Raw genomic sequence first — 57,671 nt, forward strand, 5'->3', positions numbered from 1 at the left:
CCACATCTTTCCGCCCAAGCCGGCGGCGGCAGCGGCCAGCGCCGCCCCCAGGCTCGAAGCGCGCAAGCTCTCCTGGGCCGACCGGCTGCACGACATTTCACTGACCGTCAGGGCGGGCGAGGTGGTCGGCCTCGGCGGCCTTGACGGCCAGGGCCAGCGCGAATTGCTGCTTGCCTTCTTCGGCGTGCTGCGCGGCCTTGCCGGCGAGGTATTGATCGACGGCAAGCCGGTGGCCATCAGCAGTCCCGCCGTGGCCCGACGGGACGGCGTCGGCATGGCGCTCATCCCGGAGGACCGCAAGACGGAAGGCTTGATGCTGCCGATGACGGTGCGCGAGAACCTGTCCTTCGCCACGCTCGACCGGCTGTCCAGGAGCGGCATCATCGACCGCGCCGCCGAGCAGCGGCTGATCGACGACATGGTTGGCCTGCTCGCAATCAAGACGGCGGGTCTCGACATTCCGGTCGGCGCGCTGTCGGGCGGCAACCAGCAGAAGGTGGTCATCGCCAAATGGCTGATGCGCCAGCCGCGCATCATCCTGCTCAACGATCCGACGCGCGGCATCGATGTCGGCACCAAGCAGGAGATCTACCAGCTGATGCGCAAGCTGGCGGATGCGGGTGCGGCGATCCTGTTCTATTCGACCGACTATGACGAGCTGATCGGCTGCTGCGACCGTGTGCTGGTGCTTTACGATGGCGCGGTCAAGCGCGAACTGGTCGGCGCCGAGATCACCGAGCGGGCGCTGATATCGAGCGCGCTCAACATCCATGGCGAGGAGAGCCCGGTGGGCCTGGGAGCAAGCGTGTGAAAGATTGGCGCTACTGGCTGGCCGAGCAGCGCGGAACGCTGCTGGCGCTCGGCATCTTCATCGTCATGTTCGTCATCTACACCTCGAACCACCCGGCCGGTTTCACCGCCAATGTGGTGCAGACGGCGGCCAACAAGGGCGTGCTGCTCGCCTTCGTCGCCATGGCGCAGACGCTGGTGGTGATCACCGCCGGCATCGACCTGTCCGTCGGCATGATCTTCCTGCTCACCAACTGCCTGGCTTCCTGGCTGGTGGTGGGCACGCCGGCGCAGACGGCGCTCGGCGTCATCGCCGTGCTGGTGGTCGGCCTTCTGTGCGGCGCCATCAACGGCGCCATCGTCATCTATGGACGGCTGCAGCCGATCGTCGCCACCATCGCCACCGGCGCCGTCTATTACGGCATCGGTCTGTTACTGAGGCCATTCCCGGGCGGCTCGGTCAATGAGGATCTTGCCGATGCGCTGACCGGCCGCGTGTTCGGCGTGGTGCCGGCGAGCCTCGTCGTGCTGCTGGCCATCGTGCTGGTGGTCTGGGTGCCGTTCAGCCGCTCGGTGCTTGGCCGGGCCGCCTACGCGGCGGGATCGTCGGAGACGGCGGCCTACATGTCGGGCGTGCCGATCCGGCGCGGCAAGTTCGCCGCCTACACGCTGGCCGGGCTGCTGGCATCGATCGGCGGCCTGTTCCTGACCTTCTTCACCTATACGGGCGAGGCGGCCTATGCCAGCGGCAACTCCTACACGCTGTTCTCGATCGCCGCCGTGGTGCTTGGCGGCGTCTCGCTGTTCGGCGGCAAGGGCAGCGCCATTGGCGCCATCTTCGGCGCGCTCGCTTTCCGCACCATCGGCGATCTGTTGTTCGTGTTCGATTTCGATCCGCTCTGGCAGCCTTTGTTCCAGGGCGTTATCCTGCTGGTCGCCGTCAGCCTCGGCGCCTTCGCCCTGTTTCGGGTCCGCAACCGGCTGGAGTGGTTCCTGTGAGCGAAACGACGCCGATGGTTGGGAAGAGCGATGGCGGCATTGCTGGCCGCATGCCGAAATTCATCCGCCGCGCCGATCCGGCGGTGCTGACGGCTTTTGCCTGCATCGTGGTGCTGCTTTTGCTGGGCAGCCTCTATTCCAGAAGCTTCCTGTCGCCTGAATATCTGCTGCAGCAGCTCAAGGTGGCCTCATTCCTCGGTGTCATCGCCACCGGCATGATGCTGGTCATCCTGCTGGGCCAGATCGACCTGTCGGTGCCCTGGGCGGTGGCGGCGGGCGCCATGATGGCATGCGCTGCGGCGGCCTACGGTCCGGTCGGCGTCGCGCTGGCCATCCCGTTCGGCATCTTCTGCGGCGTGCTGATCGGCGTCGTCAACGGCATCGGCGTTGCCTATCTGCGCATTCCCTCGATGATCATCACACTTGCCACCAACGCCGTCGCGCAAGGGCTCATGGTGGTCTACACCGGAGGCTTCTCGCCGCAGGATTCGGCCACCGGCGCCATGCGTTACCTCGCCACCGGCTTCGCCATTCCGGGCGTCCCCAACGCGGTCATCATCTGGGCGCTGATCGGGGCCGCGATGGTGTTCGTGCTGACCCGCACCGGCTTCGGCCGCACCGTCTACGGCATCGGCAACCGTGAGCGCGCCGCCTATCTCTCGGGCATCGACACAAGGCGTGTGGTGATGATCGCCTTCGCCGTCTCCGGCGGGCTCTCCGCCTTCGGCGGCGTGCTTCTGGCCGGCTACGCGTCGAAGGCGGCGCAGTCGATGGGCGATGCCTATCTCTTGCCGTCGATCGCCGCGGTCGTGCTTGGCGGCACCTCGATTCTCGGCGGGCGCGGGTCCTATCTCGGCACCGTTGCCGGCGTCATCCTGATCACGCTCTTGCAATCCATCCTGTCGGTCATGCAGATGCCGGAGGCGGGGCGGCAGATCATCTATGGCGTTGTCATCGTCGCCATGCTGTTGCTCTACGGCCGCGCGCCGGCAAGCCGCTAGAGCCGGACGATTTCAGGCCGAATCGACCTGAAATCTGAATCCGCCGCTGAATCAAGGAGATAGAGCACGATGTCGTCCGAAGACCGCTTCACACTTTTCGGCGTCATGCTCTAGCCGTGGACGAAGAAGCAGCGCAGGCGCCGACACGCGCCCCTGGCTCAGTGCCTCCGGCCATTGTGGTGATGGGCGTCGCCGGCTGCGGCAAGTCGGCCGTCGGCACCGCGCTTGCGGCCGCGCTGGGCGCCATCTTCATCGAGGGCGACAGGCTGCACCCGCCCGAGAATGTCGCCCGCATGGCAAGCGGCGAGCCGCTCACCGATCAACTGCGCGAAGGCTGGCTCGATGCGATCGGCGAACACATCGCGGCATCGGTCGACAAAGGGCAGGGCGTGGTCGCGGCCTGCTCGGCGCTGAAGCGCGGCTATCGCGAACGTCTGCGTGGTTTTTGCCCCGATATCACCTTCCTCTACCTGGAGATCGACCCGGCGACGGCAAGTGAGAGGGTCGCCAGCCGGAAGGGGCATTTCATGCCGGCCAGCCTGGTCGACAGCCAGTTCGCCATACTGGAGCCGCCGGGCAGCGATGAGCGGGCCCTGACGATCGACGCGACGAGACCCGTCGCCGATGTGGTTGCCGACGCGATCCGGCTGCTGGCCAAATCATGAGCCGGTATCGCCGGTTGTGATGGCATCGTCCGGGGCTTCCGTCAGCCTTCGGCTGCCGGACCATATCAGCATCTGTTCGGGAAACAGTTTCAGCGCTTCGAGCAGCCGGTCGCGCTTAAGCAGGATATAGCGTGCCTGCAGCACCAAGTCCTTGGCTCCGTCCCGTCCCGTTTCCGCTTCAGCCGGCAACAGCTCCGGGCTGATGACGGCCAGGTATTCACGGAAGGGAATGGTCTCGAAGGTCGACATGGCAAACAGCGCCGCCTTGCCCCTCGCGGCGAAGTTCGCCGGTGCGGAAGCAAGATGCGTCCAGCCACCTTCGCCGAGCGCGACCTCGGTGAAGGTCGAGCCCGCATGGATGGTGTTGGTCATCAGCACCACGCCATTGCGCTTCAGGATCTTCTGGATGCGGATGGTGACCTGATAGGCATCGTCGCGCTCGAAGGTGACGCGGCTCTTGAGGTAGCGGTTCTCGACCTTGACCATCGGCGGGTTCAGGAAACGCAGACCGAACATCGATTCCGAGACCCCGTGTGAATTGACGCTCACCTGATGCGCCTCGATATCAGCCTCGTGCAGGGCGCGCTTGCCGAAGATGGTCTGGGAGGTGAACTGATCGCACCAGATGATGGCGCCATGGCCGCGCCGCAAGGCTGCCTGCAGTCCCTCCCGTCCCTCCAGCCGGACAATCGGGGACCACCGGAAACTGGCGAGGTGCGCTGCAAACTGCAGCCGGCGGCGGTGGCGTGCCGCGAGCAATGCCTGGAACAGCTTGCGTGCGTCGATGCCGCCGCCAAGCACCGCGCGCGTCGCGGCGGCATAACCTGGAAATTGCTTGCGCATATGGCGTTTCAGGCGAAGCCTGGACATCCGGTCGCAAATCGACGCCCACCAGCGCACCGGCACTGAAGCCGCGACCATGAGATAGAAGGCGGCCAGGAGGGTTTCGCGGAGGTCCTGGTTCGAGAACCGGCGCATTTTTTCGGGACGGACGATCCTGCGGCTGAAGAAGCGCACGTCCTCAGCCCTTTCCGGCACAAGGACATCGGCGATGATTTCAGTCTGGAACCTGGCCGTGGCGGGCGGTCCGCGGGCAGCCTTTCGGGATTTCGCGAACGTCGACAGCCTCATCCAGCGGGCGTCCATCTGTTCCTGTTGCAAGACCGCTTTAATGCGCCTGCGCGCATCGCGCAATCTCACGGGGATGAACGGTGTTCGCCAGCCGTTGATTTAAAGCGTGTCGCATTGAAACGGATTCATGCGACGCGCTTTAAATCTTTGTCGTTATGCATGTCGTTCTCCCAAAACCGAGATCACTTTTGGGCGACATGCATTAGATTTGCGAGGACAGCTCGACCGGGAAATCGTCGTTATCGGCATCGCGCATGGCGGCGAGGCTTCTGTTGTCGAGCACCTCGGCGATTGCCTGGCGCACTTCCAGCATCATGTGCCGGACCTGGCAGGTCGCCTCGTCGCAATCCTCGCAGCGCTGGTACTGCGTGCGGCTGGCGCAGGGAATGGGTGCCAGCGGCCCGTCGAGCACGCGCACGACGTGGCCGATCTTGATCTCCGAGGCGGGGCGGGCGAGGCGATAGCCGCCTTCCTTGCCCTTGCGGCTTTGGACGAAGCCGGCATTGCGCAATTCGCCCAGGATGGCATCCAGGAATTTCTTCGGGATGTTGTTGGCGACGGCGATGTCGTTGACGAAGGCCAATTGGCCAATCGGAAGACTGGAAAGATGCACGAGGGCCTTGAGGCCGTATTTGCCTTTTTTTGTCAGCATGCCCGAGTCAACCCGTTGAAACCCCAACCACCCCGCATCTGGCGGCTGTTTGTGTGCAAATAATGACGGTTTTGCCGCGCGATGGTATTTTGCGACAACAAGACGCCAAATGGCACGTTAGGCACAAACGCGTTGATTCTTTGTAACGTTTCGCAGGGATGGCGCCGGCTGAAGGCAAAAACGAAGAAAGCCGGCTCAATGCCGGCTTTCCTTATCTGCTCAATATGTGCTGTGAGCCTTCAGCGGCTGCCATAGGCCTGATCGAGCAGGCCGCCGGCGGCGAAATGCTCTTTCTGGATCTTGTCCCAGCCGCCGAAGACGTCTTCCACGGTCAGCAGCCGCACCTCGGGGAAGTCGGCCTTGTATTTGGCCGCGACAGCTGCGTCACGCACGCGGTTGCCGTTCTGTGCAAGGATGTCCTGGCCTTCGGGCGTGTAGAGGAAGTCGAGATAGGTCTTGGCCAGGTCGCGCGTGCCGTGCTCGTCGGCGACCTTGTCGACGATCGCCACCGGGAATTCGGCGAGCAGGCTGACCGAAGGCGTGACCTGCTCGAACTTGTCGTCGCCATACTCCTTGCGGATGCCGCGCGTCTCGGATTCGAAGGTGATCAGCACGTCGCCGATTTCGCGCTGCACGAAAGTGGTGGTCGCGGCGCGGCCGCCCGTGTCGAAGATCGGCACGTTGTTGAACAGCTTGGTGATGAACTCCTTCACCTTGGTGTCGTCGCCCTTGAAGGCTTCCTTGGCGTAGGCCGTGGCCGCCAGATAGGTGTAGCGCGCATTGCCCGAGGTCTTCGGGTTGGGGAAGATCACCTGCACGTCGTCGCGCACCAGATCGTTCCAGTCCTTGATATGCTTGGGGTTACCCGCGCGGACAAGGAACGAAGGCAGCGAATAGAAGGGCGAGGCGTTGTCGGGAAAGTCCTTCTGCCAGTCGGCCGAGACAAAGCCTTTCTTGACCAGAAAATCGATGTCGGTGACCTGGTTGAAGGTGACGACATCGGCGCCAAGGCCCTCGGCGATGGCGCGCGCCTGCGCAGAGGTGCCCGCATGCGACTGGTCGACGGTTACGCCCGGATGCGCTGATATGAAGGCCTTGTTGACCTGAACGAACAGTTCGCGGCCGACGTCATAGGAGGCGTTGAGAAGCTTGTCGGCCGACCAGGCTTGGGAGGATGCGAGGAACAGGCCGGCGACGGTGGCAACGCCGAGGAAAAATCGCTTCATGAAAAAGGCTCCGGATGCAATGTGTCAACGGCGCAACCATAGCCGTGGCGCATGGGGCACGGCGAGGTATGCATGAGGGGTCCGCGCCCTCGCTGCGAGAAAAGATATGATCGACACAACGAGTCCTTGGAATTCTATTCCAGATGACACTCACTTCGGTCTGTATTCCTTGTGCAGGACGATCATTTGGCATATACATATGGCATATACAAACGGAGGCCACCGTGCCCCAGCATCGGCATACAACCACGTCGCCTCCGAAGGAGGCCAAGCTCTTCCGCAACAATCGCAGCCAGGCGGTGCGTATTCCTGTCGAATTCGAGCTTCCCGGCGACAAGGTTCTGATCAGCCGCGAAGGCGACCGTCTTGTCATCGAGCCGCTCCGCAAACCCGGCCTTGCCGCTCTGCTCGCCCAATGGGCGAAAGAGCCACCGCTTGGTCCTGAGGACGACTTTCCCGAGATCAAGGATGCGCCTGTTGAAGCCGAGGACATTTTTTGATGCGGTTCATGTTGGATACAAACGTCATCAGCGACATGATCCGAAACCCGGCCGGCAAGGCCGCCAGTGCAATGGTGCGCGAAGGTGATGCCGCTGTTTGCACCAGCATCGTCGTTGCCTCTGAATTGCGATATGGCTGCGCCAGGAAGGGATCGGCCAAACTGCTCAAGAAGGTCGAGGATCTGCTGGCTGAGATCCCTGTATTGCCGCTCGACGTACCGGTGGACGCTGAATACGGCGCGCTTCGCGCCGAGTTGGAGGCCGCTGGCCAACCCATTGGCCACAATGACCTTTTTATTGCCGCTCACGCCTGCGTATTGGGCACCACATTGGTGACGGCCAACGTGGGGGAGTTCGCCCGGATACGGAAGCTGAAGGTCGAGAACTGGCTGGAATAGCGCCTGACCCGAAAGATCAAGCCGCCGGAAACAGCTTCCAGCGCCCCGGACGGAACGCCACCCGGCTTTTCTGTGCCGCCGGATGATCGACGGGCAGTTCGATCTCGACCCGCTGGCGATCGCCGCCGATCTCGAGCTCCACCCGGCGCGTGCCGGCGACGCGGCGGCTGGCGGCGACCGTGCCGGCGATGCAGCCGCTGCAGCCGTCCAGCAGTTCGACGTCGTGCGGGCGGAAATAGAGCGTCGCGTCACCCTCGGGCGCGTGCGGCGCGGCCAGTCCGATGGGGCGATCAGCGAGCCAGATCTCGCCATTCTCGACCTTGACGGGAAGCGAGCTCGATTCGCCGATGAAGCCGTAGACGAAGGGCGAGTTCGGCGTGTCGTAGATATCGTCCGCCGTGCCGACCTGCTCGATGCGGCCTTGGCTCATCACCACGACCCGGTCGGCAAGCTCCAATGCCTCTTCCTGGTCGTGGGTGACGAAGACGGTGGTGTGGCCGGTGCGGTCATGGATCTCGCGCAGCCAGCGGCGCAGTTCCCGGCGGACCTGAGCATCGAGCGCGCCGAACGGCTCGTCGAGCAGCAGCACCTTGGGCTCGATCGCCATGGCGCGGGCGAGCGCGACACGCTGGCGCTGGCCGCCGGACAACTGGGCCGGATAACGCTTTTCGAGGCCGGAAAGCTGAACGAGATCGAGAAGCTCGGAGGCACGGCGGCGGATTTCCTGCGCCGGCGGCCGCGAGGACCCATGCCGGACTTTCAGGCCGAAGCCGATATTGTCGGCCACCGTCATGTGCCGGAACAGCGCATAGTGCTGGAAGACGAAGCCGACATTGCGCTCCTGGATCGACTTCTGCGAGGCGTCTTCGTCGCCGAAGAAGATCTTGCCGCGCGTTGGCCGTTCCAGGCCTGCGATCAGCCTGAGCAGCGTCGTCTTGCCCGAGCCGGACGGCCCCAGCAGCGCGATGAGTTCGCCCGACTTGATGTCGAGCGATACGTCGTGGAGCGCTGGAAACCGCTCAAACTCCTTGCGCACGTTGGCAACGCGAACTTCCATACAAATCCCTCTGTCAGTGTCCGCGCGTCGCGGCGAGTTCGGCGCCGTAGCGCATCTCGAGCAGTGTTTTTAAGACCAGCGTGACGAGCGCCAGCCCGGCAAGCAATGAGGCGACGGCGAAGGCGCCGACGGCATTGTACTCGTTGTAGAGGATTTCGACATGCAGCGGCATGGTGTTGGTCAGGCCGCGTATGTGACCCGAAACCACCGAAACCGCGCCGAATTCGCCCATGGCGCGCGCGTTGCACAGGAGCACGCCATAGAGCAGGCCCCATTTGACGTTGGGCAGCGTGACGTACCAGAAGGTCTGCCAGCCATTGGCGCCGAGCGAGAGCGCCGCTTCCTCGTCGCCATTGCCTTGTTCCTGCATCAGCGGGATCAGTTCGCGGGCGACGAAGGGGAAGGTGACGAACACGGTGGCCAGCACGATGCCGGGCACGGCGAACAGGATCTGGATGCCGTGTGCCTTCAGCCATTCTCCGAGCAGCCCCTGCGCGCCGAACAGAAGCACGTAGACCAGGCCTGAGATGACCGGCGAGACCGAGAAGGGCAGGTCGATCAGCGTGGTCAGGAAAGCCTTGCCCTTGAACTCGAACTTGGCGATGGCCCAGGCGGCTGAGATGCCGAAGACGACATTGAGCGGCACGGAGATCGCCGCGACGAGCAGTGTCAGGTGGATGGCCGAGCGCGCATCCGGTTCGCCCAGCGCTTGCGTATAGGCACCGATGCCTTTCGCCAGCGCCTCATGGAAGACGATGATCAGCGGCAGGAGCAGAAAGACGCCGAGGAAGGCAAAAACGATCGCCATCAGCACGGCCTGTGCCGGCCGGCTTTCGGTCACCGCCGCCGAGCGGCTCTCATGGTAGGGTTCGTAGGATTTGATTTCGGGATCAGCCATAGCGCTTGCGGCTCCATGTCTGCACGAGATTGACGACCAGAAGCATGACGAACGACAGAGCGAGCATGATCGCCGCGATCGCGGTCGCCGCCGGGTAGTTGTACTCCTCCAGCCGGATGACGATCAGAAGCGGAGCGATCTCGGATCTGTAGGGCAAGTTGCCGGCGATGAAGATGACCGAGCCGTATTCGCCGACGCCGCGCGCGAAGGCCAGCGAAAAGCCGGTGATGATGGCCGGCGCCAGGCCCGGGAACAGCACGCGGGTGATGATCTGGAAGCGGTTGGCGCCAAGCGTCGCGGCTGCTTCCTCCACCTCCTTGTCGATTTCTTCCATGATCGGCTGCACGGTGCGCACGACGAAGGGCAGGCCGATGAAGACCAACGCGATGACGATGCCGAGCGGCGTATAGGCGACCTTGATGCCGAGCGGCATCAGCAATTTGCCGATCCAGCCGTTCGGCGCGTAGAGCGTGGTCAGCGCGATGCCGGCGACCGCGGTCGGCAGCGCGAAGGGCAGATCGACCATGGCGTCGACGATGCGGCGGCCGGGAAAGCGGTAGCGCACCAGCACCCAGGCGACGAGCGTGCCGAAGACGACATTGACGGCAGCCGCGAGGAAGGCGGTGCCGAAGCTGATTTCCAGCGCATTGATGGTGCGGCGGTCGCTGGCGATCGCCCAGAATTCAGCCCAGCCGAGAGAGGCCGAGCGCCAGATCAGCCCGGATAGCGGAATGAGGATGATGAGGGTGAGGTAGGCAAGCGAGAAGCCGAGCGTCAATCCGAAACCCGGAATGACACTCGGCTGCTTGAACCGCCACCCCGCCTGCGCGGGTGCTGTCGTCATGAAGTTCTGGATTGTCCCTTCTTATTCAACCGGACTCTGCCTGAAGAAGCCCATTGGCGAGCTTCCTCAGCAAAACCGAACCTTACTGGGCCGGCTTGTAGATCTGGTCGAATATACCACCGTCGCCGAAATGATAAGGCTGCGCCTTCTTCCAGCCGCCGAAAAGCGGATCGTCGATGGAGATCAGCTTGATATCGGGGGTCTTGGGCAGATCCGCCGGTGCGACGAGCTCGGGCTTGGCCGGACGATAGTGGTTCTTGGCGATGATCGTCTGGCCTTCCTTGGAATAGAGCCAGCCGAGATAGGCTTCGGCCACCTTGCGCGTGCCCCTGGCATCGACATTGGCGTCGACGATCGCCACCGGCGGCTCGGCCAGGATCGAGGTCGGCGGATAGACGATCTCGAAATTGTCGGCGCCGAATTCGTCGAGTGCCAGATAGGCATCGTTTTCCCAGCCGATCAGCACGTCGCCGATGCCCTTTTGCGCGAAGGTGACGGTCGAGCCGCGTGCACCGGTATCGAGAACCGGAGCATTGGCGTAGAGCTTGCCGACGAATTCCTTGGTCTTGGCCTCGTCGCCGCCGTCATGGGCGTTGGCATAGGCCCAGGCGGCCAGATAGTTCCAGCGTGCGCCACCCGAGGTCTTGGGGTTGGGGGTGATCACCTGGGTGCCGTCCTTGACGAGGTCATCCCAGTCGTGGATCCCCTTGGGATTACCCTTGCGGACGAGGAAGATGATGGTCGAGGTATAAGGCGCTGAATTGTTTTCGAATTTCTTGCGCCAGTCGGGATTGATCTTCTTCGACTTCGAGACGATGGCGTTGATGTCGCCCTCGAGCGCTAGGGTGACCACGTCGGCATCGAGGCCGTCGATCACGGCGCGGGCCTGGGCACCCGATCCGCCATGCGACTGCTGGATCGTCACCGTCTCGCCGGTCTCGGCTTTCCAATGGGCGACGAAAGCCTCGTCATAGGCCTTGTAGAGCTCGCGTGTCGGATCATAGGACACGTTGAGGATGGTGGTGTCGGCGAACGCGAAACCGAGCGTGCCGAACTGGACAGATGTGGCGACCAGTGCGCCGAGCAGTTTCCTGAAATGAGGTTTGGTCATTTCTGCCTCCGTTGAACCCGCGCCAAATCTAGCGAATTGATAGAAATTAGATGCATCGAATGTTCCCTTTTTTGCCCTCCTGAAGAAAATATTGGATGATCTTGCGCCATGTCGGGAAATATTTTCCTCGTCGACACCCCGCGCGGACTCGAGGTCCTATCTAGGGATGCGCGATGCCGAGGCAAGGCCGCATTCGGTTTGATCCCGCGGCTTATTCGGCGCTTACCGGGAAATCGAAACGCTGGTTTGGAAAGGGCTCGTGACCAAGCGTGAAATGCCACCACTCGCGGGCGTAGTTCTTGAAGCCGCCGGTACGCATGGCATCGACGAGCAGCTTGCGGTTTGCCGCCGCTTCGTCGCCGAGCGGGCGGTGCGCCGTCTCGCTCATCGGGTCGAAACAGTCGAAACCGGTGCCGAAGTCGAGCGTATCGGCATCGATGGCGCCACAGGCCGATTTAGAGACCGCCGGACTGTCGGCCCGTGCAATCGCGACATCGACGGTCGAGCCGCGCGAATGGGTCGACAGTTCACCGACATAGCCTTTGGCGATGAGGTCGCCGCGCCTGACCTTCGGATACCATTGCGGGTCGGGCGGACCGCCCGCTCGCGTCCATTCGCCCATGTCGGCAACGGCGCGGGCAGGGCGGTAGCAGTCGAACACGACCAGCGTCAGGCCTTTCGCGGCGATCACCTGCTGGATACCGGCAAGAGCTTGCGCCGCCTGCCGGGTGAGAATGCAGACCGGCGCCTCATAGCCACTCACCTTGCGGCGCAGGAAATCGTCCGGTCCGGCGTAGCGGATGTCCTGGCGGATGGAGGGATCGATATCGGCGAGCCGAACGAAGCCGGCGGGGAGGGTATCGGCATGTGCCGGCGGAACAGAAGCCGCAAGCGCCAGCGCGCAAAAGCCAACGCGCTGAATCGCCTGGCGCATTCTATTCAAGGAGCGCGTTCACTCGACGAACACCTTGACGCTCGCCGCCCGCCCCGCGGCGTCGATGACAGTCAGCGTCGAATAGCCCGCGCCGTCGGGCAGCCAGGTCGCGGTGCGGCGGCGGTCGATGCCAGTGAGCGGCTTGCCGTTGGCCAGCCAGCGAAATGGCGCACGGCCGCCTTGCAGTTTCAGCACCAGCGGCGAGGCATCGGCCGAATTGGTGGCGAGGTCGACGCGGGCGCCGTCCGGCGGGAAGATGATGGTTGGGGCGGGTTCGGTCGGCGTCGCCTGCACCAGCCCGTCGGCACCGGCGCCGAAGCGGGCGAGTGTCACCGGCAGATCCTCGCGCTTGGGGGTAAAGGCGCCAGGCGGCTTGCCCGGCAGCGGCACCGTGGCAAGGCCGGAGCGGACAAAGCCCTCGAACAGGATCGGGGCGGCCGAGACATAGCCGGAGAGGCCCGGCACGGCGCTGGCATCGGGGCGACCGACCCAGACGCCCAGCACATAGCGGCCGTCGAAGCCGACCGACCATGCGTCGCGGTAGCCGTAGGACGTGCCGGTCTTGTAGGCGATGCCGCGCTGCAGGGCGCCTTCCGGCGGCTTCACGCCCGACAATATGTCGATGATCTGCCAGTTCGCCTGGTCGTTGAGGATGGTGGCGGTGGTGCGTTCGGCATTGGCCGGCTCGGTGCCGTCATGCAGCGTGTGCGTCTTGCCGCCATTGGCGAGGCCCGTATAGAGCTGGACGAGATCGCGCAGCGTGACGCCAACGCCGCCAAGGCCGATGGCCAGGCCGGGCGCCTCGTTGACCGGCAGGATCGGGTTGACGCCGGCCTGGCGGAAGCGCGCTGTCAGCCGGGCTGGGCCGACCGCGTCGAGCACGCGGATCGCCGGCACGTTGAGCGACAATTGCAGCGCCTGGCGGATCGAGACATCGCCCTGATAGCCCATGTCGAAGTTCTTGGGCCTGTAGCCGCCGAAATCGACCGGGCTGTCCTCGATCAGCGTTTCCTGCGCCACCAGTCCCTGCTCGAAGGCGAGGCCATAGATGAACGGCTTCAGCGTCGAGCCGGGCGAACGCACGATCTTGGTCATGTCGATCCAGCCGGAGCGGCTGGAATCGAAGAAATTGGCCGAGCCGACTTCGCCGAGGATGTCGCCGGTTCGGGAATCGGCCAGCACCATGGCGACGGAGAGGCGCGGCCCGAGCTTCGTGGCGGCGTCGCGTGCCACCTGCTCCAGCCCTTGCTGGACGCTTTTGCGGATCGTCAGCTTGAGGGGCTGGCCGGGAACGGCTCGGGGCAGCATCGCATAGGCGGCGTGCGCGGCAAGTGCCGGCAGAGTGCGGCGCAGGCCTGATACATCGTCGAGCGCGGCCCGCGCGGCCTCGCGTTCGCCGATCAGGCCTGACGAGACCATGCGGGTCAGCACCCGGTCGCGGGCGGCGTGGGCGATTTCCAGATTGCGGTCGGGCCGGCGCTTTTCCGGCAATTGGGGCAGCGCGACGAGCAGGGCGGCTTCGGAGACGGTGAGCCGCTTCGGCTCCTTGCCGAAATAGGCGAGCGAAGCGGCGCGCACGCCTTCCAGGTTGCCGCCATAGGGCGCCAGCGTCAGATAGCGTTCGAGGATCTCGCTCTTCGACAGCCGCCGCTCGATCTGGATGGCGCGCAGCATCTGCTTGACCTTGGAGCCGAGGCTGCGGCTTTCGCGCGGCTCGATCAGGCGCGCAAGCTGCATCGAGAGCGTCGAGCCGCCGGAGACGATGTGGCCGCTGGTGGCGAACTGGCCGGCGGCTCGGCAAAGCGCCAGCACGTCGACACCCTCATGGTCCCAGAAGCGCTTGTCCTCATAGGTGACGAGCATGTCGACGAACTGCTTGTCGACCTGGTCGAGATGGGTTTCGAGCCGCCAGTAGCCGTCCGGCGTGGCAAAGGCGCGCAACAGCTGGCCGTCGCGATCCTGGACTTCCGTGGAGACCGTGAGTTCCGCTGGTAGCGGTGGCGGGAAGGCGCGGTCGAGTTCCCAGAGGGTAGCGACCGACAGGGCCAGGATGCCGGCGCAGGAAGCTAGCGTTATGGCTGACCGACGGAGAAATTTTCTGGAGAGCATAGTGCCGCCCCTCATCCGCCTGCCGGCACCTTCTCCCCGTATAGTGACGGGGAGGGAGCTGTCGCGGCGGTCGGCGCTAGCCCCTTTCTCCCCGTCACTATACGGGGAGAAATGCCCGGCAGGGCAATGAGGGGCAGCGCAAGCCTCACGTTCATCTTCGCCAAGGCGCCTTAGGGCGCCTTGATCTCCATCATGCCGGTGGCGGTGCGGGCCGAATATTGCGGCCGGTACATGTCTTCCACCGTCGCCGCCGGATGGGCGTAGGTACCCGGCGTCACGGCGCGCACCACATAGGCAAGCGTCAGATTGTGGTCGTGATCGCCGTCGGCCGGGTTGAACGCCGCGACGAAACGGTCGTCGCGGAATTCGAGGTGCGCGGCGTCGGTCTGTGCCAGCCAGGAGAAGTTCGTCAATTGGGCGCTGGAGACCAGGCCCGGATTGTCGATCTCGAAACCGGCCGGCAACAGGTCGGTGACCAGCAGGCGCGACGGCCAGCTGTTCTGCTCGGTGACCTTGAGCACGACGACATAGCGCTCGTTCTGCGTTGCCTCCGTCACATTGGCTTCGGTGCCATCGAGCTTGTAGTAGGTACGGCTGATGGTGAAGCCGTCACCGCCGGCCGGCAAGGGCTGGATCGGCGACGCCACGCTGGTGACGACGGCCTGCAGCGGGGTCTTGCCGGTGTTGGCGATTTCGAGCGGGCTGTCGACCAGCTCGGAGCCATTGACCTGGTTGGAATAGCCACCCGAATGCGGCGCGCCATTGACGGAAAGCGTGATCGAGTCATTGCCCTCCTTCAGCGCGCGGGCCGCCAGCAGCATCCAGGAATCGTCCTGGGTGCTGGTCCAGCGGGCTTCGGCGCGTTCCCTGGTCACCAGCTTGATCAGCTCCGGCACGATCGTCGACACCGGCTTCGATTCCGCCGCCAGCGACAACATCGCCGCGCCGTCACGCAGCGCCGAGCCGTAGTCGGAGCGGTACCAGTCGTAGTCGCTGCTCGACTTGGCGAGCTGCAGCGCGGTCTTGAACGTCGCTTCCGAGCGCTGCGTGTCGCCATAGAGCGCAAGGCTCGCCGCCAGCTGGGCAACGGCCATCGGGCTCGAGAAGGCTTCGAGTTGGGTGTCGGCATAGTAGCGCAGGTCGCCGATCGAGGCCTTCTTGTTGCGGGCCAGAACGTAGAGGGCGTAGGCGATCTCGCTGCCGCGGTCCTGTACGCTCTGGTCGTAGCCGAGCGAGTTCTGCAGATTGCTCAGCGCCTGGTTCATGGCCAGCGCCGGCACGTCGTATTTCTGCTCGCGCGCCCTGGTCAGGAACTCGCTAACATAGGCGTCGAGCCACAGATCGCCGGAGCCCGGACCCCACAGGCCGAAGCTGCCGCTCGAGGATTGATAGCTCAGCACCTTGTAGATGGCATCCTGGATGCGGCCGTGAAGGTCGGGGTCGCTTTCCATGCCGATGCCCGAGGCCAGCTCATTGACATAGAGAAGCGGCATGGCGCGGCTGGTGGTCTGCTCGGCGCAGCCATAGGGGTAGCGGTCGAGCGTCATCAGGAGCGAGGGCACGTCGAAAGCCGCCGCCTGCGATACGCCGACGCTGACGGAAGCGCCGTCAAGCAGGCTTGCCGCCAGGAGTTCCTTGTCGACGCGCAGCGCGCCGCCATTGCCCTTGAGGTCGACCACAAGGCGCGTGGTGACCGGCAATTGCGCCGGGCGCACCGGCACGTAGAGCGTCTGCTCGACCTTGGTGCCGTCGGCATGCGCCAGCTTGATGGTCAGCGAGGCATTGCCCGGCGTCTTTGCGATCAGTGGCACGGTCAGCGTCTGGCGCTTGCCCTGGGCGAGCGTCAGCTTCTGGGGCAGGGGCTTGTCGCCGGTCGACAGGTCGCCCGTGGTGTCGATCGAGAACGCATAGTCGCCGGCAGGGCCGTCGGTGTCGGCAACGTCGAGCCGCATGACGGCGTTGTCGCCGGGCGCCAGGAAGCGTGGCAGGCCGGCGGTGATGACCACGGGATCGCGCACGATCACATCCGACTGGGCATGGCCGACCGCTTCCTTGGTCCAGGCGACGGCCATGACGCGCACGGTGCCGTTGAACTGCGGGATGTCGAAGTCGATCCGCGCCTTGCCGTCGGCGTCGAGCTCGACCGGGCCGGAGAAGAAGGCGACCAGCTTTTCGGTCGGCGGGCTGCCTTGCGCCTGCATGTTGGCGCCGTCACCGCCGGTCCTGAGCTTGCCGGTGGTGCCGAGCGAGCCATCGATCAGGCGGCCATAGATGTCGCGGATCTCCATGCCCAGCATGCGCTGGCCGAAGAACCAGTTCTCCGGGTCCGGCGCCTTGTAGTTGGTCAGGTTGAGGATGCCGACATCGACGGCGGCAACCATGACATAGGCGTTGGTGCCCGGCTGCACGCCGGCCACGGAAACCGGGATCGACAGCTGCTGGCGCGGCATGGTCTTGTCCGGCGGCGTCAAGGTGATGGCGAGCTTCTTCGAGCCCGGATCGACCGTCAGCCATTTCACGCCGATGGCGCGGGCCGGCATGCGCGTTTCCTGCGCATCGCCCGGCCGGAACAGGGTCGCCGTGACATAGGCGCCGGCGCCCCAGTCGTCACCGACCGGGATGTCGACGGTGCTGCCGCCGGCCGGCACGGTCGCCGTGATGGTCTTCAAGAGCTTGTCGGAACCGATGTTGATCAGAAGTTCGCCGGCAAAATGCGGCGAGACTTTCAGCTTGGCCACTTCGCCCGCGGCATAGTTGTCCTTGTCGAGGGCGATCTCCAGTCCGTCAGGCGTTTCGGTGGTCGTCGAGGCGACATACCAGCCGGCGTCGAATTCATAGCTGGTCGCCGGTCCCTCGGGGTCCGAGGTCTCGACCTCGAGCCGGTACTGGCCCCAGTCGACCGGCACGGAGACGGTGGCGTCGCCATCGGCGTTGAGGTCGACCTGGCCATTGGCGATCGACTTGGTGAAGGTAACCGGCTCGTAGTTCCACGAATTGTTGGAGCGGTACCACTGGTAATTGCGTTCGACCTTGACCAGCGTCCACTGCGCGCCTTTCAGCGCCTCGCGCTTGCCATCAGGGTCGACGGCGACCAGGCTGAACTTGGCCGTGCCGCCCTGCGGCACTTCACCATCGGCGAAGTCCGGTCGAATGCCGATCATATGGCCTTGCGGGCGGATGCCGATGTTGAGCGAGCGTTCGATGGCGCGGCCACCGGTTTCGCGCATGCGCACCGTCACCTTGCCGTCGACCAGCTTGGTGGTCGAGGGCAATTGGTCAACGGAGATCGGGAAGGTCGCCTTGCCGTCATCGCCAACCACGGGCAGGTTGGTCAGCGGCGTTACCGTCGGCTCCGCCGACTGCTCGTCGGCGAGGCCGAAGGAAAAGTTGGGGAAGCGGTCCCAGTCGCGCGACGTCGACAGCGTCAACTCGCCTTCCAGCGCCAGGCCCGCCGCCGGCGCGCCATAGAGGAAGCGGCCGTCAATGTTGATGTTGGCGGTTTCACCCCGCGCGATTTCCTGCTTGTCGGCCTTCATGTCGAATTCGATGCGATCCGGCACGAAATCCTCGACGAGGAACATCTGGCTGGCGACCGCCGGCTGCTTCGGGTCGGTATAGATCGATACCGACCAGGTGCCGCGCATGGCGTTGGGTTCAAGCGGCAGGTCGACGGCATGGCCGCCGGCCGAGGCGCCGTCGCTGACGATGCGGCGGTCCTCGACGCCGTCGGGGCGCGAGAAGATGAAGGTGAGCGGCAGGTTCTCGACCGCCTTGGCGGCGCCATCGCGGGCTAGGGCCGCGACATGGACATCCTCGCCGGCACGGTAGATGCCGCGCTCGGTCCAGGCATAGACGTCCAGCGCACCGGGCGCCGCGCGCCCGGTGACGCCGCGATCGGAGAGGTCGAAGCCGGCCTTGGACATGTCGAGGAAGACGAAATCATTGTCGCCCTGCTTGGCCATCAGCACGGCCGGCACCATGCCGCCGTCGCCACGCGTCAGGCCGGGATTGAAGACGGCGTGACCGTCGGCATCCGACGTCGCGGTGCCGAGAACCTCGTTGTTGCGGGCAACCAGCGTCAGCTCGGCGCCGGCGATCGGCTTGGCGGAACCCAGCGAACGGGCAAAGACGTTGAGCCCGTCCTGGCCGGTATAGGTCGACAGGCCGATGTCGGAGACGACGAACCACTGCGTGGCCATCGAATTGTAGTCGTCGCTCTTGTCGTTGACGGCCTGGGCGGTCAGCACATAGACGCCGGGCTTGCGCTGCGGCAGCGCTTCGTCGACCGGGAAGGAGGTGGTGACCTCCTTGTTGAGGTCGTTGACGATGTCGAGCTGACCCTGCCAGACCGGAGCGCCCATCTGCTCGGAAATGTTGGAGATGTCATAGCCGTCGAGCTGATGCAGGAACTGGTAGCCCGACAGAAGCTGCGCCAGCGACCGGTCGCCGATGCGGTAGAGCTTCATTTCGGCGGCGTTCATGTTGACGGTGACGACCGGAATGCCGCGGCGCGCGCCGGCCGGCAGCACGAAGCTGTCGCCGGTGAAGCGGGCGGACGGCGCGCGATCCTGCACATAGATCGAAAGCACCACCGGAGCGGCGGTCACTTCGCCTATTGCCGCCGGCAGGCCGGCGCGGAAGGTCACGTCGTAATGCTGGCCGTGTTCGAGCCCTTCGACGCAGATCTGCTTGTCCTTGGCCTCGACGCCCTTCGGCGGTGCGTTGTCGACGGTGACGAACTGCGCATAGTCGACACCGGTCTTGACCAGTTCCTCGGAGAATTGCGCGCAGATGCGCGGCGCGCTGGTGTCGGCATCGACGCTGTGGTCGATCACGCGGAAACCCTTGCGGGCCTTCAGATCTGCATAGTCGGCCTGGACGGCCGGCGACGTCACCAGCGCAAGGCTCGCCTCATAGGCCTGCAGCGCCGGCCGGTAGAGATCGCGCTTGTCGAGGCCGGCGCCGAGCAGCGCCAGCACGTCGGCGCGCGTCTTGGTGGTGCGCAAAAGCTTGTAGGCGTTGAAGGCGGCCGAAGTGGCGTTCATCGGCAAGGTAGACGCTTCGGAGGTGTTGGCGGCGGGCTGCACGGCCAGCGTTTCACGCGCCAGATTGAGCCAGAGCTTGCCATCATCGGGCATCACCGAGGCCGCGGCCTCGTATTTCTGCATGGCGGAGCGATGGTCGCCGGTCTGCATGGCCTGCTCGGCCGAACTTATCAGGGCCGCCATGCCTTCGGTCGGCTTGTCATAGGCCGGGCCAAGCAGCCTGTTGCGGTATTGCTGCGCCTGATCGGCCATCCAGTTGGGGAAGAAGGCGAGTTCCGGCGGCGCGCCGATATCCGGATCGCCGTCAATGTTGACGATCTTGCCGGCAACTGCTCCGTTGAAGGGCTTCAGCTGGTTGTAGTCGGATTTGAGGAAGCACCATTTGGCCTTGGTGTTGTAGGTGAAGGCGCGGCAGGCCGGATCGCCAAGGCATGTTGTCTTGCACTGGTCGAGGGTGACATTCTGGTCGGATCGCAGATCGAAGCCGAAATAATCGGAATTGTCGGTCGTTGCGATTCGCCGGGCCTCGGCTGCTTGGGCGACGCCGTTCCAGGCCAAGGCATTGGCCCAGGCGAAGAAAAGAAGGACCAGAATCGACAGACCACGAGCCGTGCGCATTGCCATAACACCCTCCAGACAAGTGCAAACGTCCGGGCATGTTCAAGCTTCAGTCGAGCTTGTCAACGCGCGGACGCGGCAGGTTCCGCCTGCCAACGGTTTATTTTCCGGCCAAGGACCGGTATGCGGACAGTAACCTCCATAGGACAGGGGATCACGCTTTCTTGCGGAAACGCAGAAGGTGTGAATTCCAAGCCCGTCCTATTTCAGACAATTGGATTGTGGCCCCTTTACGTGCGCTTCAGAACTTCATTCCAATTTTAGTTTTGTAACCTAGGTTGTCGTAATGCCAGCGCATGAAAAGCAGATGTCAGGAGGGACCGCGCCAGGGCGCGTTCTTTCGCGCGCCCTGCTTTTGGCCATGATCTGCTCGACCGCGCTGGTCGTCGAATCAAGGTCTGCGGCTGCGTTCGAACTTTTCGGCATCAAGCTATGGGGGTCGTCCAACGACGAGGACGCCGACATTGTCGACCCGCTGCGCTATGCCGTGACCATCACGGCGCCCGATGCGGACAAGGATCTTGTCAAGAAGCTCGAGAACGCCTCGGCACTGAAGGGCGACGAGGATCGGCCGGTCTCCGGCTCGCTCGGGCTGATGGCCAAGGCGCGCAGCGACCGCGAACAGCTGGTTGCCGCACTTTTCGCCGATGCCCGCTACGAAGGCGTGGTCACCATCACCATCGACGGCAAGCCGCTCGACGAATTACCGCCGGACGCCGAATTCAAGGGCCCGCAGCCGATTCCGGTGGCGATCAATATCGCGACCGGCCCCAAATTCACCCTCGGCGATATCAGGCTGCAAGGGGACGCGGCGGGGCTGATGAGCGCTGATTACGGCCTGATATCGGGCGGCGACGCCGGATCGGGCGCGGTGCTGAAGGCCGAAGCGCTGATCGTGCGCACGTTGAAAGAACAGGGCAGGCCGCTCGCCAAGGTGACCGGCCGGCAGATCGTCGCCGACCATGCCACCTCGACACTCGACGTGACGCTGACCGTTGCGGCAGGCCCTGTCGCCGGCTATGGCGCGACCACGGTGGAAGGCACCGAGAAGGTCGACCGCGACTTCACCGAATACATGACCGGGCTGAAGCGCGGCCGGCAGTACTCGCCGCAGGAGATCAGCGATGCGCGTGACAGGCTGCTGGCGCTCGAGGTTTTCAACAGCGTGACCTTCAAGGAAGCCGACAAGCTCGATGCCGACGGCAACATTCCGATCGGCGTCCAGGTCAGCGAGCGCAAGCCACGCTATTTCGGCCTGGGCGGGACCTTCTCGAACACAGAGGGGCTGGGGCTGGAAGGCTATTGGGGACACCGCAACCTGTTTGGTCACGCGGAAAAGCTGCGCATCGATGGTGCCATCAGCGGCATCGGCAGCAACAATCTGTCCGATCTGAACTACAATGCCGGCATCATGTTCGAGAAACCCGGCGTGATCGGGCCGGCGTCGAAATTCTTTGCCAGCGTGAAGACCGTACTCGAGCATCCCGACGCCTACGACCATTTCTCGGTCAAGGGCAGCACCGGCCTGTCCTATGAGCTCGACAAGAAGCAGACTGTCTCGGCGGAGGTTGCGCTCGACTATTCCAGGATCACGGATGCGTTCGGCAAGCACACCTACCTGATCGCCAGTGTTCCGCTGCAATATGTCTATGACAACAGGGATAGCAGGCTGAACCCGACCAGGGGCTTCCGGGTGCTGGCCTATGCCGAGCCGAGCTACGACATCATAAGCGGGGCCGCCTTCCTCAAGCTGAAGGGCGAGGGGTCGGCCTATCAGTCGCTGGATACGGCCTCGAAATTCGTGCTGGCCGAGCGCGTCGCCGTCGGCTCGATCGTCGGCACCGGGCTCGAGAACGTTCCGGCAGACCGGCGCTTCTATTCCGGCGGCGGCGGTTCGGTGCGCGGCTATGCCTATCAGGGCATCGGCCCGAAAGACTTCACCGGCCAGCCGATCGGCGGCCTGTCCTTCTTCGAGACCTCGGTCGAAATGCGCATCGCAGTCACCGACACGATCGGCATCGTGCCGTTTGTCGATGCCGGCACGGTGTCGACCAAGTCGGTGCCCAATTTCTCCGACGTCAAGGTCGGCGCCGGCGTCGGCCTGCGTTATGTGACGCCGTTCGGGCCGTTGCGCATCGATGCCGCCGTGCCGCTCAACCGCGATCCCAGTGATCCGCATTTCGGCATCTATGCCGGCATCGGGCAGGCGTTCTGACATGAAGACGTTCTGGCGCATTCTTCGCATTGTTTTTTACACGCTGCTGATCGTGGTCGCGGGCGCGATCGGCGCGCTCGTCGTCCTGACCAAGACCGAGCGCGGACGCGACAATCTCGCCGGCATCATTTCGCGGCTGGCATCGAGCGACGACCGCAAGGTCACGGTCAGCGGCATCGACGGCATCTGGTCGGGCGCGCTCAGTGTCGACCATGTCGTGCTGGAAGACCGCAACGGGGCCTGGCTGGTGGCGCGCAAGGTCGCCGTCGACTGGTCGCCGCTGGCGCTGCTGTCGAAAAGCTTCAGTGCCGACCGCATCGCGGCCGAGCGCATCGAATTGGCACGGCTGCCGGTGGCCGGCACGCAACAGCCGGCGCCGAGCGGCGGCACGACGACGCTGCCGGTTTCCATCGACATCAAGCAGATCGACCTGCCGGAAATCGCGCTTGGACAGCAGCTGGCCGGCAGCGGCATCGCCGAACTCGCCGCCAAGGGGATGCTAAAGGCCGACGCGGCGCCGCTGGCGGTCGAGACCACGCTCAACGTCACCCGCCATGACGGCAAGCAAGGCAATGTCGATGCGAACATCCACTTTGCGCCAGCCGACAACAGGCTCGACCTCGAGCTCAAGGCTTCGGAGCCGGCAGGCGGTATCATCGCCAACCTGCTCAAGCTGCCCGATACGCCGGCGGTCGATATAACCGTCTCAGGCACGGGGCCGCTCGCCAACTGGAACGGCATTGCCACGTTCACGGTCGACGGCGAGATCGTCACTCAGCTGACGGGCCGCCACCAGTCGACCGACAAGGGCAGCCACGTCGAGGCCAAGGGTGACGGCGATTTTGCCCGCTTCGTGCCGGAGAACTTGAAGCCGCTGTTTGCCGGCAAGACCAGTTTCGATGTCGCGGGCACCGCGACATCGGCCGGCGGCATCAGTGTCGACCGGGCCAGCATCGAAAGCGATGCCGTGCATGGCACAGCGACCGGCATCGCCGATCCGGCCGGCGCCAGCGACCTGTCTGTGGAAATTGCCGCCAAGGGCGCGCCTGTGCAGATCACCGTGGGAAGTGCCGCGCAACCAATCACGCTGGCGATCAGGAACGCGACCGCGCGTGCGTTTGGCGACGGCAAGGCGCCGATCGTCGACATCGGCGCTTCGCTGGCTTCTGTAGTGGCGGGCGGCACGCAACTGAACGACCTTGCGGCGCAGATCCATTCCGACGGCTTCGACATCCAGAATCGCTCCGGGCCGGTCGCCGTCAAGCTGACGGCGGGCGGGCTGAAGACCGACGTGGCGACGCTGGCGCCGCTGGTCACCGGCAAGGTCGACGTCGATCTCGCAGGATCGCTGAGCAAGGATGCCATCATCATCGACCAGGGCACGTTGCGTTCCGATGCGCTCAATGCCTCCCTGACGATGACGGTGGCGCTCGCGGACCTGTCGATGCAGCTCAAGATGAATGCCGATGCGGTTTCGACCGCCTTGCCGCCGCAGATCAGCTCGGTGCTCGGCGAGCGGGTGAAATTCTCGGCCGCCGCGACGCGCGATCCGCAAGGGGCTTTCGCCGCCAATTCGATCTCATTGACCTCCGGGACGCTCAGCGCCAGCGGCACCGCCAGCGCGCAGGGCGCCGACATCCAGGCCGACATCAAGGGCACGCTCGGCGACGTTTCGGTGCTGTCGCCGATGGTCGGCGTGCCGGTTGCCGGCGGCGTCGATTTCGCGCTATCGGCCAGCGGCGCCAGGACGGCCCCGGATTTCACCGTCTCCGCCAATAGCGACAGCCTGACGGCCTCGGGCCGCACAGTGAAGGCGATCAAGCTGACGGCAAGCGGCAAGGCCGACATAACGAGCCCTTCCGCCGATGTTTCGCTTACCGGCGCCGTCAACGATCAGCCGCTCGCCGTCAAGGCGGCGCTGGTGACGAGCGAGGGCAAGCGGTCGATCAATGGGTTCCTCATCTCGCTGGGCGGCAACAAGGTTTCGGGCGACCTGGCACTGGATGACAAGTTCATGCCCCTGGGCACGCTGACGCTCGCGGCACCCGCAATCGACCAGTTGGCGGCACTCGCCGGGCAGGCCGTGACGGGTGATATCAACGGCACCATCAATTTCGCCAAGGACGGCGAGACGCCGTCGGTCACCATCGATGCCAGGAGCACCTCGATCGCGCGCGGCGAGATGACCGCCAAGGCGATCGCCGTCAACGCGCTGATCGCCAACTATCTCAAGGCGCCGGCGATCTCGGGCACCATCAAGGCTGACTCGGTCACGTCGGGCGCCACCGAGATCAGCGGCATCGGCGTCGACCTGAAGCGCGACGGCGACTGGACCAATTTCACCGGCGGCGCAACGATAGCGGGCATTCCGGCGACGGCGGCCGGCCGGGTCAAGATCGCCCAGGGCACCACCAGCGTCGAGATCGCCTCGGGCGAAGCGACGGTCCGCGGCATCAAGGCGGCAATTGCCCAACCCTCGACACTGAGCATCGCCAATGGCACCACCAGCATCGAGAAGCTGGCGCTCGACATTGGCGGCGGTGCGGTGACGTTGTCGGGCAGCGCCGGCCAGACGCTCGATCTCGCCGCACAGTTCTCGGCGCTGCCGGTGGCGCTTGCCAATGATTTTGCGCCCGGCCTCGATGCCGTGGGTACGCTCGGCGGCACGGCGCAGGTGACGGGAACGCCAGCCGCTCCCGAAGTTCGATTCAGCGCGCAGCTTGCCGGCGCCGAAACCAGCCAGACCCGCCAGGCCGGGCTTGGGCCGCTCGCGGTCGATGCGGCCGGCAGCTACACCCTGGCCGGCGGCGTCGCGCTCGACCATGCGACGCTGTCCGGCGACAAGATTTCCGGCACGGCCACCGGCACCATCAATCCGAACGGCGCCAGCGATTTTGCGCTGGATCTCACCTCATCCGGCCCCAGCCTGCCGCTGACCGTCGGCAGCGCCGAGAGCCCTGTGAAGATCGAGGTCAAGTCCTTGTCGGCAAAGGTGGCGGGGGAGAGCACGCAAGCTCGCCTGGATGTCTCCGCGATCCTGCCTTCGGTCGTCACCAGCCCGGCGAAGGTGGACGGACTTGTCCTGGCGCTGCATTCCGATGCGTTCGATCTCAAGAACCGCGCCGGAGCGGTTTCCGGCACGGTGTCGGTGGACAAGGTCGGCCTCGACAACGCAGCGATCGCGCCGCTGATCGCCGGCAAGGTCACGGCCGCTCTCAATGCCCGGCTGAGCGCCGATTCCGTCGCGATCGACAGCGGCTCGCTCAAAAGCGATGCGCTCAACAGCCAGGTTGCCGGGCAGGTATCGCTGCGCGACGGCGCCATCGACCTCAGGCTCAATGCTGATGCTCCGTCATCGGCCTTGCCGGCCGCGGCGCGCGGCATGCTTGGTGAACGGGCGCAGATCAGCGCCACGCTGAAGCGCGATCCCAACGGCAGCATCAATGTCGATGGGCTGAAGCTGGTCTCTGGCGCGCTGACCGCCGGCGGGCAAGCGAGCCTTGCCGACAACAAGCTGGCCGCCGACATCAAAGGCGCGCTGAGCGACATCTCGCTGCTATCCAAGGACGCCAAGGGCGCCATTGCCTTCGCGCTGAACGCTCAGGGGCCAGCCATCGCGCCTGATCTTTCGCTGACGGTCAACAGCGATCGGCTGCTGGTGGCGGAGCGCGAGATCACCGGGCTGAAGCTCATCGCCACCGGCAAGGCCGATGCCGCCAACCCGGCGGCGAATGTGCAGCTGACCGGCAATGTCGCGGGACAGGCCCTGCAAGGCAGCGCGGTGCTGGCGACGGCGGACGGCAAGAGCGCCATCAACGGCCTGCTCCTGTCGCTGGGCCAGAACAAGATCTCCGGCGATCTGGCGCTGGACGACAAGTTCGTGCCCGAAGGCACGATCTCGCTCGACCTGCCCGATATCGGCCCGCTCGCCGCGCTGGCGCTGGAAAAGGCCGAAGGCGACGTGCGTGGCACGATCGCCTTCACCAGGAATGGCGCCGCACCCCAGGTTGCCATCAAGGCGGCCACCGCCTCGATCACGCGCGGCGACCTGCAGGCGAAGGCCGTCTCCATCGACGCGCTGATCGCCAACTATCTCGCCGCGCCGGTCATCTCGGGCAAGATCCGCGCCGACAGCGTCATATCAGGCGGCACCGTGATCAGCGGCATCGATGTCGATCTGAAGCGCGATGGCGATTGGACGGGCTTTTCCGGCGGCGCCACGGTCAAGGGCATTCCGGCCAAGGCCGCGGGCCGCGTGAAGGTTGCCAATGGCACGACCACGATCGAGCTCGCCTCGGGCCAGGCGACCATCCAGGGCATCAAGGCGGCGATCGCCCAGGCGTCGACTGTCAGCATCGCCAACGGCACGACGACGCTCGACCGGCTGGTGCTCAATCTCGGCGGCGGCACGGCGACGGTCACCGGCAAGGTCGGGCAGGCGCTCGACATCAACGCGACGCTGGCGAAGGTGCCGATGTCGCTCGCCAACAGTTTCTCGCCGGGCCTCGATGCTGCCGGTTCGATTTCAGGCACGGTGAAGGTGACCGGCGCGCCGGCCAGTCCGGCAGTGGCCTTCAACATCGATGCGACCGGCGTGCAGACGTCGCAGACCCGCGGCGCCGGCGTCGGCGCGGTAAGCGTTTCCTCGTCCGGCACTTTTGCCGGCAACAAGCTGACCTTCAACGCCAATGTCAGCGACGGAGCCGGCCTCGGCCTCAAGGGCGGCGGCACGGTGACGACGGCGGGCACGCCGGCGCTCGTGCTCGACTTCAATGGCGCCGTGCCGTTCGGCCTCCTCAGCCAGAAGCTCGCCGCGCAGGGCCTGGCGCTGACGGGAACCGCCAATGTCAATGTCCAGGTGCGTGGCCCCGCGACGTCGCCCGTCATCGGCGGCAGCGTCAGCACCTCGGGTGCGCGGCTCGTCGATGCGCGCTCGGGCCTGGCCGTCAACGATCTCACGGCCGACGTCTCGATCGGCGGCGGCGTCGCCAGGATCAACCGGTTGACCGGAACGCTGTCGACGCGCGGCAGCCTGTCGGCCAGCGGCACGGTCGGCATCGACCCGGCGCAAGGCTTCCCGGCCGACCTTTCGATCAAGCTGACCGACGGCCGCTATACGGATGGACGCGTTGTGACCGCCAATCTCGGCGGTGACCTGACGATCAAGGGGCCGCTGACATCGGCACCGGCGATTGCCGGTACCGTCAATCTCGCCAAGACCGTCATCACGGTTCCGGACAAATTGCCCGGCTCGCTCTCGGCGCTCGACGTCAAGCACAGGAACGCGCCAAGTGCCGTCAAGGCGCAAGACAAGGCGCTGCGTCCGGCGACGACCAGCGGCAAGAGCGGCGGCAGCGGTCTCGCGCTCGATGTCACCGTCAACGCGCCGAACCAGATCTTCATCCAGGGCAGGGGCGTCGATGCCGAACTCGGCGGCTCGCTCCGCCTGACCGGCCCGGCCTCGTCGCCGCAGGCGGTCGGCACCTTCACCCTGCAGCGCGGCCGGCTGTCGATCCTGGGCAAGCGGCTGACCTTCACCGAGGGCACTGTCGGCTTCTCCGGTTCGCTGGTGCCCTATCTCAACCTGACCGCGACCACGACGACGACCGGCGCCACCGTCACCATCGTGGTGTCGGGCGAGGCGACCAACCCGAAATTCACTTTCTCCTCGGTTCCGGCGCTGCCCGAGGACGAAGTGCTGGCACAACTGATCTTCGGCCGCTCCATGTCGAACCTGTCGCCGCTGCAGATCGCGCAGCTTGCCGAAGCCGCAGCGCAGCTTGCCGGCGTCGGCGGCTCGACCTCGCTGCTCGAAAACCTGCGCAGCGCCATCGGCGTCGACGATCTCGATGTGACCACGGACAGCCAGGGCGGGACGGCGGTCTCGGCCGGCAAATACCTGAACGACCGCACCTATGTGACCATCCAGAAGGGCGACAAGCCGGGTTCGGGCAAGGCGACCATCGACCTCAATGTCGGGCGTGGCGTCAAGTTGCGCGGCGAGGCGACGGACGCCGGCGAGGCCAAGGGCGGCATCTTCTACGAGAAGGAATATTGAGAGGCTGGCCCTCACCATCGCCACGACTGGCGCTGTCGTAACCAGCGCCAATGTCTCAATTTAATCGACTGAGGAGATTTAGGCGGAATCTGGGCGCACTAGCAATTTTGCGTCAAGACTGTCGCTATCGCGCGTACCGCTCCCTTTTCAAAGTTGCACATTCGCTAACATGTTCCCAATCCAAGCCATCTTTGACATCATGGCCTGGATGCGGAATGTTAAACGGCGGAAAGCCAACAATGGGAGTTAGTCATGACAATCTATAAAAGTAACGGCGACAGCGTTCCGGACCACATCCTGGCCATGGCCGAAGAAGCCAAGGCAGGAACAGTGGACCGCCGCGAATTCCTGGCGCTTGCCAGCGTCTTCGGCGCGTCGACGGCCATGGCTTACGGTCTGCTCGGCCTTGCCGCCCCAACGCCGGCCAGGGCTGAGGACGTGCAGGGCAAGAAGGGCGGCGTGATCAAGGTCGCCATGTCGGTCAAGGATCCCAAGGATCCGCGCACGGCGGACTGGTCGGAGATTTCCAATGCCGAGCGCCAGGCGCTCGAACCGCTGGTGAAATACACCAAGGAGTACACCTTCGCGCCGTATCTGCTGGCGAGCTGGGACATCAACGACGACGCCACCGAGTACACGCTGCATGTGCGGCCGGGCGTCGAATGGAACAATGGCGACAAGTTCACGGCCGACGACGTGATCTACAATTTCACCCGCTGGGCCGACAAGTCCGCCGAAGGCAACTCGATGCCGGGACGCCTCGGCAGCCTCGTCGATGATACGACCAAGAAGCTGCGCGAAGGCTCGGTGGTCAAGGTTGACGACATGACGGTCAAGCTCAAGCTGACCAAGCCGGATATCGCCATCATCCCGAACCTGTGCGACTATCCCGGCCTCATCGTCCACAAGACCTTCGACGAGAAGGGCGCGAACTTCAAGAACTGCCCGATCGGCACCGGTCCGTTCGAACTCGTCTCCTACGACGTCGGTCAGAAGGTCGTCTACAAGCGCCGCACGACCGGCAAGTGGTGGCAGGGCGAGGCCTTCCTCGACGGCGTCGAGTTCATCGACTACGGCACCGATCCGGCTGCGACGGTTTCGGCCTTCGAATCGGGCGAAGTGCAGACCAACCACGAGACGACCGCCGACTACGTCAAGATCATCGAAGGCGTCGGCGCGCCGGCCTCGGAAGTTGTGACCGCGGCCACCGTGGTGTCGCGTTTCAACGTCAACGCCAAGCCTTATGGCGACCAGAAGGTACGTCAGGCGATGTGCCTGGCCGTCGACAATTCTGTGGTGCTGCAGCTTGGTTACGGCAATGCCGGAACGCCGGCCGAAAACCACCATGTCGCGCCGATCCATCCGGAATATGTCGAACTGCCGAAGATCAAGCGCGACATCGCCAAGGCCAAGCAGATGCTGACGGAAGCCGGCGTGATCGATTTCGAGCACGAGCTGATCAGCAATGACGAGGACTACCACAAGAACACCACGGACGCGATCGCGGCCCAGCTGCGCGAGGCCGGCATCAAGGTGAAGCGCACCGTGCTGCCGAGCTCGACCTTCTGGAACGACTGGACGAAATATCCGTTCTCGGAGACCAACTGGAACATGCGTCCGCTGGGCATCCAGGTCATCGCCATCGCCTACCGCACGGGCGAGGCCTGGAACGAGACGGCATACGCCAATCCGGAGTTCGACAAGAAGGTCAACGAGGCGCTCGGGATCGCCGATGCGGAGAAGCGCAAGGTGGTGATGAAGGACATCGAGCAGATGCTGCAGGATTCCGGCATCATCATCCAGCCTTACTGGCGCAAGCTCTACATCAACATCAAGCCCGAGGTGAAGAACCACTCGATGCACCCCACCTACGAGCACGACTTCGGCAAGGTCTGGCTCGATCAGGCGTGACCCACAGCTTGATGAATGCGAAGGGCGCATGGCCCTTCGCATTCGCAGGATCGCCGCCGTTGCATGAGATGCAGCGGCGGCGTGATGTCACAAGGTTTTCGTCACAGGGTTGACCATATGACCCCAACCCGGCCGGCAGGGGGGCACACATGTTCTCATTCATCATCAGACGCATCGGCACAATCCTGCTCACGATGCTGTGCCTGACGCTGGTCGTCTTCTTCCTCGTCAATCTCGAACCCAATCTGAAGAAGCTGGCGATCAGCCAGACCGAAATGCACACATCGGCCGATCAGCTCGAAAGCTGGCTGGTCAACCATGGCTACCGCCAGAACTTCTTCTCGCGCTATGGCCAGTGGCTCGGCGTCCTGCCCAAGCAACCGATCACCGATCCGGCGACCGGCAAGACGACGCAGCGCTTCACCTTCTGCAACGACCCGACCGTGCCGACATTCTCCGGCGTGATCGAGGGCGATTTCGGCTGCTCGACCAAGTTCAAGACCACGGTCGCGGCCAAGCTGTTCCCGGCGCTCGGCGCCACCGGCATCCTGATGTTCTGGGTGCTGGTGGTGATGGTGCCGGTTTCGCTGCTGATCGGCATTCTCGCCGGCATGCGCGAGGGGTCACGGACCGACCGAGTGCTTTCTGTCGCCTCGATCGCCTCGACGGCGACGCCTGAATATGTGTCGGGCGTCATCTTCACCGTCGTCTTCGCCTCCTGGCTCGGCTGGCTGAACGGCTCGGCCGCCTCGGCGAGCCAGGGCATCACCTTCTACAATTTCACGCTGCCGGTGATCACGCTGGCGATCTACGGCATCGGCTACATCGCGCGCATGACGCGCGCCTCGATGGTCGAGGTGATGACGCAGCAATATATCCGCACTGCGCGGTTGAAGGGCCTTTCCTTTCGCGGCGTGGTGGTCAAGCACGCGCTGCGCAACGCGCTGATAGCGCCCTTCACCGTCATCATGCTGCAGTTTCCCTGGCTGCTCACCGGCGTCGTCATCGTCGAGGTCATGTTCCGCTACCAGGGCTTCGGCTACACGCTGGTCGAGGCCGCGGGCAACAACGACATCGATCTCTTGCTCGGCTGTTCGCTGGTCTCGGTGTTCATCGTCCTGATCACGCAGCTCATTTCCGATGTCGGCTACGCGTTCCTCAATCCGCGCATCCGGGTTCAGTAGGGAGAAGGCGCATGCAAGCTCAATATATCGGCGCCTCCACCATCATCCTCGAAGTGCTGTGGCGCTTCTGGCCGGTCTGGGTCGCGCTCGTCATCGTCATGGGGGCGAGCTTTCTCTACAAGAAGAAGCTGGCGCTCTATGGCCAGCTTTTCGACAGCGGCGTCGGCATAGCGGGTGTGTTCATCTGCCTGTTCTGGCTGTTCACGGCGATCTTCGCCTCGACCATCTCGCCGTTCGATCCGCTGGGCCAGATCCCGATCATGAAGGACACGCTGCCTGGCGCCATCGAGCCGCAATCGGGGCTCGTCTATCTCTTCGGCGGCGACAAGCTGGCGCGCGACGTGTTTTCGCGCATGGTCTACGGCAGCCAGATCGTGCTGATCATCGCACCGGCGGCAACCGGTTTCGCGCTGATGGTCGGCATCACGCTCGGCCTGCCGGCCGGCTATTACGGCGGCAAGATCGATTCCATCCTGTCTTTCCTGGCCAACCTCGTTCTGGCCTTCCCGGTGATCCTGCTGTTCTACTTGCTGGTGACGCCCGGGATCATGGACACGCCGATCCCCTATGCGCTGGCCGGCGTCTTCTTCCTGTTTCCGATCATCTTCTTCAGCGTTCTGTTCTGGACGCGCTTCAAGAACCGGCCGGACCGGATCTACATCCTGCTCGGCCTGACGCTGATCATAGGCGGCTGGATCTATCTCGGCCTTGTCTTCGACAGGGACCCGCTGCACATCGTGCATATCGACCCCAACCAGCTCAACATCTTCGTGGCGGTGGTGTTCGCCTCCAGCCCCGGCGTGTTCCGCATCGTGCGCGGCCTGGTGATGGACATCAAGACGCGCGACTATGTGGCGGCGGCGCAGACGCGTGGTGAATCACCCTGGTACATCATGCTGTGGGAGATCCTGCCCAATGCGCGCGGCCCGCTGATCGTCGATGCCTGCCTGCGCATCGGCTACACCACGATCCTGCTCGGGACGCTCGGCTATTTCGGCCTCGGCCTGGCGCCGGAGAGCCCTGACTGGGGCACGGCGATCAAGGATGCCAGCCGGCTCCTGCGCTCCTTCATCCACCCGGCGCTGCCGCCGACGATCGCGCTGATGTCGTTCGTGCTGGGGCTCAACCTGTTGGCCGACTCGCTGCGCGAGCAATCGATGAAAGACTGATTGACGGGCCCTGGCCCGCCTCTGGTATAATTTGGATTGGAGCGACCCATGAACGAGGCAGTTCGAAATCCCGACAAGCCGACCCCTGGGCCGACCCCTGGGCCGACCACTGCGCCGATCATCGAGATCGAGAACCTGTCGATCTCCTTCTTCACCCGCAAGGGCGAGATACCGGCCGTCATGGATTTCTCCTGCACGGTCATGCCCGGCGAAGCGATGGGCATCGTCGGCGAATCCGGCTGCGGCAAGTCGACCGTGTCGCTCGGCATCATGCGCGACCTCTCCAACATCGGAAAGATCGTCGGCGGCAAGATCAAGTTCCAGGGCAAGGATATGGGCGAGCTCTCCGAGGAGGAGCTGCGCGCCATCCGCGGCAACAAGATCGCCATGATCTACCAGGAGCCGATGGCCAGCCTCAATCCGGCGATGAAGATCGGCCAGCAGCTGATGGAAGTGCCGCTGATCCACGACAAGGTGTCGAAGGAAGAGGCCTATAAACGCGCGGTCGAAATGGTGCGCTCGGTCAAGCTGCCGGACCCCGAGCGCATGATGCGTTCCTATCCGCACCAGCTGTCAGGCGGCCAGCAGCAGCGTATCGTCATTGCCATGGCGCTGCTGTCGAAGCCGGCGCTGCTTCTGCTCGACGAGCCGACGACGGCGCTCGACGTGACGGTGGAGGCGGGCATCGTCGAACTGGTCAAGGGGCTGGGCGAAAAGTTCGGCACCTCGATGATCTTCGTCTCGCACAATCTGGGCCTGATCCTCGAGACTTGCGACAGGATCACGGTCATGTATTCGGGCGAGGCGGTCGAGACCGGCAAGATCAAGGACGTCTTCGACCGGATGCGCCATCCCTACACGCAAGGGCTGTTCCGCTCGATCCCGCTGCCCGGCGCGGATAAGAACTCGCGGCCGCTGATCGCCATCCCCGGCCAGTTGCCGCTGCCGCATGAGCGGCCCAAGGGCTGCAATTTCGGCCCGCGCTGCCACCATTTCGTCGAAGGCGTCTGCAACGCCGCCGAAATCCCCATGGTCGAGGTCGCCGGCCACGAGGGCCATTTCTCGCGCTGCGTGCGTTTCAACGAGATCGACTGGGAGGCGCTGCCGCCGGGCGCCAAGAAGGTCAATGAGCGCGTCGTGCCCGGCGCGCCGGTGCTCAAGATCGAGGATCTGAGGAAGTACTACAAGGTCGGCGGCAGCGAGGTGTTCGGGTCGAGCGAAGGCCGTGTCGTCAAGGCCAACGAGACCATCTCCTTCATGGCGCGCGAATCCGAGACGGTCGCCATCGTCGGCGAATCCGGCTGCGGAAAGTCGACGCTGGCCAAGGTTCTGCTCGGCCTGGAGACGGCCAGTGCCGGAACGGTGACGCTGGGCAACAAGGAGATCCAGTCGACCGGCATCGAGAAGCGCAGCGTCGACACCGTGTCCTCGATCCAGATGGTGTTCCAGAACCCGTTCGATACGCTCAATCCGAGCCATTCGGTCGGTTCGCAGATCATCCGCACGCTGGAGAAGTTCCACGTCGGCAAGACGGTCGCCGACCGGCGCAAGCGCATGCTGGAACTGCTCGACCTGGTGAAGCTGCCGCGCGCCTTCGAGACGCGCAAGCCGCGCCAGCTTTCCGGTGGCCAGAAGCAGCGCATCGGCGTGGCGCGCGCCTTTGCCGGCGACGCCAAGGTGGTGGTGGCCGACGAGCCGGTCTCCGCACTCGACGTGTCGGTGCAGGCGGCGGTGACCGAACTGCTGATGGATATCCAGCGCAAGAACAAGACGACGATGCTGTTCATCAGCCACGATCTGTCCGTCGTGCGCTATATCGCGGACCGCGTCGTCGTCATGTATCTCGGTTACATCGTCGAGCAAGGCACGACCGACCAGATCTTCGCGCCGCCCTATCATCCGTATACCGAGGCTCTGCTGTCGGCGATCCCGATCGCCGACACCAGCGTGGTCAAGAAGCACATCGTGCTTGAGGGCGACATCCCGTCGGCGATGAACCCGCCGTCTGGCTGCCCGTTCCAGACGCGCTGCGGCTACAAGAAGCTGGTGCCCGACAATCTGTGCGAGACCAAGGTGCCGCCGGTCAAGCATCTCGGTGACGGCCATATGAGCCTGTGCTGGCTGGCCGATGACGTGCTGGCGCAGATGGAGCCGGTGATCAAGTTCGACAAGGAACACGCCGCGCATGAGGGCGTGCCGGACGACGCGCAGGGCACCGGGCCGGGTTTGGCCGGGACGGCGCCCAACCGGCCGCGTGGCAAAACGGGCAGCGCGGAAGCCGACCAGATCGGGGACGCAGTGGAGCAGGGCGAGGCCGGCATGCGAGCCCGTCGCCACGAAGTCCGCGACGAGGTTTCAGAAACCGGTGTTTCGAAGCCGAAAGACACGACGAGGCGGCACTAACCCCGGGCAGCTATCAGGAGCCGCATTGCCGTAGCTGCGCTTCATAGTCTCGGGCCATCTTGTCGGTGGCCCGGGCGTAGCCCTGCACCCCGGCGTCGCCGCGGTTGCCGCGGCCATAGGCAGTCCAGCCGAGATAGTAGGCGAGATAGAGATTGTAGGTGTCGTTGCGGGCGACGCCGTAGGTGTCTGATGTCTTGGAGTGATACCAGCCGACGAAGTCGACGGCATCGGCGAATTTGGTGCGCCGCGCCGCCCAGTTGCCGGTCTCGCGCTGATATTGCGACCATGTGCCGTCCAGCGCCTGCGAGAAGCCGGTGGCCGACGAGACGTGCTTCCATGGAATGAAGCCGAGCAGCTTGGTGCGCGGCGGCCGGGCATTGCTCTTGAAGCCGGATTCCTTGCGCACCGTCGCCATCAGCACGGGGACGGGGATGCCGTATTTCTGCTCTGTCCGTTCGGCCGCCGACTGCCAGTTGTCGAACCAGCCGTCATTCTGGTCGAAGACGGCACAGACATTGTTGATGTGGCTGGGCGCGGTCGCGCAGGCCGACAATGCCAGCAACACGCCAACCGCTACAATTTTACTAAAACTCGACCTACGCATTGGATGAGCAATAGGCCGAAATCATAAAGGGAATCTTGCTGGCTCCGTTAATGCTCCGCCGCCATCAGCGCTTGAGAAAATGCCATATCGGTATTCCGACGCACCCTGTCGCTTTTTATAAAAGGCTGCTGCGCAGATGCCGCCTTGACTAAAATCGCGCCTGTAAGCGGCGCATTTCTGACAGCTTGCCCGGTCTGCCGAAGCTTTGATGCCAGGCATGAACGAACCAAGACGCAAGCGCGGCGCCGAGCGCACCAGCAACCGAGGCCCAGCGCCCATCCCGCAACTGCCGCAAAAGCGCGTGAGGAATCCCTATCCGCCGATGGCGCTGCTGTCGCCCGACCAGATCGAGGCGATCCACCAGGCGTCGATGCATATATTGGAGAATTTCGGCATCGAGGTGATGAGCCCGCGGGCGCTGTCGCTGTTCGAGAAGGCCGGTGCCGTGGTCGATCATGCGACGGCCAATGTCCGCATCGATCGCGGCATGGTTGACGAGGCGCTGAAGACCACACGGCCCACCTATACGCTGACACCCCGCAACCCGGCCAACACAATCCATCTTGGCGGCAACACCATCAATTTCACCCTCGTAGCCGGGCCGCCCAATGTGCACGACATGGAGCGAGGCCGCCGCGCCGGCAATCTGCGCGACTATGCGGACCTGACCCGGCTGGCGCAGCATTTCAACTGCGTCCACATGCTCGGCAACCAGGTATGCGCGCCGGTCGAGCTGCCGGCCAATTCGCGCCACCTCGACACCTACTTCACCAATCTGACGCTGACCGACAAGAGTTTCCATGTCTCGGCGATCGGCCGGGGCAGGGCGCTGGACGGCATCGAGATGATGGCGATCGCGCGCGGTCTGACGCTGGACCAGCTGCGCGAGGATCCCGGCATCGCCACCATCATCTCGGTCAACTCGCCGCGCCGCTTCGACGAGATGATGGCCGAAGGGCTGATGACGATGGCCGAGTTCGGCCAGTCGGTGGCGGTGACGCCGTTCACCCTGATGGGGGCGATGAGCCCGGTGACGCTGGCGGGCGCCTTGGCGCAGCAGAATGCCGAGGCGCTGTTCGGCGTCGTGCTGACGCAGCTGGTGCGACCCGGTGCGCCGGTGATGTATGGCGCCTTCACCTCCAATGTCGACATGAAGTCCGGGGCGCCGGCCTTCGGCACGCCTGAAAACACCAAGGCCAACATCGCCTCGGGGCAATTGGCCCGGCGCTACGGGCTGCCGTACCGGACAACGCCGGGCTCGGCTTCCAACGCCGCCGATGCGCAAGGCGCCTACGAGACGCTGATGGCGCTGTGGGGCGCAGTGCTCGGCCATGGCAACCTCGTCTATCACGCCGCCGGCTGGCAGGAGGGTGGGCTGACAGCGTCCTTCGAGAAGTTCATCATCGATGTCGAGATGATCCAGCACATGATGGAGTTCCTGCGGCCGATCGAAGTCAACGAGGCCGAGCTTGCCGTCGAGGCGCTGGGCGCGGTGCCGACCGGCGGCCATTTCTTCGGCGAGCCGCACACGCTGGAGCGCTACGCCACCGCCTTCTACCAGCCGATGCTGTCCAACTGGCAGAATTTCGAGGCCTGGCAGGAGGCAGGTGGGCTCGACGCAACGGCGCGCGCGACGCGGCTGTGGAAGAAGGCGCTGGAGGACTATGTCGAGCCGGCGATGGATATCGCAGTGCGCGAGGCGCTGGAGGCCTACGTGGCCAGGCGCAAGGAAGCGATCGGGCAGGGCGAGCCGTGATGCCTTCCGTCCTGAATCCACTCTCCCATCCAATCCATTGATATCAGAGAAAAATCCATGAAGTCGCATGCAAAGGTCGTGGTCATTGGCGGCGGTGTCGTCGGGTGCTCCGTGCTGTTCCATCTCGCCCGCCACGGCTGGACCGACGTGGTGCTGCTGGAACGCGACGAGCTGACCTCGGGTTCGACCTGGCACGCGGCCGGCGGCATGCACACGATCAATGGCGATCCCAACGTCGCCAAGCTGCAGAAATACACGATCAGCCTCTACAAGGAGATCGAGGAACTGTCGGGACAGGCGACCGGCGTGCACCTGACCGGCGGCGTGCTGCTGGCGGCGACCGAGGCACGGCTGGACTGGCTGCGCGGTGTCGTCGCCAAGGGGCGCTATCTCGGCATCGACCTGGAAGTGATCTCGCCTGCCGAGGCGGCCGAACTGATGCCGCTGATCGATCCCAAGCAATTCGTCGGCGCCGTCAGAAACAAGGAGGACGGCCATCTCGATCCCTCGGGTGTCACGCATGCCTATGCCAAGGCCGCGCGCAAACTCGGCGCCGAGGTCGAGCGCTTCACCAAGGTCGAGGATATCGTGCGGCGGCCCGACGGGATGTGGCGCGTCATCACCAACAAGGGCGAGGTGGTGGCCGAGCATGTCGTCAACGCCGGCGGCCTGTGGGCGCGCGAAGTCGGCCGCATGGTTGGCCTCGAACTGCCGGTGCTGGCCATGGAGCACATGTACCTGATCACCGAGGACATGCCGGAGGTCGCCGCCTGGAACGCCAAGACCGGCACCGAGATCATCCATGCGGTCGATTTCGACGGCGAGCTTTACCTGCGCCAGGAGCGCGGCGGCATGTTGATGGGCACCTACGAGAAAGCCAACAAGCCATGGTCCGAATACCAGACGCCATGGAATTTCGGCCATGAACTGCTCGAGCCCGACATCGACCGCATCGCACCGTCTCTCGAGGTCGGATTCCGCCACTTCCCGGCTTTCCAGCACACCGGCATCAAGCAGATCATCAACGGGCCTTTCACCTTCGCGCCCGACGGCAACCCGCTTGTCGGGCCGGTGCGCGGCCTTCCGGGCTTCTGGGTCGCCTGCGGCGTCATGGCCGGCTTCAGCCAGGGCGGCGGCGTCGGCCTGGCGCTGTCCAACTGGATGATCGAGGGCGATCCCGGCGCCGACATCTGGGCGATGGATGTGGCACGCTACGGCGATTGGGCGACGATGGCCTACACCAATGCCAAGGTGCGCGAAAACTATTCCAGGCGTTTTTCGATCCGCTTCCCCAATGAGGAACTGCCGGCCGGACGGCCCCTGAAGACGACCCCCGTCTATGACCTCTTGTCGGCCAGGGGTGCGCAATGGGGTGTGGCCTACGGGCTGGAAGTGCCGCTCTGGTACGCGCCGGAGGGCATCAAGGATGAGTTCTCGTGGCGGCGTTCAAGCGATTTCACTCATGTCGCCAGCGAGGTCGCAACGGTGCGCGGCGGCGTCGGCCTGTCGGAGATTTCGAGCTTCGCCAAATACAAGGTGACGGGCGAGGGGGCTGCTGCCTGGCTCGACCGGATGCTCGCCTGCAAATTGCCGAAACCCGGTCGCATGACGCTGGCCCCGATGCTGAAGGAGGACGGCAGGCTGATCGGCGATTTCACCCTGGCCAATCTCGGCGCGGATGGCTGGTTCCTCGCCGGCTCCGGCATTGCCGAGCAGTATCATATGCGCTGGTTCGAGGCGCATCTGCCGGGGGATGGTTCAGTCCATATCGAGGCACTGGGCGCGAAACTCACCGGTCTTGCGATTGCCGGCCCGAAGGCGCGGGACGTGCTGGCCAAGGTCAGCCGCGCCGATGTCTCCAACGCGGCGTTTCCGTTCATGGCGGCAGCGGCGATGGATATCGGCATGGCGCCGTGCCTGGTCGGCCGCGTCAGCTACACCGGCGATCTCGGCTACGAGATCTGGGTGGCGCCCGAATACCAGCGCGCGGCTTATCATGCGCTGATAGCGGCGGGCGAGGAGTTCGGCATCGGCCTGTTCGGCTCGCGCGCGCTCAATGCGCTGCGGCTAGAGAAGAATTACGGCTCATGGGGACGCGAATACCGGCCGATCTATGGGCCGCTGGAAGCTGGGCTCGACCGTTTCGTCGCCTATGGCAAGGACGCCGATTTCATCGGCAAGGCGGCGGCGCTGGCCGAGCGCAAGCAAGGCGGGAAATTGCGGCTGCGCGCCTTCATCGTGGATGCGGACGATGCCGATGTCATCGGCGACGAGCCGATCTGGTTCGGCGGGGTGGTGCGCGGCTGGGTGACATCAGGCGGCTACGCGCATCATTCGAAAAAGTCGGTCGCCGTCGGCTATGTGCCGAAGGAGATCGCAGACGAGAGCGACGGCTTCGAGATCGAATTGCTGGGCAAGCGTCACGCGGCGCGCATCCAGGCGGCGCCGCTGTTCGACGCGAATTTCGAACGGATGCGGGGGTGAGGCTCACCCCCGGCACGGGGCATCAGGCGTTGCGGCGATTGTCCATCGCGAAGGCACCGGCGCCGGCGAAGACCAGATAGAGGAAGATGAAGCAGAAGGAGATTGCCGCGTCGCCGCCATTGTTGGCCGGGAAGAAGTCGCGCGGATAGTGCGCCATGAAATAGGCGATCGCCATCTCGCCGGCCAGAAGAAACGCGACGGGCCGCGTGAACAGGCCCAGTGCCAGCAGGATGCCGCCGGCGAATTCGAGGATACCCGCGGTGAGCGACAGGCTGTTCAGGGCATGAGGTTGGGCGCTTAGCGGGAAGTTGAACAGTTTCTGGCTGCCATGCTCGATGAACTGCAGCGCGGTCATGATGCGCAGCACGCCGAGTGCCTGCGGCTGGTATCTGGCAAGGCCTTCAAAAAGTTTCATCCGAACTCCATTTCCACCCTCCCGGCCCGGCGATAGATTATCGCCCAGCGATGGACCATTCACTTCCCTTGGCATGTCATCAACAATCGGTGATTGGAAATGTTCCCCGGTATGCCTTTTCATATTATTCTCGCTTGGGTTGCATTTATATCGCTATGGTTGTATTAGCATGAGCACTCTGAACAGGTGGATCTCCTTGCCATGAAAAAAGTCATCATCAGCCTATTCGCACTCGTCGCAGGCACCGGTTTCGCCATGGCGGAGGACGCCGGCTGCGAGGCCTTCAAATGGCCGGTGACGCGGGAACAGACGTTGTTTGCCGCGGCGCCGGCAACGCCGTCCGGAGCGACGCTGGCGGTCGGCGCGGCCGCTGATCTAGCGCTGGTGCCGGTCGACAAGGCCGGCTTCGCGGTGCCACCTGAGCATGCTCCGGGAGAGGGCACGTTTGGCGCCGTCGCCAGCGTGGCCGTGCCGCCCGAAGGCGCCATTCAGATCAGCCTATCGGGCGAGGCCTGGATCGATGTCATCCAGGACGGAAAGGCCGTGAAATCGGCCGGCTATAGCGGTGTGAAAACCTGCCCGGGTATCCGCAAAAGCGTGCGTTTCAAGCTTGCGGCCGGCCCGGCCACCATCCAGTTCAGTGGCGCGAAAAAGGCTGAGCTGAAGGTCGCGGTGCTGACGCCGGAATAAGTCGGCCGGTAGAGGCATGCGGCCCTCCATCGATGGTGCGATGAAGGGCCGTCGCTTCGCGCCTGCGGCGTCTATTGTCGTCAGCGCACCGGCGCCATCAAGGCGAAAGGCGCGCCTTGTGGGTCCTGGCATTGCACGATCCAGCTGCCGCCGGGCACCTCCATCGGCCCCATCAGGATCTTGCCGCCATTGTCGGTGACCCGTTTTGCGGCCGCGTCGATGCCGGTGACGTTGAAATAGAACTGCCAGACCGGGACGGGGATTTGCGCTGGCTTGTTCATGATGCCGCCGCCGGATTCGGGGCCGGCCGCGAAAGTCTGGTAGATGCCCATCGGGCCCATGTCGAAATCGCCGGCATCGGTCCAGCCGAACTGGCTGGAATAGAACTCGAACGCGGCCTTCCAATCGCTGGTGTAGAGCTCGTGCCAGCCGATATGGCCGGGTGTGCTGGCAGGCACCGGCGGCTGCGCGGCAAGGTTCGGCTGCAGGAACATGAACATCGCGCCCTGCGGGTCGGCAACGACAGCGAAACGGCCGACGCCCGGAATATCATCCGGCGCGCGGTGGACGGCGCCGCCAGCCTTTTTGAGTGCCTGCGTCGAAGCGTCGACATCGCCGGTGTAGATGTAACCCACCCAGGCCGGCGGCATGCCCATCTTGGCGGCATCATCGGGCATCGTCATCAACCCGCCGACGCCGCGCTCGCCGACATTCATGACGATATAGCGCGGCATGCCGGGAGCCGTGTCGAAGGGCTGGGCCGTCCAGCCGACAACCTTGGTATAGAAGGCCTCGGCGGCGTCGAGGTCTGATGTCATCAGTTCGTACCAGAAGAAGGGCATCGGGGATTTGGGCATGGTCAGTCTCCTCACCGTTCAGCATCGATCGTTGTCCGATCCATCGCAGGACGATCCTGGCGACGGAAATCCGACATCCGCCCGGACGAATAATGCCGACGCATGACATGCGTTCCCGGGTTGCGCGCCGTGCGGGTTTTCGATTTCTGTACGGTAAGGGGGTCGTTCACTTGTGTCCGGTCGTCATTCTAAAAGGAAATGCTACCATGTAGCTTGGCTGACCTGATCCGAATAGAGCGGAGCCTTTGAAAGACGCCAACATTATAGAAGCGGTTTGTTCCTTCGAGCACTCCCAAGGCACAGGAAATGGTGGTTCCGAAGGCTACGGCGTCACGAGATGAGCGATAGGCATCGTCCGGCTGTGCGTTCAACGTCGAATATTCCATGAAATCAGTGCCATGAATGTTCCGGGAGAAATTTCGGTAGACCACATTGTACATATCCATGTGGTGGGTCTGTCTCGCCCGTTGCTCAAGGGGAATACCTGAGAATCCGTATTTCGTCATAGCCTTCGAATTTGCTTCACCGTGGCGCGCTACAATCTCTTCTTCCGCCTCAAGCCAGTCTTTCTTGGTAGCACCTTTCACCAGTTCTAAACCGCGAAATTCGATCTGTTTCAATTGCTTGATCTTTTCAAGCATCATCGCATCGCTAAGCCGCCGCAACGTGTCAATGGGGTCGCGAAGGAATGACAGATAGAAGACGTCGAAGTTGATGCGATATTCAATGAGCGTGCGTACTAGCGCCTGCGCAGGTTCACTCAGGCGTTTCTCGTGTAGAAACGCGATGGCTTGAACGCCTTGCCGCACTTGATGGACGAAGATCGAGAAAAATTTAATGTCCGCTCCCGGCGCAGGCACGTCCGAAAGCTTCTGCGCAATGCGACCGGCAACTTCGGCCACCTCATTCAACAAGTCTATCCAATCAGCCTTGTCACTCACCGGACACCTTACGCTGTCGTGCGCCTCGTTGGGCGCAGTTGCTTGTCTACACGAGATACTCGGTTTGCGCGATTTTCAACTTGCGCAGCCATCCTCGCTTTCCGATTGGTTGCTTCTAGTCGCTCGTTGGACTGCAGTTCGATATGCCGCTGTCGGATGGCTCGCATGTTGCGATCGCCTCGGATCGGGGCCGACCAGATAGGCGGCATGAAGAAACCTACGCCGACGCGTCAATTGACGAACCATCAAACGAAAAATCCGCCGGGTGGCGGGTTACTGGCGCAAATCAACACCGTCACAGTCAATGAAAAGCTAGCGGCACACAAGCAGTCGACGCCGACGGACTGGTGGTCGACAGTTTGTTAACCTGAGTTCTCCGTGGCAAGCGTTCCGAGGCTTGTGTGCCAAGCTGTTTTAGATTTCTCTGCGGCAAAAGAGGGGTTGTCGTTTCATGCGCCTGATGTCGCTCACGCCTGAGCTTGTCGCACTGTGCCATCGGCAAGAGGCCGATCCCGGCCCGGACCCAAGCTGGACGGAGCTGAATGACGAGGATTTCCGGACCCTTGCCATGCGGCTTGCCGCTGAAGCGGACGAGGGGCCGCTCTGGTTGTTCGCCTACGGGTCGCTGATCTGGAAGCCGGAATTCGAATCGGTGGAGCAAAGGCTCGCCACGGCCTTCGGCTGGCACCGCTCCTTCTGCCTAGACATGGTGCGCTGGCGCGGCAGTGCCGAGCAGCCGGGGCTGATGATGGCGCTGGAACGGGGCGGACGGTGCAACGGAGTGATCTACCGCTTGCAGGAGGGCGAAAAACCGGCCCAGATCGAAAGGCTGCTGCGGCGCGAGATCAGCGACCACGAGAGCATCAGCTCGGTCCGGTGGCTGCCCGTGCATACGGCGCAAGGGCCGTTGCGGGCGCTTGGCTTCTGGGTTGGCGTGAAGGGGCGGGGAACGTCATTGGGTCAGCCACTGGACAAGGTGGCAAGCATATTGGCCAGGGCCTGCGGCCATATCGGCTCCGGCGCTGAATATCTCTACAACACGGTCAGTCATCTCGAAGCGTTCGGCATCCACGACCGCAATCTGTGGCGGCTGCAGGAGCTGGTCGCGGACGAGGTCCGGGCACTCCATGGCCGGCCGGTCGACGAGGGCCATCCGGTCCGGCAAGAGCAGCCGTCCACAGCATAACATGAGTAAAAAAATCATGTTTTTATCAAGCCTTTTCAGCGACTTGCGCCGAAAATTGACCAATTGATAAAAAAATAAAACGTGCTAGCCTTCCCCAAAACAAAACATGGGGAACTGACAATGCCAGAAGGCCAGTTCAAGGAAGGTATTGCCGGCGGCCGGCTCGCGGCCGAGCAGTATGCGGATAATTTTTCCGACCTGCATCCGCCGCTCGATCACCACGAGGCGCTGGTCGAATCCGACCGCTGCTATTTCTGCTACGACGCGCCATGCATGAACGCGTGCCCGACCTCGATCGACATTCCGCTGTTCATCCGCCAGATCTCGACCGGCAATCCGATCGGCTCGGCCAAGACGATCTTCGACCAGAATATCCTGGGCGGCATGTGCGCCCGCGTCTGCCCGACCGAGACGCTGTGCGAAGAGGTCTGCGTGCGCGAGGTGGCGGAAGGCAAGCCGGTGCAGATCGGCCGCCTGCAGCGCTACGCCACCGATGTCGCGATGGCCGAGAACAAGCAGTTTTATCCGCGCGCCGAGGCGACGGGGAAGACCGTCGCCGTGGTCGGCGCCGGCCCGGCCGGCCTTGCCGCCGCGCACCGGCTCGCCCGCCATGGCCATGACGTGACCATCCTGGAAGCGCGCCCGAAGGCTGGCGGCCTCAACGAGTATGGCATCGCCGCCTACAAGAGCGTCGACAATTTCGCCCAGGCCGAGGTCGACTATGTCACCGCGATCGGCGGCATCGACATCCAGAACGGCAAGGCGCTCGGCCGCGACTACCAGCTCTCCGACCTGATCCGCAATTACGACGCGGTGTTCCTCGGCATGGGGCTCGGCGGCGTCAACGCGTTGCGCGCCGATGGCGAGGATGCCGCCGGCGTCATCAATGCGGTGGAGTTCATCGCCGAGCTACGCCAGGCCAGCGATCTCTCCGGCCTGCCGGTTGGCCGCCGCGTCGTCGTCATCGGCGGCGGCATGACGGCGATCGACGCGGCGGTGCAGTCGAAGCTGCTCGGCGCCGAGGAGGTGACGATCTGCTACCGGCGCGGCCAGGAGCACATGAACGCTTCCGAGTTCGAGCAGGATCTGGCGGCCGCCAACGGCGTCACCATCCGCCACTGGCTGCAGCCGAAGCGTGTGATCGCCGAGGCCGGCAAGGTGTCGGGTATAGAGCTCGAATACACGGCATTGAAGGGCGACAAGCTCGCCGGCACGGGCGAGACGCTGACGCTCGTCGCCGACCAGGTTTTCAAGGCGATCGGCCAGAGCTTTGTTCCGGCTGCCCTCAACGGCAGCGGAGCCTCGATCGACCTCGAAGCCGGCCGCATCAAGGTCGACGCGGAAGGGCGTACCTCGCTGGAGAAAGTCTGGGCTGGCGGCGACTGCATCTTTGGTGGTGACGATTTGACCGTCTCGGCCGTGGCGCAAGGGCGCGATGCGGCGGAATCAATCAACCGGGCGCTGACCTCGAACGGGAGGGCATGAGCATGGCAGACATCAGAAACAATTTCGTCGGCATCAAATCGCCAAATCCGTTCTGGCTGGCCTCGGCGCCGCCGACCGACAAGGCCTACAACGTCATCCGCGCCTTCAAGGCGGGGTGGGGCGGCGTGGTCTGGAAGACGCTGGGCGAGGAAGGGCCGCCGGTCGTCAACGTCAACGGTCCGCGCTATGGCGCGATCTGGGGCGCCGACCGTCGCCTGCTCGGCCTCAACAACATCGAACTGATCACCGACCGCGACCTGCAGACCAATCTGCGCGAGATGAAGCAGGTCAAGATGGATTGGCCTGATCGTGCGCTGATCGCCTCGATCATGGTTCCCTGCGAAGAGGCGAGCTGGAAAGCCATCCTGCCGCTGGTCGAGGAGACCGGCGCCGACGGCATCGAGCTCAATTTCGGCTGCCCGCACGGCATGTCGGAGCGCGGCATGGGCGCCGCCGTCGGCCAGGTGCCGGAATATATCGAAATGGTAGTGCGCTGGTGCAAGCAGTACACGCGCATGCCCGTCATCACCAAGCTGACGCCCAATATCACGGATATCCGCAAGCCCGCGCGGGCAGCACATGCCGGCGGCACCGACGCGGTGTCGCTGATCAACACCATCAATTCGATCACCGGTGTCGATCTCGACAGCTTCGCGCCGATGCCAACCATCGACGGCAAGGGCTCGCATGGCGGCTATTGCGGCCCGGCGGTGAAGCCCATCGCCATGAACATGGTGGCCGAAATCGCGCGCGATCCCGAGACCCGCGGCCTGCCGATCTCCGGCATTGGCGGCATCACCACCTGGCGCGACGCCGCCGAATTCCTGGCGCTCGGCGCCGGCAATGTGCAGGTGTGCACGGCGGCCATGACCTATGGCTTCAAGATCGTGCAGGAGATGATCGCCGGCCTCGAGAACTGGATGGACGAGAAGGGCCACCGATCGCTCGACGACGTCATCGGCCGCGCCACGCCCAACGTCACCGACTGGCAGTATCTCAACCTCAACTATGTCGCCAAGGCACATATCGACCAGGATGCCTGCATCAAATGCGGCCGCTGCCACATCGCCTGCGAGGACACCTCGCACCAGGCGATCACCAACATGGTCAACGGTGTCAGGCATTTCGAGGTGATCGAGGCCGAGTGCGTCGGCTGCAATCTGTGCGTCAATGTCTGCCCCGTCGACAATTGCATCACCATGGAGCCGCTGGCCGCCGGCGCCATGGATGAACGTACCGGCAAGCCGGTGTCGCCAATCTACGCCAACTGGACGACGCACCCGAACAATCCGATGGCCAAGGTGGCGGCGGAGTAGGGCTGCCTTCACAGAACTTGCGTTCCTCGCCCCGTGAAATGACTGGGCTATGCACACATCTTCTGTGACTTGCGCGACTGGTCAGCCCGAGGCTTGATTGCCACGTGGTTCCCCCAATCCGTCGCTGCTTCGCAGCGCCACCTTCCCCCTCCGGAGGGAAAGGAAGGGAGCTTGGCTGGACGAGCGTTGACGGAAAGAAGCCTGGCGCGCCTTTCCTCTCCCCCGTCGATCGGGGGAGAGGTGGCTCGGCGAAGCCGAGACGGAGTGGGGGTCGACCAGCGCAACACAAGACAATGCATGCGCCAAGCTGCCATGCACGCGCCAAAGACCAACCGCTCGGAAGTGTGCATGCCGTTGCATGAAACGGGGTGCGAGGAACCCAAGTTCTGTGAAGCCATCGCGAACGTGTGAATTTCAGCATTTCTCTATTGCGGATAAAAATTATCCACGATAAAAGATATCCATGAATCGGAGATCGGCATCATGAAGCTTGGCGAGGGCGTTGAGGCGGCTATCCACTGTGCGGCCACGCTGGCTAGCGTAGACGGAAACAGCACAATGCCGGGTGCTGCGCTTGCCGAGTCCTTTGGGCTGTCGCCGAGCTATCTGCTGAAACATCTCAACATGCTGTGCGCGGCGCGCATCCTGGAATCGGTATCGGGTCCGGCGGGCGGCTACCGGCTGGCGCGGCCGGCGGAGAGCATCACGCTGCTCGACATCGTGCTGGCCATCGAGGGGCGTGAACCGGCCTTTCGCTGCGGCGAGATCCGCCGCAACGGTCCAGTCAAGCTCGACGCCTCGGCCTATGTCAAACCCTGCGGCATCAATGCCGCGATGCTGAAAGCCGAGCGCGCCTATCGGGCAGCGCTCGCCGAGACGAAGCTGTCCGACATCGTGGCGGACTACGCGGCGGAAGGGGATCCCAGATCATTCGCCGCGAGCTGCGCCTTCGTCGCGCGTCATCAACGGCCGCAGAAATCCAGTTCCACCCCGCAAGATCCAAAGCAGATATGAAAGGACATCAAGATGAAACAGAGGATGCAATTCTTCGCCAAGGCGCCCGAGATCATGAAGGCGGTGTCGGCGCTCAACAAGGCGGTCGACGAATGCGGGCTGGAGGTGAGCCTGCTGCACCTGATCAAGCTCAGGGCCTCGCAGATCAATGGCTGCTCCTACTGTGTCGAGATGCACAGCCGCGAGGCGAGGCGCGACGGAGAAACCGAGCAACGGCTCTACCTCGTCGCGGCCTGGAAGGAATCGCCGCTGTTTTCCGAACGTGAGCGCGCCGCCTTCGCCTGGACCGAAGCGGTGACCCTGATCGCCGACAATGGGGTCTCTGACGAACTTTATGCCCGCACGCTTGAGCATTTCTCGGACGAGGAGCTGGTCAAGCTGTCGGTTGCGCTCGGCATGATCAACACCTGGAACCGGCTTTGCATCCCGTTCCACGCCATTCATCCGATGCCGGCCGCCAAGGCAGCCTGATTTTCTGGCGCCATGGGAGCGCCGCCGAGGCGGCGTCGTTTCCAACAGTTTCAAAGGGGCGTTTGATGCCTGTCGATTTGCCTTCGACCCTGTTGTTTCTCGGCCGCCTGTTGCTCGGCGGCGCCTTCGTCTTCGCCGGCCTGCGCAACATCCAGAACGCGGCTTTCCTGACAGGGCTGATGACCGCGCGCGGCGTGCCACGGGCGCGGCTGGCCTTGTGGGCCGGCATTGTGCTCCAGATCATTTGCCGGCGCCTTGGTGATGGCTGGTCTCTGGACCGCGATTGCCTGCGCGGTGCTGGTGGTGTTCCTGGTCGTCGCGACACCGATGTTCCACAATTTCTGGGACCATCAGGGCCCGGACCGCGCGGCACGCATCAACGGCGTCGTCGGCAATGTCGCGCTGACGGGCGGTTTCCTGGCGCTGATCGCGCAGTCGCTTTAGGGACAAGGCAGGGCCGGGCAGGCGCTGTTTGACTTCGGCACCGGACATTCTAACCTGTACCGGCGGCTTCTTGCCTAGAGGTGGCCATGTCAGTCGTCTACCGACCTGCCCGCGCGCAAGATCTGGAACGGGCTGATGAGCTTGTCGTTGCCAGCATCAACGAACTTACCGAGCGCCATGGCTTTGGACCCATGGCTGTTTCGCGCCCTACAAATTTCCAATCGTTTTCGCTGAAGGACGATGCCGGTGGCTTGTGGGTGGCGCAAGACGCCGACGAAATCCTTGGCTTTGCCTGGAGCTGGGTTTGCGGCGATCTGTGGTTTCTTGCCCAGCTGTTCGTATCCCCGGGTCGTCAGGGCAGCGGGATAGGCAACGAACTGCTGAAACGAACGCTCGACCATGCCCGGCAATCCGGTGCCACCAGCAAGGCATTGATCACCTTCAGTTTCAATACGGTGTCGCAGGGTCTCTATATCAGGCACGGATTGTTCCCGCGGTTTCCGATCTACAATCTGGGCGTCGCCAGGGATGTCCTGACAGGTCGATTGCGGGATGCGCCGCTTCGATGCCTGCCGCTCAAGGAAACAGCCTCGCATTTGCGCGATCTTGCCCGGATCGACAGCCGGGCCCTAGGCGTCTCTCGCGAGAAACATCACCGATATCTGATCAATGACGACGCGACGGCTGGTGTCGGTCTCTACGATGGGGGTGACTGCGTCGGCTACGCCTATATCGGTACCAACGGTCACATCGGACCGCTTGCCGTCATGGACCCCGATAGTCTTGACGCGGCCTTCAGGACCGCACTGAGCCTGGCGGCGCAAACACAGTCTTCGTCGGTGTCGGCTTTCCTCCCCGGCACGGTGGACAGGGTTCTAAGTACCGCCGTCGACCATGGGATGCGCATCACGCTCCCCATGGTCCTGATGTCAACGCGAGATCTGGGCGACTGGTCCCAGTATCTGCCCCGGAATCCCGGCTTCATGTGATTGCTGCCGTACCGGCATTTGACCTGCCGCCTATGCCGCGAACCGCAGACCACCGTCGCAGGTCAGAACCTGGCCGGTCATGAAACCGTTGGAGACGAGGAAGGCTATCGCCGAGGCGACATCCTCGGCACGGCCAACCCGCCCCACCGGCGTCTTGCCGGCATATTCGGCAAAGACCGCCTGCCGCTGCTCGTCGGGCAAGAAGTCCCACCATGGCGTGTCGATGACACCGGGCGCCACGACGTTGACGCGCAAGGGTTTCAACTCCACCGCCAGGATCGGCGCCACGGTCAACAGCATGCCGTTGATGGCGCCGATGCCGGCGATGCCTGGCATGGCGACCTGAGCCGATACCGCCGATATGAAGGTGACAGATCCGGTCTTGCTGAGCGTCGGCAGGGCTGTCTGCAGGCACGACAGTTGCGGCCGCACCTTCTCCTCGACGCCACTGCCGATGTCGGCAAGGTCGAGGGTCTCGAAGGGACCAAGGCCCTTGCCGCCGCTCGCGGCCAGAACAAGATGGTCGAACGGGCCGAGGCGCTTGAAGAAGTGACGCACTTCATCCGGCTTCGAAGCGTCGAACGCGGCCTTTTCCGCAGCGCCGCCAAGGCTCTTCCAGGCGCCGTTGAGCTTGTCCTGGTTGCGCCCGGTGATCGTTACCTTCATGCCCGGCCCAATCAGCTTGCGCGCGGTCGCCAGGCCGATGCCGGATGAGCCGCCGATGATGACTGTGTGTTCTGTCCTGTCGGTCATGAATGTTCCTCCTTCGCTGTTGCCAGCCCGACAAGGTCGAGGCTCAGGCTGCGCAATTGTTGTCTTGCCCTGGCGTCGTAGGCCCGGGCGTCGGCGCGGGATTCGCGCAGGCCGTCGAAATAGAGGCCGCTGCGTCCTTCGAGCGCGGACGAGGTAGCGAGGTTGACGATCGCGTCGGCGCCGGTTTCGACCGAACTCCATGGCGTCACGCCCGCCCGCCGGACCATGGTGGTGTTCATGTAGCTCGCCGGATGCAGCGCGTTGGCGGTGACGCCGGTGCCTTTCAGCTCTTCCGCCAGATCGACGGTGAACAGGATCTGCGCCAGCTTGCTCTGGCAGTAGGCGCGCACGCCGCTATAGCCGTCGGCCAACATTACATCGCCGAAGTCGATTGCCTGCTGGCCGGCTGAAGCGACATTGACGATGCGCGCCGGCGCACTCGCCTTCAGCAGCGGCAGAAGGTCAAAGGTCAGCAGGAAGCCGGCGAGATAGTTGACCGCGAAACGCAGTTCGTAACCGTCGGCGCTGACTTGCCGCTTGGCACCGGCAGTGCCGATGCCGGCATTGTTGATGAGGATGTGGAGCCGATCCGTTTGGGCGCGCACGGCCTCGGCGAGGCGGCGAATCTCGGCCAGTGAGGCGAGGTCGGCGGCCAGGAAGTCGGCTCTGCCGCCGGCGGTCTCGATTTCGGCGACCACGGCCTTGCCGCGCGTGGCATCGCGGCCGTGCACCAGCACGCGTGCGCCGGCAGTGCCCAGTCTTTGCGCAACGACGCGGCCGACGCCATCGGTCGAGCCGGTGATGAGGATTGTCTTGTCTTTCAGGTCCATGTCCGGAGCCTCCATTTCGCCGCTCCGAGCCGAAGATGGGACATCCGGCAGGCCTCAAACAGTTCAAACTTTATCCTGGTATCAATACTGCTATAATAAGCGTCATGGATGCTCCCTCTCATTCCGCTGAAGACAGCCGCCGGCGCGAACTCGGCGCTTTCCTGCGCTCGCGACGCGAGAGGCTGACGCCCTCGGCAACCGGTATCGCGACCGGCCTCAGGCGGCGCACGCCGGGCCTGCGCCGCGAAGAGGTGGCGATGATCGCCGGTGTCGGCACCACTTGGTACACCTGGCTGGAGCAGGGCAGGGACGTACGCCCTTCGGTGGAGGTGCTGACGGCGCTCAGCGAGGCGCTGCGGCTGGACCCGGCTGAGAAGCGGCATCTGTTCACGCTTGCCGGCCGCCAGCAGCCAGAGCGGCGGCGCATCGTGCCGGTGAAGGTCGACGGGCCCTTGCTGCACATGCTGCAGAGCCTGGTCCTGCAGCCCGCCTATGTCGTCGGCCCGCGCTGGGACGTGATGGCCTGGAATGACGGGGCTGTTGCCATTTTCGGCGATTACGGCCTGTTGGAGGGGGATGCCCGCAATATCATCCATGGCGTTTTTACCGATCCGCACCGGCGGCATCTGCTGGTCGACTGGGAGCAGGTGGCCCGCGCTACTCTCGCCGCGTTCCGTGCCGAAAGCGCAAAGTACGTTGGCGATCCGGATTTCGAGCGGCTGATCGCGCTGATGATGCGCTCAAGTCCGGAGTTCCGGGAATGGTGGCCGCAGCGCGACGTCGTGCACCGCCTGTCCGGCATGAAGCACCTGCGCCACCCCACGGCCGGCCCGATGGTGTTCGAGCATATGAGCCTGTCGATCGATGACGGCTCGGACATGAAACTGATCGTCTACACGCCGCTCGGCGAGCAGAACTCGATCGCCAAGCTTCAGGCGTTGCTGGATGCGCTACCGGCCGAGCGGCGCAGCGCCTGACGACGGTGGCCGCAGCCCTCCGCTTCGTCATCCCTGGGCGGAGCAGCCGCGAAGCGGCGTCGCGGAGACCCTGGGATCCATTCCGTGACCTTGAACAACGGGTGCAGCGGTGCAGAATTCTGGACCGTGGCGACGCGCATTGGAGTCCCGGCATGGATCCTCGGGTCTGCGCCGCGTCGCTACGCTCCTTGCTCCGCCCGTGGATGACGAAGTGATGGGCGTCTCGGCCAATCTCCACGGTCGACGAGGCGCTACCCCTTCGGTTTCAGCCCCTCGAGAAACAACTGCTCCAGAAACCGCGCCGCGTCCTCGAAGCGGCCGTCGCCGCCGCGGTTCGGTCCCAGCACCGCGCGGACCTGGACGTCGAAATCGGCATAGTGCTGCGTCGTCGCCCAGATCGAGAAGATCAGGTGCCAGGGGTCGGTCTTGGCGATCTTGCCGGCACGCATCCAGCCCTTGATGACAGATGCCTTCTCGTCGACCAGCGTCTTCAATTCACCGGCCAGCAGCGGCATGATGCGCGGCGCGCCTTGCAGGATCTCGTTGGCGAACAGCCGGCTCTCGCGCGGAAAATCGCGCGCCATTTCGAGCTTGCGCCTGATGTAGCTCCTGAGCTCGGTCATGGGATCGCCGATGTCGTCGAGCTCACGCAACGGCGCCAGCCAGGTGTCGAGCAGGCGCTGCATCAAAGTCTCATGAATGTCTTCCTTGCGGCGGAAGTAATAGAGCAGGTTCGGCTTCGACATGCCGGCGGCTTCGGCGATCTGGTCTATGGTCGAGCCGCGGAAGCCGTTGGTGGAGAACACCTCGAGCGCGGCCTCCAGGATGACCTCGCGCTTTTCCTGCTGGATGCGGGTGCGGCGGGGGGCTTCCGTGCCGGTGTTCACCGTTGCGGACCCTTGCATTGCCAAATCTCGCGTTCAAGGTCATCTGGACCAATTCTCTGGACCAGTTTTTCCCCAGGCTGTGGAACGCACTTCAGGAGCCGCATTTCCGCTAGTAATCCCTTGACCGCCGACAGGGCGGTGCTAACGTTTGTCCAATCGGTCAAAAATTTGCGTAGCATGAAAATGGCGCAAAGACCAAGCGTTGGACGCACCGAAACAGGTTACAAGGGGAAGTCTTGGTCATGTCCAACCGGCTGAAAGTCACGCCGAACGATCTCAGTGCATTCTGGATGCCGTTCACGGCAAACCGGCAGTTCAAGCAGGCGCCACGCATGTTCGTGTCCGCCAAGGACATGCATTACACCACCAGCGACGGCCGCAAGGTGCTGGACGGCACCGCCGGCCTGTGGTGCGTCAATGCCGGCCACTGCCGGCCGAAGATCACCGAAGCGATCCAGCACCAGGCCGCCGAACTCGATTATGCGCCCGCCTTCCAGATGGGCCATCCGATCGTGTTCGAACTGGCCAACCGCCTGGTCGACATCGCGCCCAAGGGCATGGACCACGTGTTCTTCACCAATTCCGGTTCGGAATCGGTCGAGACCGCGCTGAAGATGGCGATCGCCTATCACCGCGTGAAGGGCGAGGGCTCGCGCACCCGCCTGATCGGCCGCGAGCGCGGCTATCACGGTGTCAATTTCGGCGGCATCTCGGTCGGCGGCATCGTCACCAACCGCAAGATGTTCGGCACGCTGCTCGGCGGTGTCGACCACATGCCGCACACGCATCTGCCGGAAAAGAACGCCTTCTCCAAGGGCGTGCCGGAGCATGGCGCGGAACTCGCCAACGAGCTGGAACGCATCGTCGCGCTGCATGACGCCTCGACCATCGCCGCCGTCATCGTCGAGCCGGTCGCCGGCTCCACCGGCGTCATCCTGCCGCCCAAGGGCTATCTGCAGAAGCTGCGCGAAATCTGCACCAAGCACGGCATCCTGTTGATCTTCGACGAGGTCATTACCGGTTTCGGCCGTCTTGGGGCACCGTTCGCGGCGGACTATTTCGGCGTGGTTCCCGATATCATGACCACCGCCAAGGGCGTCTCCAACGGCGTCATCCCGATGGGCGCGGTGTTCGTGAAGAAGGAAATCCACGACGCCTTCATGACCGGCCCCGAGCACATGATCGAGTTCTTCCACGGCTACACCTATTCGGGCAATCCGATCGCGTGTGCGGCCGCACTCGGCACGCTCGACACCTACAAGGAAGAAGGCCTGCTTACCCGCGGCGAGGAACTGGCGCCTTATTGGGAAGACGCGCTGCACTCGCTGAAGGGCGAGCCGCATGTCATCGACATCAGGAACATCGGCCTGATCGGCGCGATCGAACTGGCGCCCATTGCCGGCAGCCCGACCAAGCGCGCCTTCTCGGCCTTCGTCAAGGCGTTCGAACGCGGCGCGCTGATCCGCACCACCGGCGACATCATCGCGCTGTCGCCGCCGCTGATCATCACCAAGGGCCAGATCAACGAACTGATCGACCATGTGCGTGAAGTGCTGCGGTCGATAGACTAGACTTGCTTTTATCTGGGCGGGTGGCGATGGGAACCGCCACCCGCCCAGAGCATGAAATGGAAGGATTTTGAATGGCCGCACCCGGCGAGAATCTGCGAATCAATTCAGACCGTTTGTGGGATTCGCTGATGGAGATGGCGAAGATCGGCCCCGGCATTGCCGGCGGCAACAATCGCCAGACCGTGACCGACGAAGACAGCGAAGGCCGGCATCTGTTCAAGCGCTGGTGCGAGGCCGCCGGGCTCGAAATGGGCCTCGACGAGATGGGCACCATGTTTGCCCGCCGCGAGGGCACCGATCCCAGCCTGCCGCCGGTCTATGTCGGCAGCCATCTCGACACGCAGCCGACAGGCGGCAAATATGACGGCGTGCTCGGCGTCCTCGGCGGCCTAGAGATCGTGCGCTCGCTCAACGATCTCGGCATCAAGACAAAACATCCGATCGTCGTCACCAACTGGACCAACGAGGAAGGCTCGCGTTTCGCACCGGCGATGATGGCGTCGGGCGTGTTCGCCGGTGTGCTCGATCAGGCCGATGTCTATGAGCACACGGACAAGAACGGCAAGAAATTCGGCGAGGAGCTGGAGCGCATCGGCTGGAAGGGCACCGAGAAGGTCGGTGATCGCAAGATCCACGCCTTCTTCGAACTGCATATCGAGCAGGGCCCGATCCTCGAGGACGAAGACATCGACATCGGCGTCGTCACCCATGGGCAGGGGCTGAAATGGCTGCAGGTGACGCTGACCGGCAAAGAGGCGCATACCGGCTCGACGCCGATGCCCAAGCGCCGCAATGCCGGGCTCGGCATGGCACGGGTGATCGAACTGGTGCACGAGATCGCCATTGACTACCAGCCCGACGCTGTCGGCGCGGTCGGCCACATGGAGGTCTATCCCAATTCGCGCAACATCATCGCCGGCCGCACCGTCTTCACCATCGACATACGCTCGCCCGAGAAGGAAGTGCTGGATGCGATGGACGGCCGCATCCGCGAAGGCATCGACACGATCTGCGAGGCGCTGGATATCCAGTACAAGGTCGAGCAGGTCGGCCATTTCGATCCGGTCACTTTCGATGCCGGCTGCGTGAAGGCCATCCGCGATGCCGCCGAACGGCTTGGCTACACCCACCGCAACATCGTCTCGGGTGCCGGCCACGATGCCTGCTGGATCAACCGCGTCGCGCCGACCGCCATGGTGATGTGCCCCTGCGTCGATGGGCTTAGCCACAACGAGGCCGAGGAGATCACCAAGGAATGGGCTTCTGCCGGCGCCGACGTGCTGTTCCACGCGGTGGTGGAGACGGCGGAGATCGTTGCGTGAGAGGTCGGCGCTGTACCCCCACCCCTAACCCCTCCCCACAAGGGGGAGGGGGACTCCCGCAGGCGCTGAACTCGGCTAACTACCAGAGTTCAATACTGAATGTGAGGCGGGCGGCAGCATTCCCTCCCCCTTGTGGGGAGGGTTAGGGTGGGGGTCCTCTTCGTAGGAATCTCATTTGCGATGGACCTGCCACAATCGGGTGTGGGACCAGTATTGCCGGCGCCATTGTCTTTGGCGGCTGGCTTTGACGATTGGACTGTGAGAGCGCAAGCCTTCCTCCCCGGGAGGGATTGAGGGTGTGGGTACTCTTGGCACCGACCTCTATCGATCCGGCAGCCATCAAGCGGGCCAGAGCCCTGCGACGGAACATGACGGAAGGCGAGCGCAAGCTCTGGTCCGAGTTGAAGGAGTTCCGTCGGCTTTACGGTCTACATGTGAGGAAGCAGGCGCCGATCGGACCTTACATTGTGGACTTCGTTCTTCATGAAAAGAACCTCGTCATCGAGGTGGACGGAGAGCATCACTTTACGCCGGCGGGAATGGAGAAGGATCGAATACGCGATGCATGGTTTGGCCGAGAGGGCTATCGTGTGCTGCGATTTTCCACGGGAGACTTGGCGAATTCTTTCGATGGTTGCATCGAGGAGATATTGCGGGACGTGGGAGTCATGTAACGGCAAGGCTCCTCGCTCCTGAACCGATCTGAATCGAGCAAAGCGCTCACAAGAAGCGCAACCGAAACAAGGGAACAAGAAAATGACCAAAGTCATCAAGAACGGCACCGTCGTCACCGCTGACCGCAGCTGGAAGGCCGACGTGCTGTTCAGCCACGGCAAGATCGTCGCCATCGGTTCCGACCTGCATGGCGACCATGAGTACGACGCCACGGGCTGCTATGTGATGCCGGGCGGCATCGACCCGCATACTCATCTCGAAATGCCTTTCATGGGCACCTATTCGGCCGATGATTTCGAGTCCGGCACGCGCGCGGCCCTTGCCGGCGGCACCACGATGGTCGTCGATTTCTGCCTGCCGGCGCCGCAGCAATCGCTGCTGGAGGCCTTGCAGATGTGGGACAACAAGACCTCCAAGGCGTCGTGCGACTACTCCTTCCACATGGCGATCACCTGGTGGGGCAAGCAGGTGTTCGACGAGATGGCGACCGTCGTCGACAAGGGCATCACCTCGTTCAAGCACTTCATGGCCTACAAGGGCGCGCTGATGGTGGATGACGACGAGATGTATGCGTCGTTCCAGCGCTGCGCCGACCTTGGCGCGCTGCCGCTGGTGCATGCCGAAAATGGCGACGTGGTTGCAGCCCTGTCGCAGAAGCTGCTGGCCGCCGGCAACAATGGACCCGAGGGCCATGCCTATTCGCGCCCGCCGGAAGTGGAAGGCGAGGCGACCAACCGCGCCATCATGATCGCCGACATGGCCGGTGTGCCGCTCTATGTCGTGCATGTCTCCTGCGAGCAGAGCCATGAGGCCATCCGCCGGGCGCGCCAGAAGGGCATGCGCGTGTTCGGCGAGCCGCTGATCCAGCACCTGACGCTGGACGAGAGCGAGTATTTCGACAAGGACTGGGACCATGCGGCGCGGCGCGTGATGAGCCCGCCCTTCCGTAACAGATTGCACCAGGACTCGCTGTGGGCCGGCCTGCAGGCCGGGTCGCTGCACGTGGTGGCGACCGACCATTGCGCCTTCACCACCAAGCAGAAGCGCTTCGGCGTCGGCGATTTCACCAAGATACCGAACGGCACCG

Annotated in this window: 43 protein-coding genes and 1 pseudogene (2 of these 44 only partly in view); 27 read left to right on the top strand and 17 right to left on the bottom strand. The window is 63.8% G+C overall.

All coding sequences use genetic code 11. The annotated features are described in order from the left end of the window. From AC07UC_RS17260 to AC07UC_RS17275, 4 genes are all read left to right on the top strand, one after another. Positions 1 to 811, top strand: partial view of a sugar ABC transporter ATP-binding protein gene (locus tag AC07UC_RS17260; protein ID WP_494906839.1) — the 3' portion only. It extends 737 nt beyond the left edge of the window; only the last 811 of its 1,548 coding nucleotides appear in the window; its start codon lies beyond the left edge, outside the window; it ends in the stop codon at positions 809 to 811. After that, on the top strand, positions 808 to 1,788 hold the full coding sequence (locus tag AC07UC_RS17265; protein WP_202326908.1) for an ABC transporter permease: 981 nt from the start codon (positions 808 to 810) through the stop codon (positions 1,786 to 1,788). Before AC07UC_RS17260 ends, AC07UC_RS17265 begins: the two co-directional genes overlap by 4 nt. 14 nt (positions 1,789 to 1,802) lie before the next feature. After that, positions 1,803 to 2,789 (top strand): ABC transporter permease, encoded by a 987-nt coding sequence (locus AC07UC_RS17270; RefSeq protein ID WP_155772460.1) that lies wholly within the window; start codon positions 1,803 to 1,805, stop codon positions 2,787 to 2,789. A gap of 116 nt (positions 2,790 to 2,905) precedes the next feature. Further along, complete coding sequence (locus AC07UC_RS17275; protein WP_494906840.1) at positions 2,906 to 3,454, top strand: gluconokinase; 549 nt, start codon at positions 2,906 to 2,908, stop codon at positions 3,452 to 3,454. Here AC07UC_RS17275 and AC07UC_RS17280 read toward each other — a convergent pair. The 3 genes from AC07UC_RS17280 to AC07UC_RS17290 form a co-directional block, all read right to left on the bottom strand. Continuing rightward, positions 3,449 to 4,600 carry a hypothetical protein gene (locus tag AC07UC_RS17280; protein ID WP_494906841.1) on the bottom strand — a complete coding sequence of 384 codons (1,152 nt, stop codon included), beginning with the start codon at positions 4,598 to 4,600 and terminating at the stop codon, positions 3,449 to 3,451. The genes AC07UC_RS17275 and AC07UC_RS17280 overlap by 6 nt on opposite strands. Positions 4,601 to 4,787: 187 nt before the next feature. Further along, the gene (locus AC07UC_RS17285; protein WP_027029809.1) at positions 4,788 to 5,237 is read right to left on the bottom strand and encodes an RrF2 family transcriptional regulator; all 450 of its coding nucleotides are present in this window, start codon (positions 5,235 to 5,237) and stop codon (positions 4,788 to 4,790) included. Positions 5,238 to 5,476: 239 nt separating this feature from the next. Beyond that, positions 5,477 to 6,463, bottom strand: a complete 987-nt coding sequence (locus AC07UC_RS17290) for a sulfate ABC transporter substrate-binding protein (RefSeq protein WP_202326911.1) — start codon at positions 6,461 to 6,463, stop codon at positions 5,477 to 5,479. A 224-nt stretch (positions 6,464 to 6,687) separates the two neighbouring features. Here AC07UC_RS17290 and AC07UC_RS17295 point away from each other — a divergent pair, with 224 nt between their 5' ends. Then, complete coding sequence (locus tag AC07UC_RS17295; protein ID WP_140775945.1) at positions 6,688 to 6,963, top strand: antitoxin; 276 nt, start codon at positions 6,688 to 6,690, stop codon at positions 6,961 to 6,963. After that, positions 6,963 to 7,361, top strand: coding sequence for a type II toxin-antitoxin system VapC family toxin (locus tag AC07UC_RS17300; protein WP_140775720.1), 399 nt, complete (start codon positions 6,963 to 6,965; stop codon positions 7,359 to 7,361). The genes AC07UC_RS17295 and AC07UC_RS17300 overlap by 1 nt, the downstream gene beginning before the upstream one ends. Positions 7,362 to 7,377: 16 nt before the next feature. Here the strand turns inward: AC07UC_RS17300 and AC07UC_RS17305 are convergent, their stop codons facing one another. The 7 genes from AC07UC_RS17305 to AC07UC_RS17335 form a co-directional block, all read right to left on the bottom strand. After that, a complete protein-coding gene (locus AC07UC_RS17305) occupies positions 7,378 to 8,418 on the bottom strand; it encodes a sulfate/molybdate ABC transporter ATP-binding protein (protein WP_056571856.1) in 1,041 nt (346 codons plus the stop codon). A gap of 13 nt (positions 8,419 to 8,431) precedes the next feature. Continuing rightward, on the bottom strand, positions 8,432 to 9,316 hold the full coding sequence (gene cysW, locus AC07UC_RS17310) for a sulfate ABC transporter permease subunit CysW (RefSeq protein ID WP_056571857.1): 885 nt from the start codon (positions 9,314 to 9,316) through the stop codon (positions 8,432 to 8,434). Beyond that, complete coding sequence (gene cysT / locus AC07UC_RS17315; RefSeq protein WP_202326913.1) at positions 9,309 to 10,160, bottom strand: sulfate ABC transporter permease subunit CysT; 852 nt, start codon at positions 10,158 to 10,160, stop codon at positions 9,309 to 9,311. Before cysT ends, cysW begins: the two co-directional genes overlap by 8 nt. 82 nt (positions 10,161 to 10,242) lie before the next feature. After that, a complete protein-coding gene (locus tag AC07UC_RS17320) occupies positions 10,243 to 11,271 on the bottom strand; it encodes a sulfate ABC transporter substrate-binding protein (RefSeq protein ID WP_202326915.1) in 1,029 nt (342 codons plus the stop codon). Between the two features lie 211 nt (positions 11,272 to 11,482). Further along, entirely contained in the window at positions 11,483 to 12,205 is a 723-nt protein-coding gene (locus AC07UC_RS17325) for a M15 family metallopeptidase (protein ID WP_494906842.1), read from the bottom strand. An 18-nt stretch (positions 12,206 to 12,223) separates the two neighbouring features. After that, a complete protein-coding gene (pbpC, locus tag AC07UC_RS17330; protein WP_494906843.1) occupies positions 12,224 to 14,314 on the bottom strand; it encodes a penicillin-binding protein 1C in 2,091 nt (696 codons plus the stop codon). 170 nt (positions 14,315 to 14,484) lie between these two features. Further along, complete coding sequence (locus AC07UC_RS17335; protein ID WP_494906844.1) at positions 14,485 to 19,983, bottom strand: alpha-2-macroglobulin family protein; 5,499 nt, start codon at positions 19,981 to 19,983, stop codon at positions 14,485 to 14,487. Between the two features lie 280 nt (positions 19,984 to 20,263). Here AC07UC_RS17335 and AC07UC_RS17340 point away from each other — a divergent pair, with 280 nt between their 5' ends. The 6 genes from AC07UC_RS17340 to AC07UC_RS17365 all read left to right on the top strand — a co-directional run bounded on the left by AC07UC_RS17340 (position 20,264) and on the right by AC07UC_RS17365 (position 34,917). Next, on the top strand, positions 20,264 to 22,192 hold the full coding sequence (locus AC07UC_RS17340) for an autotransporter assembly complex protein TamA (RefSeq protein ID WP_494906845.1): 1,929 nt from the start codon (positions 20,264 to 20,266) through the stop codon (positions 22,190 to 22,192). A gap of 1 nt (position 22,193) precedes the next feature. Further along, positions 22,194 to 28,250, top strand: coding sequence for a translocation/assembly module TamB domain-containing protein (locus AC07UC_RS17345; RefSeq protein WP_494906846.1), 6,057 nt, complete (start codon positions 22,194 to 22,196; stop codon positions 28,248 to 28,250). Positions 28,251 to 28,502: 252 nt separating this feature from the next. After that, positions 28,503 to 30,161 carry an ABC transporter substrate-binding protein gene (locus AC07UC_RS17350; protein WP_494906847.1) on the top strand — a complete coding sequence of 553 codons (1,659 nt, stop codon included), beginning with the start codon at positions 28,503 to 28,505 and terminating at the stop codon, positions 30,159 to 30,161. Positions 30,162 to 30,310: 149 nt separating this feature from the next. Continuing rightward, positions 30,311 to 31,345 (top strand): ABC transporter permease, encoded by a 1,035-nt coding sequence (locus AC07UC_RS17355; protein ID WP_056571884.1) that lies wholly within the window; start codon positions 30,311 to 30,313, stop codon positions 31,343 to 31,345. Between the two features lie 11 nt (positions 31,346 to 31,356). Beyond that, on the top strand, positions 31,357 to 32,514 hold the full coding sequence (locus AC07UC_RS17360) for an ABC transporter permease (protein ID WP_140775729.1): 1,158 nt from the start codon (positions 31,357 to 31,359) through the stop codon (positions 32,512 to 32,514). Positions 32,515 to 32,562: 48 nt separating this feature from the next. Then, positions 32,563 to 34,917, top strand: a complete 2,355-nt coding sequence (locus AC07UC_RS17365; RefSeq protein ID WP_494906848.1) for a dipeptide ABC transporter ATP-binding protein — start codon at positions 32,563 to 32,565, stop codon at positions 34,915 to 34,917. Between the two features lie 13 nt (positions 34,918 to 34,930). Here the strand turns inward: AC07UC_RS17365 and AC07UC_RS17370 are convergent, their stop codons facing one another. After that, complete coding sequence (locus AC07UC_RS17370) at positions 34,931 to 35,521, bottom strand: transglycosylase SLT domain-containing protein (RefSeq protein ID WP_140775731.1); 591 nt, start codon at positions 35,519 to 35,521, stop codon at positions 34,931 to 34,933. Positions 35,522 to 35,738: 217 nt separating this feature from the next. Here AC07UC_RS17370 and AC07UC_RS17375 point away from each other — a divergent pair, with 217 nt between their 5' ends. Both AC07UC_RS17375 and AC07UC_RS17380 read left to right on the top strand, forming a co-directional pair. After that, complete coding sequence (locus AC07UC_RS17375; protein WP_494906849.1) at positions 35,739 to 37,277, top strand: trimethylamine methyltransferase family protein; 1,539 nt, start codon at positions 35,739 to 35,741, stop codon at positions 37,275 to 37,277. Between the two features lie 57 nt (positions 37,278 to 37,334). After that, complete coding sequence (locus AC07UC_RS17380; protein WP_494906850.1) at positions 37,335 to 39,761, top strand: GcvT family protein; 2,427 nt, start codon at positions 37,335 to 37,337, stop codon at positions 39,759 to 39,761. Positions 39,762 to 39,783: 22 nt separating this feature from the next. On the opposite strand, the gene AC07UC_RS17385 is transcribed toward AC07UC_RS17380, so the two are convergent. Next, a complete protein-coding gene (locus tag AC07UC_RS17385; protein WP_494906851.1) occupies positions 39,784 to 40,176 on the bottom strand; it encodes a DoxX family protein in 393 nt (130 codons plus the stop codon). Between the two features lie 201 nt (positions 40,177 to 40,377). Here AC07UC_RS17385 and AC07UC_RS17390 point away from each other — a divergent pair, with 201 nt between their 5' ends. Then, positions 40,378 to 40,866: a hypothetical protein gene (locus tag AC07UC_RS17390; protein WP_140775735.1), complete on the top strand. Its 489-nt coding sequence runs from the start codon at positions 40,378 to 40,380 to the stop codon at positions 40,864 to 40,866. Positions 40,867 to 40,946: 80 nt separating this feature from the next. On the opposite strand, the gene AC07UC_RS17395 is transcribed toward AC07UC_RS17390, so the two are convergent. Further along, positions 40,947 to 41,723 (bottom strand): VOC family protein, encoded by a 777-nt coding sequence (locus tag AC07UC_RS17395; RefSeq protein ID WP_494906852.1) that lies wholly within the window; start codon positions 41,721 to 41,723, stop codon positions 40,947 to 40,949. Between the two features lie 188 nt (positions 41,724 to 41,911). Beyond that, positions 41,912 to 42,625 carry a DUF5677 domain-containing protein gene (locus AC07UC_RS17400; RefSeq protein WP_494908954.1) on the bottom strand — a complete coding sequence of 238 codons (714 nt, stop codon included), beginning with the start codon at positions 42,623 to 42,625 and terminating at the stop codon, positions 41,912 to 41,914. A 490-nt stretch (positions 42,626 to 43,115) separates the two neighbouring features. Between AC07UC_RS17400 and AC07UC_RS17405 the strand changes: the two genes are divergently transcribed. The 7 genes and pseudogenes from AC07UC_RS17405 (at position 43,116) to AC07UC_RS17435 (ending at position 49,569) form a co-directional block, all read left to right on the top strand. Continuing rightward, positions 43,116 to 43,850 (top strand): gamma-glutamylcyclotransferase, encoded by a 735-nt coding sequence (locus tag AC07UC_RS17405; protein ID WP_494906853.1) that lies wholly within the window; start codon positions 43,116 to 43,118, stop codon positions 43,848 to 43,850. 120 nt (positions 43,851 to 43,970) lie between these two features. Continuing rightward, on the top strand, positions 43,971 to 45,335 hold the full coding sequence (locus tag AC07UC_RS17410; protein ID WP_494906854.1) for an NAD(P)-dependent oxidoreductase: 1,365 nt from the start codon (positions 43,971 to 43,973) through the stop codon (positions 45,333 to 45,335). Positions 45,336 to 45,337: 2 nt separating this feature from the next. Further along, on the top strand, positions 45,338 to 46,651 hold the full coding sequence (gene preA / locus AC07UC_RS17415; RefSeq protein WP_140775739.1) for an NAD-dependent dihydropyrimidine dehydrogenase subunit PreA: 1,314 nt from the start codon (positions 45,338 to 45,340) through the stop codon (positions 46,649 to 46,651). A gap of 483 nt (positions 46,652 to 47,134) precedes the next feature. Next, positions 47,135 to 47,665 carry an RrF2 family transcriptional regulator gene (locus AC07UC_RS17420; protein ID WP_202326933.1) on the top strand — a complete coding sequence of 177 codons (531 nt, stop codon included), beginning with the start codon at positions 47,135 to 47,137 and terminating at the stop codon, positions 47,663 to 47,665. 12 nt (positions 47,666 to 47,677) lie between these two features. Next, a complete protein-coding gene (locus AC07UC_RS17425; RefSeq protein ID WP_202326937.1) occupies positions 47,678 to 48,136 on the top strand; it encodes a carboxymuconolactone decarboxylase family protein in 459 nt (152 codons plus the stop codon). 65 nt (positions 48,137 to 48,201) lie between these two features. Beyond that, a pseudogene (locus AC07UC_RS17430) lies at positions 48,202 to 48,580 on the top strand (DoxX family protein). A gap of 86 nt (positions 48,581 to 48,666) precedes the next feature. Beyond that, positions 48,667 to 49,569 (top strand): GNAT family N-acetyltransferase, encoded by a 903-nt coding sequence (locus AC07UC_RS17435; RefSeq protein WP_494906855.1) that lies wholly within the window; start codon positions 48,667 to 48,669, stop codon positions 49,567 to 49,569. Positions 49,570 to 49,599: 30 nt separating this feature from the next. On the opposite strand, the gene AC07UC_RS17440 is transcribed toward AC07UC_RS17435, so the two are convergent. Together AC07UC_RS17440 and AC07UC_RS17445 are read right to left on the bottom strand one after the other, a co-directional pair. Then, the gene (locus tag AC07UC_RS17440) at positions 49,600 to 50,322 is read right to left on the bottom strand and encodes an SDR family oxidoreductase (RefSeq protein ID WP_494906856.1); all 723 of its coding nucleotides are present in this window, start codon (positions 50,320 to 50,322) and stop codon (positions 49,600 to 49,602) included. Then, positions 50,319 to 51,152, bottom strand: a complete 834-nt coding sequence (locus AC07UC_RS17445) for an SDR family NAD(P)-dependent oxidoreductase (RefSeq protein ID WP_494906857.1) — start codon at positions 51,150 to 51,152, stop codon at positions 50,319 to 50,321. Before AC07UC_RS17445 ends, AC07UC_RS17440 begins: the two co-directional genes overlap by 4 nt. A gap of 104 nt (positions 51,153 to 51,256) precedes the next feature. On the opposite strand from AC07UC_RS17445, the gene AC07UC_RS17450 reads away from it, so the two are divergent. Further along, positions 51,257 to 52,129, top strand: a complete 873-nt coding sequence (locus AC07UC_RS17450; protein ID WP_494906858.1) for a helix-turn-helix transcriptional regulator — start codon at positions 51,257 to 51,259, stop codon at positions 52,127 to 52,129. Between the two features lie 251 nt (positions 52,130 to 52,380). Here AC07UC_RS17450 and AC07UC_RS17455 read toward each other — a convergent pair whose 3' ends face one another. Then, entirely contained in the window at positions 52,381 to 53,034 is a 654-nt protein-coding gene (locus AC07UC_RS17455; protein WP_244735481.1) for a TetR family transcriptional regulator C-terminal domain-containing protein, read from the bottom strand. Between the two features lie 224 nt (positions 53,035 to 53,258). Between AC07UC_RS17455 and aptA the strand changes: the two genes are divergently transcribed. The 4 genes from aptA to hydA all read left to right on the top strand — a co-directional run. Continuing rightward, positions 53,259 to 54,587, top strand: a complete 1,329-nt coding sequence (gene aptA, locus AC07UC_RS17460) for an omega-aminotransferase AptA (protein WP_140775746.1) — start codon at positions 53,259 to 53,261, stop codon at positions 54,585 to 54,587. Between the two features lie 71 nt (positions 54,588 to 54,658). Then, positions 54,659 to 55,909: a Zn-dependent hydrolase gene (locus tag AC07UC_RS17465; protein WP_494906859.1), complete on the top strand. Its 1,251-nt coding sequence runs from the start codon at positions 54,659 to 54,661 to the stop codon at positions 55,907 to 55,909. 296 nt (positions 55,910 to 56,205) lie between these two features. Next, entirely contained in the window at positions 56,206 to 56,583 is a 378-nt protein-coding gene (locus tag AC07UC_RS17470; protein WP_494906860.1) for an endonuclease domain-containing protein, read from the top strand. 82 nt (positions 56,584 to 56,665) lie between these two features. Beyond that, positions 56,666 to 57,671 carry the 5' portion of a dihydropyrimidinase gene (gene hydA / locus AC07UC_RS17475; protein ID WP_494906861.1) on the top strand. 446 nt of this gene lie beyond the right edge of the window, so the window shows 1,006 of its 1,452 coding nt (coding positions 1-1,006); the start codon lies at positions 56,666 to 56,668; its stop codon lies beyond the right edge, outside the window.

It is taken from the genome of Mesorhizobium sp. GW821-FHT04C10 (assembly GCF_059420305.1).

Excerpts from the sequence above, each read along its gene's own strand:
- AC07UC_RS17270 (WP_155772460.1), top strand. The coding sequence starts at position 1,803 with ATGGTTGGGAAGAGCGATGGCGGCATTGCTGGCCGCATGCCGAAATTC.
- AC07UC_RS17280 (WP_494906841.1), bottom strand. The coding sequence starts at position 4,600 with ATGGACGCCCGCTGGATGAGGCTGTCGACGTTCGCGAAATCCCGAAAG.
- AC07UC_RS17285 (WP_027029809.1), bottom strand. The coding sequence starts at position 5,237 with ATGCTGACAAAAAAAGGCAAATACGGCCTCAAGGCCCTCGTGCATCTT.
- AC07UC_RS17290 (WP_202326911.1), bottom strand. The coding sequence starts at position 6,463 with ATGAAGCGATTTTTCCTCGGCGTTGCCACCGTCGCCGGCCTGTTCCTC.
- AC07UC_RS17300 (WP_140775720.1), top strand. The coding sequence starts at position 6,963 with ATGCGGTTCATGTTGGATACAAACGTCATCAGCGACATGATCCGAAAC.
- AC07UC_RS17305 (WP_056571856.1), bottom strand. The coding sequence starts at position 8,418 with ATGGAAGTTCGCGTTGCCAACGTGCGCAAGGAGTTTGAGCGGTTTCCA.
- cysW (WP_056571857.1), bottom strand. The coding sequence starts at position 9,316 with ATGGCTGATCCCGAAATCAAATCCTACGAACCCTACCATGAGAGCCGC.
- cysT (WP_202326913.1), bottom strand. The coding sequence starts at position 10,160 with ATGACGACAGCACCCGCGCAGGCGGGGTGGCGGTTCAAGCAGCCGAGT.
- AC07UC_RS17320 (WP_202326915.1), bottom strand. The coding sequence starts at position 11,271 with ATGACCAAACCTCATTTCAGGAAACTGCTCGGCGCACTGGTCGCCACA.
- AC07UC_RS17325 (WP_494906842.1), bottom strand. The coding sequence starts at position 12,205 with ATGCGCCAGGCGATTCAGCGCGTTGGCTTTTGCGCGCTGGCGCTTGCG.
- pbpC (WP_494906843.1), bottom strand. The coding sequence starts at position 14,314 with ATGCTCTCCAGAAAATTTCTCCGTCGGTCAGCCATAACGCTAGCTTCC.
- AC07UC_RS17335 (WP_494906844.1), bottom strand. The coding sequence starts at position 19,983 with ATGGCAATGCGCACGGCTCGTGGTCTGTCGATTCTGGTCCTTCTTTTC.
- AC07UC_RS17340 (WP_494906845.1), top strand. The coding sequence starts at position 20,264 with ATGCCAGCGCATGAAAAGCAGATGTCAGGAGGGACCGCGCCAGGGCGC.
- AC07UC_RS17345 (WP_494906846.1), top strand. The coding sequence starts at position 22,194 with ATGAAGACGTTCTGGCGCATTCTTCGCATTGTTTTTTACACGCTGCTG.
- AC07UC_RS17350 (WP_494906847.1), top strand. The coding sequence starts at position 28,503 with ATGACAATCTATAAAAGTAACGGCGACAGCGTTCCGGACCACATCCTG.
- AC07UC_RS17355 (WP_056571884.1), top strand. The coding sequence starts at position 30,311 with ATGTTCTCATTCATCATCAGACGCATCGGCACAATCCTGCTCACGATG.
- AC07UC_RS17360 (WP_140775729.1), top strand. The coding sequence starts at position 31,357 with ATGCAAGCTCAATATATCGGCGCCTCCACCATCATCCTCGAAGTGCTG.
- AC07UC_RS17365 (WP_494906848.1), top strand. The coding sequence starts at position 32,563 with ATGAACGAGGCAGTTCGAAATCCCGACAAGCCGACCCCTGGGCCGACC.
- AC07UC_RS17370 (WP_140775731.1), bottom strand. The coding sequence starts at position 35,521 with ATGCGTAGGTCGAGTTTTAGTAAAATTGTAGCGGTTGGCGTGTTGCTG.
- AC07UC_RS17375 (WP_494906849.1), top strand. The coding sequence starts at position 35,739 with ATGAACGAACCAAGACGCAAGCGCGGCGCCGAGCGCACCAGCAACCGA.
- AC07UC_RS17380 (WP_494906850.1), top strand. The coding sequence starts at position 37,335 with ATGAAGTCGCATGCAAAGGTCGTGGTCATTGGCGGCGGTGTCGTCGGG.
- AC07UC_RS17385 (WP_494906851.1), bottom strand. The coding sequence starts at position 40,176 with ATGAAACTTTTTGAAGGCCTTGCCAGATACCAGCCGCAGGCACTCGGC.
- AC07UC_RS17390 (WP_140775735.1), top strand. The coding sequence starts at position 40,378 with ATGAAAAAAGTCATCATCAGCCTATTCGCACTCGTCGCAGGCACCGGT.
- AC07UC_RS17395 (WP_494906852.1), bottom strand. The coding sequence starts at position 41,723 with ATGCCCAAATCCCCGATGCCCTTCTTCTGGTACGAACTGATGACATCA.
- AC07UC_RS17405 (WP_494906853.1), top strand. The coding sequence starts at position 43,116 with ATGCGCCTGATGTCGCTCACGCCTGAGCTTGTCGCACTGTGCCATCGG.
- AC07UC_RS17410 (WP_494906854.1), top strand. The coding sequence starts at position 43,971 with ATGCCAGAAGGCCAGTTCAAGGAAGGTATTGCCGGCGGCCGGCTCGCG.
- preA (WP_140775739.1), top strand. The coding sequence starts at position 45,338 with ATGGCAGACATCAGAAACAATTTCGTCGGCATCAAATCGCCAAATCCG.
- AC07UC_RS17420 (WP_202326933.1), top strand. The coding sequence starts at position 47,135 with ATGAAGCTTGGCGAGGGCGTTGAGGCGGCTATCCACTGTGCGGCCACG.
- AC07UC_RS17425 (WP_202326937.1), top strand. The coding sequence starts at position 47,678 with ATGAAACAGAGGATGCAATTCTTCGCCAAGGCGCCCGAGATCATGAAG.
- AC07UC_RS17435 (WP_494906855.1), top strand. The coding sequence starts at position 48,667 with ATGTCAGTCGTCTACCGACCTGCCCGCGCGCAAGATCTGGAACGGGCT.
- AC07UC_RS17440 (WP_494906856.1), bottom strand. The coding sequence starts at position 50,322 with ATGACCGACAGGACAGAACACACAGTCATCATCGGCGGCTCATCCGGC.
- AC07UC_RS17445 (WP_494906857.1), bottom strand. The coding sequence starts at position 51,152 with ATGGACCTGAAAGACAAGACAATCCTCATCACCGGCTCGACCGATGGC.
- AC07UC_RS17450 (WP_494906858.1), top strand. The coding sequence starts at position 51,257 with ATGGATGCTCCCTCTCATTCCGCTGAAGACAGCCGCCGGCGCGAACTC.
- AC07UC_RS17455 (WP_244735481.1), bottom strand. The coding sequence starts at position 53,034 with ATGCAAGGGTCCGCAACGGTGAACACCGGCACGGAAGCCCCCCGCCGC.
- aptA (WP_140775746.1), top strand. The coding sequence starts at position 53,259 with ATGTCCAACCGGCTGAAAGTCACGCCGAACGATCTCAGTGCATTCTGG.
- AC07UC_RS17465 (WP_494906859.1), top strand. The coding sequence starts at position 54,659 with ATGGCCGCACCCGGCGAGAATCTGCGAATCAATTCAGACCGTTTGTGG.